Here is a 56,010-nt window from a genome sequence, read left to right on the forward strand (position 1 = left end):
GCCGCGACCGGAACAGGGGAACGGTCGCGGCCCCGCTGCCGCTCTACCCGCCCGCTGCCTGACGTGGCGAACCTTCCGCCGCCCAGTGAAATCGCGGCTCAGGGCCACACCAGGCAGTACGGCTGATGCCCCGCCTCGTGCAGCCGGGGGCTGAAGTCCTGCCACTCGTGCAGCGATTGGAGGAGGCGGGGCGCTGACCTGGGGAGTATCAGCGAAGAACGAGCTGACCTGCGCAACCATGTCTCCGTAGTTCTCACCGGGCAACGCTGATTTCCAGGCTCATGTGCCCTGGATGTGCCCTCGCGCTGTCGCTAAGCCTCTGCGACCACCGGCGTGCCGGTCAGTTCGACCCCCGCTCGCCGGAGTTCGTCGCGGGCCTGCTCGATCGTGTCGTGGTTCACGCCGGCGGTCAGGTCTAGCAGGACTCGGGTGGTGAATCCCGCTGCGGTGGCGTCCAGGGCGGTGGCCTTCACGCAGTGGTCGGTGGCGATTCCGACGACGTCCACGGCCGTGACGCCCTGCTCCCGCAGCCACGCGGTCATCCCCGTCCCGTCTTCGGTGGCGCCTTCGAAACCGCTGTAGGCAGCCTCGTAGGCGCCCTTGTAGAAGACGGCATCGACGGCTCCGGCGTGTACGGCGGGGAGGAAGTCCGGGTGGAAGTCGGAGCCTTGGGTGCCGGCCACGCAGTGCACGGGCCAGGAGGTCTTGAAGTCGGGGGTGTCGGAGAAATGGTCCCCGGGGTCGATGTGGTGGTCGCGGGTTGCCACGACGTGCTGGTACCCGGCCTCCGCCGCGCGCTCGACCAGGTCACGCACCTTCACGGCGATCTCGGTGCCACCTGCCACGGCGACACTGCCGCCCTCGCAGAAGTCGTTCTGCACGTCCACCACGATCAGTGCTCGTCGCATGTTCCTGTCCTTCGGTTCGGCGTTCACGTCGTTCACGGATCTACTGCCTACCTTCGGCTTCGGGCCGCGGCGTCTCGTAGACGTAGGCGAGGGCGGTGTCCAGGAGGTAGCGCAGCTGGGCCGGTGTCGGGGCGACGGCGGTGGCGATGAGGGCCTGGGGGTCGGCGAGAGGGGCCAGTACGGCGTGTCCCTCTGCCGGGTCGTCGCCGATGACGTGCGGCTTCTGGGGCATGTCCAGCGTCGTGTCGATCAGGAGGAGCTGCCCGGTCGCCCGGTGGGGTCCGAGGACGGCGGGGCCGTCCCACGCCGGTGCCGGGTAGCCGTAGGCGGTCTGCTGGTCGAGGAGCGGTCGTCCGCCGCGGCGGACGGTCAGGCGGGTGGTGAGGTGGCCCGGCGCCTCGCCCGAGCGGCCCAGGAGCTGTTCCTCCCGCATGAGCAGGCGGGAGGTGGGGGCGAGGTCGACGGCGAACGTCTGGTGCAGGGTACTGCCCCGGGTACTGATCAGGGGCTCGGGCAGCCAATGCAGGGACGCATCGTCGTCCACCCTGATCCGTACGTCGTACGTCGCCGGTGCGGTGGTGGGGCCGCGCAGGGCGATGGTGGCGGCTGCGCCGGTCACCTCCAGCCGGGCGCGTGTCTCGGCGGTGATGTCGAGGGCGAGCCGGTCTCCGCCGAGCGGCGCGCTCATCGCGCCGAGTACGCAGACACGCGCCTGCTCTTCGCGGGCCCGGAGCCGGCGCAGGTGGAAGGGACCGTCGCTGTGGAGGAGGGGGACCGTCGTGGCGCGGCCGTTGTGGGCGGCCCGGATGCGGGCGGTGGCTGTGACTCCGGACGGGTGTGCAGTGGAGGGTTCGGCGGAGCGCCGGCCGTGCGCTCCGCCGTCGGCGCGGAGGGGTGCGCCGACCGGCGAACCGATCACGGTCGGCGTCTGCACGGGGGTGATGTTCACCGGGTGGATCCGTCGGCGTGCCAGGTGGCGAGGCAGCCGGCGACCCAGTCGGCGACCGGCTGGACGCCGTCGGTGCTGGTGAGGCTGGTGAAGGCGTACGGCAGGTCGTTGCGCTGCCTGCGGGTGTCGGCCCTCATGGTGTCCAGGTCGACGCCGACGTAGGGGGCCAGGTCGGTCTTGTTGACCACGAGGAGGTCGGCGGTAGTGATGCCGGGGCCGCCCTTACGGGGGATGTCGTCGCCGCTGGCCACGTCGATGACGAAGACCTGGGTGTCGACGAGTCCGCGGGAGAAGGTCGCGGTGAGGTTGTCTCCGCCGGACTCGATGAGGATCAGGTCGAGCGGGTGCAGGGTCTGCTCGAGTTCCTCGACGGCTTCGAGGTTGGCGGAGATGTCGTCGCGGATGGCGGTGTGCGGGCAGGCTCCGGTCTCCACGGCGGTGATCCGCTCGGGCGGCAGGACGGCCTCGCGGCGCAGGAAGGCGGCGTCCTCCTGGGTGTAGATGTCGTTGGTGACCACGGCGATGGACAGCCGGTCGCGCAGGGTGCGGCACAGTGCGGCCACGGTCGCGGTCTTGCCCGAGCCGACGGGTCCGCCGAAGCCGATGCGCAGGGCGCGGCGGCTGCCGTCGGCGAGCAGTGGTTCGGCGCTGTGGGTGTGGCGGTGCGGCATGGTCACGGGGTGGTCGAGATGCACGGGATGCTCCAGGCAACGGTCAGGGCTGGTCAGGAGGCGAAGAGCCGGACGGTCCAGGCGGCGTGCTGCTCACCGGTGATGTCCAGCAGGGGAGCGGAGGCGGCGGGAAGGGCGGTGAGCCCCTCGGTCATCGCCCGCCCCGCCGCGTCGGTCGCGGTGCCGGCGACGGTGTCGAGTTCGTCGGCGAGTCGCGCCAGTACGCCGGTGGCGTCGAAGGGGTCGAGGCTCAGCAGGCGTACCGCGGCGGTCGCCGGACCGCCCACGCTTTCGTAGGCGGCGGCCTGTGCGGCGTCGAGTGAAGTGAGCCCGGCGGCGCGTGCGGTGACGCCGAGCACGACCGGCTGGTGGGCGCCCTGGGGTCGGTGGCGGGCGAGGTGGTCGAGGTCGGTGCTGGGCCAGGTGGCCCGGGCCGCGCGCATCAGTTGCCGGCCCAGGCGGCGTGAGATGTGGCGCAGTGCCGGTACAGGGGTGCGGGTGTCGGCGGCCTCGTCCAGGGTGAGGGCGTCGTGTCCGTCGGCGGCGGCTGCGGCGAGGCCGGCCGCGACCAGTCCTGCGGTGTGCAGCCGCCCCCGGCAGAACGCCTCCAGGCTCGCGGTGTCATGGACCCGGCCGGAGGCGACGGCGGCCTCCATCCCGCCGGAATGGGCGTGCCCGCCGGCGGGGAAGCGGCCGTCGGCCAGGACGAGCAGGGCAGTGCGGCTCATGGGGCGGCGGGACCGCCTTTCGCGAGGAGGTGCCGGAGTCGGTCGCCCGGGTGTGACCGGGCCCGGCCGTGGTGGTCGGAATCAGAAGCCGGGGTGGTCAGAAGAGGAAGTACCGCTGTGCCAGGGGCAGCTCGGTGGCGTAGTTCCGTCCGACTTCCTGCCCGTCGACCGTGGTACGGACGTCGGAGGTGGTGGCGCCGCCGATGGTGACGTCGAAGGTGTCGGGGTCGATGTCGATCTTCGGAACGCCGTTGTTGTGGACCATGTCGGCCTTGGTGACCTCCCGGGTGGAGCGGATCGCGCGCAGGGGCTTGAGCAGCCCGATCTCGGCGAGTTCACCATCCAAGGCGGCCTCGGCCACGAAGTTGAAGGAGTTCGCCGCCGGGGCGCGGCCCTCAAAGCCCCAGACGGGGCGCGGGAGGTAGGGCTGCGGGGTGGGGATGGAGGCGTTGGCGTCGCCGATCTGGGCGTAGGAGATCTGGCCGCCCTTGATGACCATGTGCGGCTTGATACCGAAGAACTTCGGCTCCCACAGCACCAGGTCGGCGAGTTTGCCGGTCTCGACGGAGCCGACCTCGTGGTCGATGCCGTGGGTGATGGCCGGGTTGATCGTGTACTTGGCGACGTAGCGGCGGGCACGGAAGTTGTCCGCGTGCGCGTCATCCTCGCGCAGGTGGCCGTAACGGGACTTCATGACGTGCGCCGTCTGCCAGGTCCGCATGATCATCTCGCCGATGCGGCCCATGGCCTGGGCGTCGGAGGACATCATCGAGATGGCGCCCATGTCGTGCAGCAGGTCCTCGGCGGCCATGGTGGAGGGCCGGATCCGGGAGTCGGCGAACGCCATGTCCGCCTCAACCTCCGGATTGAGGTGATGGCACACGATCATCATGTCGACGTGCTCCTTGACGGTGTTGACCGTGAAGGGCCGGGTCGGGTTCGTCGACGCGGGCAGTACGTTGGGCTTACCAGCGAGGCTGATCATGTCGGGGGCGTGGCCACCGCCGGCGCCCTCGATGTGGAAGATGTGCAGGCTGCGGTACTTGGCCTTCTTGGACTTACGGTCTTTCTTGGTCGCGGCGAAGGTGCTCTGCACGAAGCCGGCCTCGTTCAGCGAGTCGGCGTGCAGCGCGACCTGGACACCGGTCTCCTCGCACACCGTCAGCGCGGCGTCGATCACCGCCGGGGTGGCACCCCAGTCCTCGTGGATCTTCAAGCCGAGCGCGCCGGCCGCGACCTGGTCGTGCAGAGCCTTCTTCGAGACGGTGCTGCCCTTGGCAAGCAGGCCGATGTTCACCGGGAAGGCGTCCAGCGCCTCGAAGGTCCGCTGGATGTGCCACTTGCCCGGCGTCACGGTGGTGGCCGTGCTGCCCTCGGCCGGGCCGGTTCCGCCACCGATCAGTGTCGTCACGCCCGACGCCACCGCCTCGTGGATCTGGTTTGGGCAGAGGAAGTGCACGTGGGTGTCGACGCCGCCCGCGGTCAGGATGCGCCCCTTGCCGGAGATCACCTCCGTCTCGGGCCCCACGACGAAGTCCGAGCCGCGAGGGTCGTCGTTGGGGCGCGGCGTCATGGTCTCCGGGTTGTACGCCTTGCCGATGGCCCGGATACGGCCGTCACGCAGCCCGACGTCGGCCTTGACGACGCCCCAGTGATCCAGGATCAGCGCACCGGTGATCACGGTGTCCACCGGCTCGCGGGGGTCGTCGCGAGGGATGTGTGACTGGCCCATCGACTCACGGATCACCTTGCCGCCGCCGAAGACCATCTCGTCGCCGCTGCGCCCCGGCCCACCGCACCAGTCCGCCTCGATGCGCAGGACGAGATTGGTGTCGGCCAGCCTGATCCGGTCGCCGGCGGTCGGCCCGTACAGGTCGGCGTACCGGGAACGCAGCAGCGGGTCCCAGGGCTTGTCCTTCTCAGTCCTGTCCGGCATCGAGGTGCTTCTCCTCTTCGCTCTTGTCGGCCTGGAGCCCGTGGACGATCCGCTCGCCGGCGATCGGCACGAGCATTACGGTGCGCTTGTCACCGGGCTCGAACCGTTCGGAAGTGCCGGACGGGATGTGCAGCCGCATGCCGTGGGCCGCCTCGCGACGGAACTTGAGTCCCTCGTTGGCCTCGGCGAAGTGGAAGTGGGATCCCACCTGGACCGGGCGGTCCCTGGGGTTGCGCACGACCAGCGGCACGGGCGTCGCGCCGTCGTTGAAGGCCACCCGGTGTTCGTCCTCGTCCGGCAGCAGTTCCGGCTTGCCGGGATGGACGTCCACCTTGGTGGACGCCTCATCGAACGGCTTGCTGATGGTCACCAGCTTCGTGCCGTCCGGGAACGTCGCCTCGACCTGGACGTTGTCGACCATCTCCGGCACGCCGTCCATGACCTCGCTGCGCTTCAGCACATGGCGCCCGGACTCCATCACCGCGTCGACCGTCGCCCCGGCCCGCGCCTCCTCGAAGACATGCGCCGTCAACAGCGCCATGACTTCGGGATAGTTCAACAGCAGACCGCGTTCACGCCGCCGCTGGGCGACATCGGCCGCCACGTGGATCAACAGACGTTCCTGCTCGTGCGGTGTCAGATGCACGCTGGTCCCCCTCTCCTGGTGGTCGCTACACCCACGCGGCGAGACCGCGAAGCGGAAAGAAGATGCCTCCCGCCGTACCTGCCGCAGACAGATCCTGGGAGAGGAGAGAACCCATAGGCATGGAAACGCACAGGTCAGCCCTGATGGAGTGAACCGGGGGCACAGGGCGCATGCGGGGCGCAACGCCCGCGTGCAGGGTGAGAAGGCATCGGTTGCTTCGTAGGTACGGCCCACGGTCGATTGAACGCGGCGGGGCGCTGGCCTGGTGGTACTCGGTAAACCTGTTATGGCAACTCGACCTCTCGAAATAGGCCCCGCCGGCTTGCACACCGCCCGCGCTATCGAGCGCATGCGGCTGGCGCTCGGCCTCACCCAGCATCAACTGGCTGCCCACTGCACCGCGATCGGCCGCCCGATGACCAACACCGCGCTCAGCCGCACCGAGCGCGCCCATCGACGTTGCGACATCGACGACCTCGTCGTGATCGCCGAAGCCCTCGGTGTTCGTGCGACGGCTCTGCTGCCGGCCGGGGTCTGCCCCGCCCACCCTCGCCGCACCGAAGCAGACCTCTGCTGCCGTGCCCAGGGGGCCCTCCTTGGCTGACGTGTACGACCGCTGGCACAAGTCCCGTCCCAAACCGGACGAGACCCAGTGCAGCGAGCACAAGAGCCGCACCCGGCGGATGGTCCCGACCTCTGACCACGGGATCGATAAGCGCTGGCAGGTCCGGTACCGAGACCTGGACAGCCACCAGCGCACGGAGAACTTCCACACGAGGGCCGAAGCCGACAAGCCGGCGGCTGAGGTCGACGTCGAGATCCGGAGCGGCAGCTACGTCGTTCCCGCCGAGACGAAGCAGACGCTCGGCGCCTACGCCCAGAAGTGGCTCGCCGCGAACTCGGTAGGCCTGACCACTGCCCTCCGCTACGAGGCCACCGTCCGCAACCACATCGTCGCCCACCTCGGCCGGCGCGAGCTGCGGTCCCTGAACAAGCCCTCGGTCATTCAGGGCTGGATTCGCGCGCTGCAGGACGGCGGCTTCTGCCGAAGAACCCGTGCAAGTCGAAGTCGGTCAAGCTGCCGACCGCGACCAAGAAGAAGATCGTCACATGGTCCCTGGATCGTGTGCGTGCCGTCATCGCCGGGCTGCCCGAGCGCTTCCAGGCAGGCGGCAAGCTCGCCATCGGGTGCGGCCTGCGTCAAGGGGAGGTCTTCGGCTTCGCCGTCGAGGACATCGACTTCAGAGGCGGCTGGATCCACGTCAACCGCCAGGTGCGGCTCGTCGGCACGAAGCCGGTTTTCGCTCTGCCCAAGGGCAACCGGATCTGGTCGTCGCCGGCGTGATCCCTCCCCGCGAGCGCGGGGCGAGGTGTCTCCAGGCGGCCCCGGAGGACGGCATGCACGCCCTCCGGCATGCGTACGCCTCCGTGCTTCTGGATGCGGGGGAGAGCATCAAGGCGCTCTCCGGGTACCTCGGCCACTCGGGCCCGGGCTTCACGCTCCGGACGTACACACACCTGCTGCCGTCCAGCGAGAGCCGGACCCGCAAGGCGATCGACGATGCCTTCACCGGCCCGGAGCCGCCGGAAACCGGAGAGCCCCAGGGCGCATCACCGCCCCCGGCAAAACCAATGTGCCCTGGCCGCGTGACGGCCCCTCCCCGGCACTGGAAAGGGCGAGGCCCGAAGACCCCGCCCACACCCCACGAAACCCCAGCTCAGGGCCATACCAAGCAATAAGGCTGATGCCCCGCCTCGTGCAGCCGGTGCGAGAAGTCCTGCCACTCGTGCAGCAGCTGGTACACGTTGAACGCGTCCCGCGGGCCGCCCCGGTCCGGGACCGTCGACCAGATGAAGGCCGCCGCGCCGACCGCCTCCTCGCCGATGCCGCGCAGCGGGTCGACGACGGTCATCGGCAGCTTCACCACCGCGTAGTCGGGGTGCAGGACGACCAGTTCCAGCGGGGGCACCTTGTGCAGGGGCACGCCCTCGATGCCGGTGAGGACCATCGCCGCCATGGTCTCCGGCTTGATCTTGGTGAACATGCCGTTCATCCCGAGCTCGTCGCCGCCGAGTTCCTCGGGGCGCATCGAGATCGGGACGCGGGCCGCGGTCGCGCCGTCGGGCGCGCCGAAATACTTGTACGTCACCCCCACCCGACCACCATTCCCGCTCCCCGCCCCGAGCCGGCCGCCCCGTCGGTCGGTCCGGTCGGGCTCGCTCGGCGCACCGTGTGCCTGACGTGTCTCGCGTGCTTCGGCCGTACCCTCCGCGTCGCGTCGGTGCCTTCCCCGCCGGGCACGTCGAGGACCCAGGTCGTCGGTCCCCTCGCCCAGTCCGCCACCGCGATGCATATCTCCACCCGACTGCTTTTCTAGGACGCGTGACCCCCGCCGCGCAACCCGATCATCGTGTCAGTGACCTCCCCCACGGCCGCGCGCCGAAACGTGCGGTGAACATATGGGCGTCATCCGGCCGTCATATGCCCGCGGGAGCCGGCCGCCCCTGTCCGCGCCGCCCGCATGAACTGCGTGGACGGGCTCCAGTCTGGCAGACGGCGCGGCGTTCGGGCGGGTTGTCTACCCTGAATGAGGTCACCCTGGGCAACCAGAGCCGGAGCAGGGTCCGAGAAGTCGGAGAAGGTCGAGAAGGTCGGAGAAGTCGCAGGTCATGAGCGAACTGGCATATCCATATGAAGCACCGGCCTCGCAGGCTCTGTTCGACCGCGCGGCGGTCGTCACGCCCGGTGGTGTGAACTCGCCGGTGCGGGCGTTCGGCGCCGTCGGCGGCACCCCCCGGTTCATGGTGTCCGGCACCGGGCCGTACCTGACGGACGCGGACGGGCGGGAGTACGTCGACCTCGTCTGCTCCTGGGGTCCGATGATCCTCGGGCACGCGCACCCCGAGGTGGTCGCCGCCGTGCAGGAGGCGGTCGCGCGCGGGACGTCCTTCGGCACGCCCGCCGAGGGCGAGGTCGCCCTCGCGGAGGCGATGGTCGAGCGGGTCGCGCCGCTGGAGCAGGTGCGGCTCGTCTCCAGCGGGACCGAGGCCACCATGTCGGCCATCCGGCTCGCCCGCGGGTTCACGCGGCGCACCAAGGTGATCAAGTTCGCCGGGTGCTACCACGGCCACGTCGACTCGCTGCTCGCCGCGGCGGGCTCCGGCGTCGCCACGTTCGCGCTGCCCGACACCCCGGGCGTCACCGGCGCGCAGGCGAGCGACACGATCGTCCTGCCTTACAACGACCTCGACGCCGTGCACGCCGCCTTCGCCGCCCACCCCGGCGAGATCGCCTGCGTGATCACCGAGGCGTCGCCCGGCAACATGGGCGTCGTGCCGCCGCTGCCCGGCTTCAACCAGGGGCTCAAGGACGCCTGCGCCGCGAACGGCGCGCTGTTCGTCTCCGACGAGGTGATGACCGGCTTCCGCACCAGCAGGGCCGGCTGGTACGGCGTCGAGGGCGTCGTCCCCGACCTGATGACCTTCGGCAAGGTCATGGGGGGTGGGTTCCCCGCCGCCGCGTTCGGCGGGCGCGCCGACGTCATGGCGCACCTCGCCCCGGCCGGGCCCGTCTACCAGGCCGGCACCCTGTCCGGGAACCCGGTCGCCACCGCCGCCGGCCTCGCGCAGCTGCGGCTCCTCGACGACGCGGCGTACACCAAGGTCAACGCGGTGTCGGAGCAGATCCAGGGCCTCGTCACCGAGGCGCTGGCCAAGGAGGGCGTCGCGCACACGGTGCAGACCGCCTCCAACATGTTCTCCGTCTTCTTCACCGACGGCCCCGTGCGGAACTACGAGGACGCCAAGGCGCAGGAGTCCTTCCGCTTCACCGCGTTCTTCCACTCGCTGCTCGCGAACGGCGTCTATCTGCCGCCGTCCTCCTTCGAGTCCTGGTTCGTGTCCACGGCCCACGACGAGCGGGCCGTCCAGCGCATCGCCGACGCCCTCCCGGCGGCGGCCCGCGCGGCTGCGGAGGCGACCGCGTGAGCGCCGGGGACCGGAACGACGAACTGACCGTCGTCCACGTGATGCGGCACGGCGAGGTCGAGAACCCGACCGGCGTGCTCTACGGCCGGCTGCCCGGCTACCACCTCTCCGAGCTGGGCCGGCGCATGGCCGACCGGGTCGCCGAGCACCTCGCCCCCCGTGACGTCACCTACGTCGTGGCCTCCCCGCTGGAGCGGGCGCAGGAGACGGCGACGCCGATCGCCAAGGCGCACGGTCTGGACCTCGGCACCGACGAGCGGCTCATCGAGGCCGAGAACGTCTTCCAGGGCAAGACCTTCGGCATCGGCGACGGCGCACTGCGCCGGCCCGCCAACTGGAAGCACGTCGTCAACCCGTTCAAGCCGTCCTGGGGCGAGCCGTACGTCGACCAGGTGGTGCGGATGATGGGCGCGCTGAACGCCGCCAAGGACCAGGCGCGCGGCCACGAGGCCGTCGTCGTCAGCCACCAGCTGCCGATCTGGATCCTGCGGTCCTACGTCGAGCGGCGGCGGCTGTGGCACGACCCGCGCAAGCGGCAGTGCACGCTGGCGTCCCTGACGACGTTCACGTTCCGGGGCGACCGGATCGTGTCCGTGGGTTACACCGAGCCCGCCCGTGACCTCGTGCCGGCCCACCTCCTCGCGGGGGCCAAGCCGGTGAAGGGACAGGGCAAGGCCTTCGGGGCCTGAGGGACACGCAGGCCCGCGCCGCGCGAACCTCGTTACGGAATCCGCACACATATCCGGAACCGGCCCGTTCGTCGCGTCCTCTGACCGAGTGACCACCAGAGGACGTGACGAACGAGGTTGCGATGCGCACTTCCACCCGCACTCTCACCCGCAGGGGGATGCTCGGACTCGGCGCGGGCGCCGCGGCGGCCGCCGGGCTCGCGGGCTGCGGCTCCCACTCATCGACGGACGGCTCGCACCAGGCCGGCGGTTCCGGCGGGCGCCCCTCGCCGTCCCGGAGCAGCGCGCCCCCGGCGCGCCCCATCGGCGACGGCTCCACGTCGTACACCGGGAAGCAGCCGCACCAGCCCGACGCGCCCGTGCCGCTGGAGCCCGGTGAGACCCCGCCGCAGTTCGTCGTCTTCTCCTGGGACGGCGCGGGCGAGGTCGGCAACGGGCTCTTCCCGCGCTTCCTCGACCTCGCCCGGAAGCACGGCGCGCACATGACCTTCTTCCTCTCGGGGCTGTACCTGCTGCCCGAGTCGAAGAAGCGCCTCTACGACCCGCCCAACAACCCGCGCGGCGCCTCGGACATCGGCTACCTCACCGACGCCCACATCAAGGAGACGCTGAAGAACGTCCGCCGGGCCTGGCTGGACGGCCACGAGATAGGCACCCACTTCAACGGCCACTTCTGCGGCGGCAGCGGCACGGTCGGCAACTGGACCCCGGCGCAGTGGCGCAGCGAGATCGACCAGGCCAGGTCCTTCGTGAAGGAGTGGCGGACCAACAGCGGCTGGACCGACCTGCCGTCCCTCCCCTTCGACTACGACAAGGAACTCGTCGGCGGCCGCACGCCCTGCCTGCTCGGCCAGGACAGCCTGCTGCCCACCGCCCGCGAGCTCGGCTGGCGCTACGACGCCTCCTCGCCCGGCGGCCGGCAGGTGTGGCCGGTGAAGAAGGACGGCATCTGGGACCTGCCGTTGCAGCAGATACCCTTCCCCGGCCACTCCTTCGAGGTCCTCTCGATGGACTACAACATCCTCGCCAACCAGTCGGTCAACTCGACCAAGGCCCCGCCCCACAACTACCCGGGCTGGCGCGACCAGGCCACCCAGTCGTACATATCGGGCTTCAGGCGGGCATACGAGTCGAACCGGGCACCGTTCTTCGTCGGCAACCACTTCGAGGAGTGGAACGGCGGCATCTACATGGACGCCGTCGAGAACGCCCTCGAGCACATCGCGCGGGAGAAGGAGAAGGGCGGGGACATCCGGCTCGTCTCCTTCCGCCAGTTCACCGACTGGCTGGACGTGCAGAAGCCCGAGGTGCTCGCCAGGCTCCGTACGGTCGAGGTCGGGCAGCGGCCCGCCGGCGGCTGGAACGCCTTCCTCAAGGACACGTCCACCGGAGGCGCGACACCCACCGGAAACGCCGCCTGAAATGCGGGTTTCCGCCCGTGAGGGGGGTGCGCAAGATCCCCGGAACGGACATGCGAAACTTTTCACATGAGTGCCGCCAGCCGCGCCTTCCTGCGCTCGAACCGCACCGCCGCCCGCGTCCGCCGTCGCGCCGCCCTGACCACCGGCGCAGCCGTGGCCGCGCTGCTCGTGTCCGCGTGCAGCTCGGGAGGGACGTCCGGCGGTGGCGGCCAGACCGGCTTCATCACCGGCTCGGACGGCATCTCCACCGCCAAGGAGGGTGAGCGGGCGGACGCCCCCGAGCTGTCCGGCAAGACCGTCGACGGCGGGCAGGTCGACGTCGCCGACTACAAGGGCAAGATCGTCGTCATCAACGTGTGGGGCTCCTGGTGCCCGCCCTGCCGGGCCGAGGCCAAGAACTTCGAGAAGGTCTACCAGGACGTCAAGGACCAGGGCGTCCAGTTCATCGGCATCAACACCCGCGACACCTCGCCCGGCCCGGCCCGCGCCTTCGAGAAGGAGTTCGGCGTCAGCTACCCGAGCCTGTACGACCCGGCCGGCCGGCTGATGCTCCGCTTCGAGAAGGGCACCCTCAACCCCCAGGCCGTGCCCTCCACGCTCATCATCGACCGGGACGGCAAGGTCGCCGCGCGCACCCTCCAGGCACTCAGCGAGGAGAAGCTGCACGCGATGCTCGCCCCCTACCTCGCCGACGGATCCGCCGACGCCAAGCCGGAGAAGTGACGTGTCGGCAGCGATCACCCTCGCCGAGGCGGCGGGCAACAACGGCACCGTGCTCAACGGCGCCCTGCTGGTGGCCCTGCCCATCGCCCTGCTCGGCGGGCTCGTCTCCTTCTTCTCGCCCTGCGTCCTGCCCCTCGTCCCCGGTTACCTCTCCTACGTGACCGGGGTCACCGGCAGCGACCTCGGTGACGCTCGGCGCGGACGCATGGTGACCGGTGCCTCCCTCTTCGTCCTCGGCTTCACCGCCGTCTTCGTCTCCAGCGGCGCGCTGTTCGGCTACTTCGGCCAGACGCTCCAGGAGAACCGGGGCGTACTCACCACCGTCCTGGGCGCGTTCATGATCCTCATGGGCGTGTTCTTCATGGGTCTGATGCCCTGGCTCACCCAGCGCGAGTTCCGCTTCCACAAGAAGCCGGTGAACGGCCTGGTCGGCGCCCCCGTACTCGGCGCCCTGTTCGGCATCGGCTGGACGCCCTGCATCGGCCCGACCCTCTCCTCCGTGCTGATCCTCTCCTCCCAGCAGGGCACCGCCGGCCGCGGCGCCATACTGACCGTCGCCTACTGCCTCGGCCTCGGCGTTCCCTTCGTCCTCGCCGCCGTAGCCTTCCGCAAGGCGCTCGGCGCGTTCGGCTGGATCAAGCGCCATTATGTGTGGGTGATGCGGATCGGCGGCGTCATGATGATCGCGACCGGTCTGCTCCTGCTCACAGGTGCGTGGGACAGCATCGTGCAGGACATGCAGACCTGGTCCAACGGCTTCACTGTGGGGATCTGACCGATGAGCAACACCACGACGGACACGCCCACGACGCCGGGCGGCGAGGACCAGGAACTCGGCGCCGCCGGCTCCCAGCTCTCCACCGCCCCCCAGGAGGACGCCCCGAACCTCCCCTCCCTCGGGGTGACCGGCTGGCTGCGCTGGTTCTGGCGGCAGCTCACCTCGATGCGGGTGGCGCTGCTGCTGCTCCTGCTGCTGTCGCTGGGCGCCATCCCCGGGTCACTGATCCCTCAGGACGGCGTCGACGCCATGAAGGCCCAGGCGTTCCGCGACAGCCACGACATCCTCGGGCCCGTCTACGACAAGCTCGGCCTCTTCCATGTCTACAGCTCGGTGTGGTTCTCCGCGATCTACATCCTGCTGTTCGTCTCCCTCATCGGCTGCATCGTCCCGCGCACCTGGCAGTTCGTGGGCCAGCTCCGTGGCCGCCCGCCCGGTGCCCCCCGGCGCCTGAACCGGCTGCCCGCCCACACCACGTGGCGCACCGGCGCCGAGCCCGACGAGGTCCGCGAGGCCGCGCTCGCGCTGCTGAAGAAGCGCCGCTTCCGCGCCCACGTCGTCGGCGACGCGGTGGCCGCCGAGAAGGGATACGTGCGCGAGGCCGGCAACCTGGCCTTCCACATCGCGCTGATCGTGATGCTGGTCGCGTTCGCGTGGGGCCAGTTGTTCAAGTACGAGGGCAACAAGCTGATCCTGGAGGGCGACGGCTTCTCCAACACGCTCACCCAGTACGACGACTTCAAGTCCGGCAACCTGTTCGACGCGGACCACGACCTGGCCCCCTTCAGCTTCACGCTCAAGGACTTCCACGGCACCTACGAGGCGACCGGCCCCAACCGCGGCACCCCCCGCGTCTACGAGGCCAAGATCACCTACAGCGAGGGCGCCTACGGCAAGGACAGGCCGACCACCATCAAGGTCAACGAGCCCCTGGAGATCGACGGCTCGAAGGTCTACCTCACCGCCCACGGCTACGCGCCGATCGTCACCGTCAAGGACGGCGCGGGCAAGGTCGTCATGGACCACGAAGCGACCGCGCTGCTGCCGCAGGACTCCAACGTCACCTCCTCCGGCGCCATCATGGTCCGCGACGGCTACACCGACGCCAAGGGCGTCAAGACCCAGCTCGGCTTCTCCGCCGTGTTCGTGCCGACCTTCGCCGGCGAGGGCCAGGGCACGATGTTCTCCCAGTTCCCGGGCCTGCTGAACCCGCGTCTCGCGCTGAACGCGTACCACGGCGACCTCGGCGTGGACGCGGGCATCCCCAAGAGCATCTACCAGCTCGACACCCGCAAGATGACGCAGTACAAGGACGCCGACGGCAAGCCTTTCGCGAAGCGGCTCGCCATCGGCGACACCATGACCCTGCCGAACGGCGCCGGCACCGTGACCTTCGACGGCGTCCAGGAATGGGCCAACTTCCAGGTCACCCGGCAGCCCGCCAGCGGCTGGGCGCTCGGCGGTGCCGTCGTCGCCATCCTCGGACTCGCCGGTTCCCTGTTCATCCAGCGCCGCCGCGTCTGGGTGCGGGCCGTCCGCGGTGCCGACGGCGTCACGGTCGTCGAGATGGCCGGCCTCGGCCGCAGCGAGTCCGCGAAGGTGCCCGAGGAACTCGGCGAGCTGGCCGGGATCCTGTACGAGCAGGCGCCCGGTGCCCCGGACGCCGAAGCCGGTCCCGAAACCCCCGATCCCCGAGTCGTACCTGCCGAAGGGGCTGAGAAGTGACTCTCGCCGCCGCAACAGAGTTGGCCGTCGCGGCCAACGAGCATCTCGCGAACCTGAGCAACACGCTCATCTACTCCGCGATGGCCGTCTACACCCTGGCCTTCTTCGCCCACATCGCCGAGTGGCTCTTCGGCAGCCGCAGCAAGGTCGGCCGCACGGCCGCCGCGCTCACCGCCACGGCCGAGGCGAAGGACGCACCGGCCGTCACCGTGAAGAAGGCCGGCGGCACCGCCGTCCTGGAGCGCCCGAAGGTCGTCGTGCGGGCCGCCTCCGGCTCCCGTGACGTGCCCGACGGGCCGGGTGCCCACGGCGGCACGGAGAAGGGCGACCTCTACGGCCGCATCGCCGTCTCGCTCACCGTGCTCGCCTTCGCCATCGAGGCCGGCGGCGTGCTCGCGCGGGCCCTGTCGGTGAAGCGGGCGCCGTGGGGCAACATGTACGAGTTCAACATCACGTTCACGACGGTCGCCGTCGGCGTGTACCTCGTGCTGCTCGCGCTGAAGAAGAACATCCGCTGGCTCGGCCTGCCGCTGGCCACCACGGTCCTGCTGGACCTCGGTCTGGCCGTCACCGTCCTGTACACCGCGAGCGACCAGCTCGTCCCGGCGCTGCACTCGTACTGGCTGTACATCCACGTCTCGACGGCGATCTTCTGCGGCGCGGTCTTCTACGTCGGTGCCGTCGCCACGATCCTGTACCTGTTCAAGGACTCGTTCGAGAACAAGCTGGCCACCGGTGGCACCCCCGGCCGCTTCGCCAACTCCGTCCTGGACCGGCTGCCCGCCGCCGCGTCCCTCGACAAGTTCGCGTACCGCGTCAACGCCGCCGTCTTCCCGCTGTGGACGTTCACGATCATCGCGGGCGCCATCTGGGCGGGCGACGCCTGGGGCCGCTACTGGGGCTGGGACCCCAAGGAGGTCTGGTCCTTCATCACCTGGGTCGCCTACGCCTGCTACCTGCACGCCCGCGCTACGGCCGGCTGGAAGGGCCGCAAGGCCGCCTACCTGGCCCTGGCGGCGTTCGCCTGCTGGCTGTTCAACTACTACGGCGTGAACATCTTCGTCTCCGGCAAGCACTCCTACGCCGACGTCGGCCTGGGCATGCTCCAGTCGGCCGGCTTCTGACCCCACCGCCGAAGGCCGGCCCCCGCGACCTGGATCGCGGGGGCCGGCCTTCGTCACACCCGTCCGCGAACCCGCCCCGGGGCCCCGCGAGGAGGCCGCCGTAAGGGGCGTCGCGGCCGCCCGACGTTCAGGCCCCGTCCGCGCTCACCGAGCGCCAGATGCGGTCCGGCAGGACGCGTGCGGCCTCGTCCAGGTCGATGTCGCCGAGGGTCAGCCAGCGGCGGGCCGCGCCGATGACGGGGCCGAGGACGAGGGTCTCGATCAGCGCGGGGGTGAGGGGCGCGAGTTCACCCTTGTCGACGTACCGCCGGAGCCACTCGGCCAGCGGCGTCAGCCTGGCCTCCTGGGCGTCGCGGAGCTGCTTGGCCTGGGCCATGCCGAGATGGTCGGCACGGGAGGAGTGCAGGAGCCGGCCCGCCTCCGGGTGCTCCCGGACGAAGGACAGGTAGGCGCGCACGAGGGCACGGACGCCGGTCCGGGCGGTGCGTGAACGTTCCAGCGCGGTGACCATCTCGCCCAGCAGCCGTTCCAGCCACCGCATCAGCAGCGCGTCGACGAGGCCGTCGACGCTGCCGAAGTGGTGGTAGAGGCTGCCCAGACTCACGCCGCTGGCCTTGGTGACGGCGCTGACGGTCAGGCCCTGCTCGCCCGCCTCGCCGTAGACCCGCAGTGCGGCGTCCAGTAGCAGTTCGACAGTGGCCTCACCACGTTGTTGCTTGGGGCTCATGAGGCGACCGTTCTCTGCTGGGACCGTGAACGACCAGGGTAAAGCAACGTTCCGGCTGGTCCTCCGTCTGTGAAATTCTAGAGCACCTTTCTAGAAAAGCGCTCCGGTTGGGCGGTGTCGGCGAGCACACTGGGCGCATGTCTGGATCAGAGATCCCCACCGTGTTCAGGCCGGGCGGCGCCACCCGGGTGAGGGGGGCCGCGGCCGCCGCCGTGGCCGTGCTGCTCGCCCTGTCGGCCACCGGGTGCGACGGCGGCGGTTCCTCCGCCGGGTCGGCCGGCTCCTCCTACGGCACCGACGCCGAGGACCCGTACAGCGAGGATCCGTACAGCGAGGATCCGTACGCCGACGACCCCGAGACCGAGGACCCGTACACCGAGGAACCGGCCGACGACGAACCGGCCGACGAGGAGCCGGTGGACGACGAGCCGGTGGACGAGAACCCGTTCACCGAGGACCCCTACGCCCCCGAGACGGAGGCCCCCGACCCCTACGTCTCCGGCACCTGCCTCAACGGAACGCTGCCCGACTCCACCACCGCGCAGGAGGTGGACGACGTGGAGGAGGTCGACTGCTCGGCGTCCGACGCCCACTACCAGGTGATCCAGACCTTCCCCATGACGTCCGACCTGAACGAGTGCAACGCCAACTCCCGTACGGAGTACGCCTTCTCCTACCGCTATACCCTGAACGGAACAGCGATCAACGAGTACGTGTACTGCCTCGTGGGGCTCGGCTCGTACGCGCGGAGATGAAATTAGTTTCTAGAAGCACCTTTCAATTCGGGGCCGCCGTGGTACAGACTGGCCCCTCGACCGGACCCGTGTCCGTCCGTACGGCCCGGGGGGGAACGTACGGCCACGGGTCCGGTCCGGTCGGTCGGTGAACGGGGAGAGAGTGAACGGGGAAGCCGGATTCCGCCTCGAGGGCAGCGGAGCCGAGCCACTGGAGGACGGGGACCCGCGGCGGATCGGACCGATCCCCCTGCTCGGGCGGCTGGGAGCCGGCGGCATGGGCCGGGTCTACCTCGGATTCCACGAGGGGCGGTACACCGCCGTCAAGCAGCTCCTGCCGTCGATCGTCGCCGAGGACCGGGACTTCCTGCGCCGCTTCGGACACGAACTCGACAACCTCGCGCGCCTGCCCGAGAAGGCCACCGCCCCGCTGCTGGCGGGCGACCGCGACGCCCGGCCCCCGTGGTTCGCCACCGCCTACGTCCCGGGGCTCACGCTGACCGAGGCCCTCGACGCGCACGACGGCCCGCTGCCGGCCGAGGCGCTGTGGCTGCTGCTGCGGGAGGCCGCCGCCGGGCTGGCCGCGGTGCACGCGCTGGACATGGTGCACCGGGACCTCAAGCCGTCCAACGTGATGCTCACCCTCGACGGCCTCACCCTCATCGACTTCGGCGTGGCCCGCGCCGCCGAGCAGAGCCAGGTCACCCGGACCGGCATGGTGGTGGGCACCCCCGCCTACATGTCACCCGAACAGGCCTCCGGTGCCCGGCGGTCGACCGGCGCCGTCGACGTCTTCGCGCTCGGCTCGGTGCTCGCGTACGCGGCGAGCGGCCGGCCGCCCTTCGGCGACGAGTCCGGGCACGCGGTGCTCTACCGCATCGTGCACGAGGAACCCGACCTCGGCGCCCTGCGTGACCTGGACCCCGACCTCGCCGACGTCGTCGCGGCCTGCCTCGACAAGGACTTCGAGGGCCGCCCGAGCGCCGCCGAACTGGTCGAACTCGCCGAACGGCACGGGCCGTTCACGCCGCCCCTGTGGCCGGAGGCCATCACCGGGCGGCTGTCCGAACGGGCCGCCTTCGCGGCGCGCACACCGGATCCGGGGGACCTTCCGGCGGCCGGACCCGCGACGGAACCGGACCTGGAGGCGGAGGGCCGGAAGCCCGCGGCGGTGCCGGAGCAGAAGCCCGCGGCGTCCCGGAAGGAGCGCCGCCGCCGGATCCTGCCCGTGTTCGTCCCCGTCGTGGTCGTCGCGACCGGCACGACCCTCGCCTTCCAGCTCCTGCCCCACGTCACCGACGCCGGCGACGCGTCGGGATCCGCCCCGTCCGCCCCGGTCACGGCCTCCGCCGTCGTTGCGCCGTCGGGGACGGCCGGCCCCTCCGCGAAGGCGTCGCCGTCCACCGGCGCCTCCGGCTCGAAGTCACCGGAGGCCGGGACGAAGGAATCGGCGACCGCGCCCGGGGCGGCAGGCGCGGACCGGGCCGCGGACGAGGCAGGCGCGAAGGGCGACGGCGGCCCGGCCGCGAACGACGACGCGGGCGACGGCACCAGCGGCACCAGCGGCGACGGCGGCGGTGGCGGTGGCGGCGCTGACGACCCCGCCCCGGACACGGCGACCGAGGCCCCCTCGACGGGCGGCGGCACCCTGCGCAACGGGTCGAGCGGGCGGTGCCTCACCGCTTCCACGCAGGCCGGTTACGGCAACGTCTCCATGGGCGACTGCACCACCGGGGCGGCCGACTGGAGCCTGCGCGGCGCCTCGTCCGGCACCTACCGGATCGTGCACGGGGCGTCCGGCAACTGCCTGTCCGCCTACGGCTCGATGCACAGCGGCACCTGTGGCACGGACGACGCCCAGGAGTGGCGCCTCGGCCCGGGCGGCACCGTGGTCCTCGCGAAGACCGGCAGGTGCCTGGAGCACTCCCGGCCGAGCGGCCTGGTCATGGTGCGGGTGTGCGAGGGGACGGCGAGCCAGAGCTGGACCAGGAGCTGACGCGCGGGGGAGGGTCAGCCGGCGCCGCCGCGGTCGCCGTCCCCCGGCCTGTCGTCCTTGTCCTGGTCGTCGTCCAGCGACTTCAGGAACTCGGGGTTGTCGTCCGGGGCCACCCACCGCTGCCGGCCGCCGCCCCCGCCCCACGCGGAGCCGCCCGCGCCCGCGGGATGCCGCTTCTTGCCGGCGATCAGCCACGAGATCGAGCCGACCATCGGGAACAGCAGAACGAGGATCGCCCACAACGGCTTGGGCATGTGACGGATGTCCTCGTCCTTCGTGCTGATGCAGTCGATGAACGCGTAGACGCTCAACGCCAGTGGCACGAGGAACATCAGCACCCGGAGCATGGGGCCTCTCCAGCGGAAGCGGTGGGCGGGGACGCGTCACGGCCCCCAGGTACAGGGCCAGCGTAGCCGCTCGGGGATACTGGACCGCATGGCTTACGACGATCTTCGCTCCCTGCTCAGGGCGCTTGAGCGCGAGGGCGACCTCAAGCGCATCAAGGCCGAGGTGGATCCCTACCTGGAGGTCGGGGAGATCGTCGACCGGGTGAACAAGGCCGGCGGCCCCGCCCTGCTCTTCGAGAACGTGAAGGGCTCGGCGATGCCGCTGGCCATGAACGTCTTCGGGACCGACCGGCGCCTGCTCAAGGCCCTCGGCCTGAAGTCGTACGGCGACATCTCCGACAAGATCGGCGGGCTGCTGCGCCCCGAGCTGCCGCAGGGCTTCGTCGGGATGCGCGAGGCGTTCGGGAAGCTCGGCGCGATGGCCCACGTGCCGCCGAAGAAGGTGAAGTCCGACAGCGCGCCGGTGCAGGAGGTCGTCCTGCACGGCGACGACGTGGACCTGGAGCGGCTGCCCGCCCTGTTCACGTGGCCCGACGACGGCGGCTCCTTCTTCAACCTGGGCCTCACCCACACCAAGGACCCGGAGACGGGCATCCGCAACCTGGGCCTGTACCGGCTCCAGCGCCACGACAAGCGCACCATCGGCATGCACTGGCAGATCCACAAGGACAGCCGCAACCACTACCAGGTGGCGGCCCGGCGCGGCGAGCGCCTGCCCGTGGCCATCGCCTTCGGCTGCCCGCCCGCCGTGACCTACGCCTCCACCGCGCCGCTGCCCGGCGACATCGACGAGTACCTCTTCGCCGGCTTCGTGCAGGGCAAGCGGATCGAGATGGTCGACTGCAAGACCGTGCCGCTCCAGGTCCCGGCCAACGCCGAGGTGGTGCTGGAGGGCTGGCTGGAGCCCGGCGAGATGCTGCCCGAGGGCCCCTTCGGCGACCACACCGGCTTCTACACGCCGCAGGAGCCCTTCCCGGCCCTGACGATCGACTGCGTGACGATGCGCCGGCGCCCGCTGCTCCAGTCGATCGTCGTCGGGCGGCCCCCGACGGAGGACGGCCCGCTGGGCCGCGCGACCGAGCGGTTCTTCCTCCCGCTGCTGAAGATCATCGTCCCGGACATCGTGGACTACCACCTCCCGGAGGCGGGCGGCTTCCACAACTGTGCGATCGTGTCGATCGACAAGAAGTACCCCAAACACGCCCAGAAGGTGATGCACGCCATCTGGGGCGCGCACATGATGTCCCTGACCAAGCTGATCGTGGTCGTCGACTCCGACTGCGACGTCCACGACCTGCACGAGGTCGCCTGGCGCGCGCTCGGCAACACCGACTACGCCCGTGACCTCACCGTCGTGGAGGGCCCCGTCGACCATCTCGACCACGCCTCCTACCAGCAGTTCTGGGGCGGCAAGGCGGGCATCGACGCGACGAGGAAGCTGCCCGAGGAGGGGTACACGCGCGACGGGGGCTGGCCGGACATGGTGCTGTCCGACCCGGATACGGCGGCGAAGGTCGACCGCCGCTGGAAGGAGTACGGACTGTGACGTCGGCTTCCGCCGCGCTACCGCAGCAGCCGGGGCGCACCAAGGCGTTCCTGCGCCTGGTGATGATCGAGCACTCGGTGTTCGCGCTGCCCTTCGCCTACATCGCCGCCCTGACGGCGATGTACGAGTGGGACGAGAACATCCACTGGGGCCGGCTGCTCCTGGTCACCGTCGCCATGGTCGGCCTGCGCACCTTCGCGATGGCCGTCAACCGGATCATCGACCGCGAGATCGACGCCCGCAACCCGCGCACCGCGCACCGCGAGCTGGTCACCGGCGCGATGTCCGTCCGGCACGCCTGGACCGGCGCGTTCGTCGCCCTCGTCGTCTTCCTCGGCGCGGCGGCCCTGCTCAACCCGCTCTGCCTGGCCCTCGCGCCCGTCGCGGTGATCCCGATGGTGGTGTACCCGTACGGCAAGCGGTTCACGAACTTCCCGCAGGCCATCCTCGGACTCGCCCAGGCCATGGGCCCGGTCGGCGGCTGGCTGGCCATCAGCGGCAGCTGGTCCTGGGAAGCCGTGATCCTCGGCCTCGCGGTGGGCATCTGGATCGGCGGCTTCGACCTGATCTACGCCTGCCAGGACGTCGAGACCGACCGGAGGGTCGGCGTGAAGTCGGTCCCGGCCCGCTTCGGCATCCCCGCTGCCATCTGGGGCGCCCGCGCCTGCCACACCGTCACCACGGCCCTGTTCGCCTGGTACGCCGTCGCCACCGGCGCCGGTGCCTTCTTCTGGCTGGGCCTGCTGATCGTCGCCGGTGCCTTCGTCTACGAGCACACGATCGTCAAGCCGCACGACCTGTCCCGCCTGAACAGGGCGTTCTTCAGCGTCAACGGCTTCATCGGCATCGCCCTGTTCGTGTGCGCCCTGCTGGATCTGCTGGTTCGGGGCCTCACGGTCTGAATACTCGGAGCCTACGGCTAGGCTCGACATCATGAAGCCAGGACAGACGCAGCGCGTGCCTTGGATCGTGGGGGTGTCGGGGGCATCCGGTACGCCGTACGCGGCGGCCGTCCTGCGAGCACTGCTCGCGGCAGGCGAGAGCGTCGACCTGGTGGTCAGCCGGGCCTCGCGGCTCACCCTGCTCGACGAGACCGGCATCTCCTTCCGCGACGCCCACTGGCAGCAGGACCTGCGCGAGTGGCTGGCCCGCGGAGCCGACGGCAAGCCGGACACCTTCGACGTCGACCTCGACGGCGACCGGGTACGGCACTGGAGCGCGGGCGACCTCGCGGCCGGGCCGTCCTCGGGCTCGTACCCCACCCGGGGCATGCTGATCGTGCCCGCGTCCACGGCCTGCGTGGCCGGGGTCGCGCTGGGACTGTCGAAGGACCTGCTGCAGCGGGCGGCGAGCGTGACCCTGAAGGAGGGGCGCAAGCTGGTCGTGGCCGTACGGGAGACCCCGCTGGACGGCCGGACGCTGCGTCACATGGTGAGCCTGGACGACGCGGGGGCGACCGTGGTGCCCGCGTCCCCGGCCTTCTACGCGGGCGCGACGCACATCCAGGACCTGGTGGACTTCGTCGCCGGACGCGTCCTCGACGCGGCGGGCGTCGGACACGGCCTGTACCGCCGCTGGCGCGGCGAACTCGGCGGAGGGTCGCGCCCCACCGCCTGAGCACGAGCACCACCTCCCCCCACACGTATCTTCAGACCTCTTCAGCGGAAGGCTTCGATCGCATGGACGCGGTGGACAGGCAGCTCATCCAGGCCCTGAGGGAGAACGGCCGGGCCTCCTACGCGGAGCTGGGGCGCCTCGTCGGACTGTCGGGACCCAGCGTCACCGACCGCATCAACCGGCTGGAGGCGGCCGGAGTCATCACCGGCTACCGGGCCACCGTCGACTCCGCGTCGCTCGGCCTCGGCGTCACCGCCCTGATCGGCGTCTCGCTCTCCGACGCCGCCGACCACGAGGACGTCGCGCAGCGGCTGAGGGACCTGCGGGAGATCGAGGACTGCTGGTTCATCGCCGGCGACGACTCCTACATGCTCAAGGTGCGCGCGGCCGACGTGGACGGCCTGGAGAGCATCATCCGCCGGCTGTCCGGGACGAAGGGCGTCTCCCGGACCCGCACCACCATCGTGCTCTCCACCAAGTGGGAGAACCGGGTGGGCGAGCTGCCCGAAGAGGTCTGAGGCGCTGGGCGTACGGTTTACGGAGTCTGCCGGAGAAAGAGGTAACGCATGGACGCCGGGCTCAAGCGCGAGCTGGAGGAGAAGGTACGGGCGGGCGTCCGCCTGACCCGCGAGGACGGCATCGCGCTGTACGAGTCGGACGACCTGGCCTGGCTCGGCGGCCTCGCGCACGAGGTGCGGACGCGGAAGAACGGCGACGTCGTCCACTTCAACGTCAACCGGCACCTCAACATGACCAACGTGTGCACGGCGTCCTGCGCCTACTGCTCCTTCCAGCGCAAGCCGGGGGAGAAGGACGCGTACACGATGCGCATCGAGGAGGCCGTGAAGCTCGCCAAGGCGATGGAGGGCGAGAACCTCACCGAGCTGCACATCGTCAACGGGCTGCACCCGAACCTGCCGTGGCGCTACTACCCGCGCTCGCTCAGGGAACTGAAGGCCGCGCTGCCGAACGTGTCGCTGAAGGCGTTCACGGCCACCGAGATCCACCACTTCGAGACCATCTCCGGGATGTCCGCCTCCGACATCCTCGACGAGCTGATCGACGCCGGCCTGGAGTCCCTGACCGGCGGCGGCGCCGAGATCTTCGACTGGGAGGTGCGGCAGCACATCGTCGACCACCGCACCCACTGGGAGGACTGGTCGCGCATCCACCGCCTGGCGCACGAGAAGGGGCTCAAGACCCCGTGCACCATGCTCTACGGCCACATCGAGGAGCCCCGCCACCGCGTGGACCACGTGCTGCGGCTGCGCGAGCTCCAGGACGAGACGGGCGGCTTCCAGGTCTTCATCCCGCTGCGCTACCAGCACGACTTCGTGGACATGAAGGACGGGAAGGTCAGGAACCGGCTCCAGGCCCGGACGCAGATGGCGACCGGTGCGGAGGCCCTGAAGACCTTCGCGGTGTCGCGGCTGCTGTTCGACAACGTCCCGCACGTGAAGGTGTTCTGGGTCATGCACGGCGTCCAGACCGCGCAGCTGGCGCTCCAGCACGGTGCGGACGACATGGACGGGTCGGTCGTCGAGTACAAGATCACGCACGACGCGGACGACTTCGGCACGCCGAACAAGCTGACCCGCGAGGACCTGCTCGACCTGATCCGCGACGCCGGGTTCCGGCCGGTGGAGCGGAACACCCGCTACGAGATCCTCCGGGAGTACGAGGGCCCCGACCCGGCGCGCCGGGAGTCGCCGCAGCCGATGCGGGTGTGAAGGTGCGGTCGTCCGTCGGCCGCGGGTGAGCGGCGGCTGGTCGCGCAGTTCCCCCCGCCCCTTCGGGGCACGTCCACGGAGCCTCCTGAAAGGGCGCGGGGACCTGCGCGACCAGCCACGGACCCCCCCGCACCCGACCGGATCCGAACCGGCCACGGCGGGTACCCCCACCCCATGGCCACCGAGGACGACTACACCGCCGAACCCTTCGTCCCGGAGGGCGGCAGTCTGACCGCCCTCCGCGAAGCCGCCGCCGGCTGCCGCGGCTGCCCCCTGCACCGGGACGCCACGCAGACCGTCTTCGGCGCCGGCAGGGCGGACGCCCGCGTCATGCTCGTCGGCGAGCAGCCCGGTGACCAGGAGGACCGGGAGGGCAGGCCCTTCGTCGGCCCCGCCGGGAAACTCCTCGACCGGGCGCTGGCCGACGCCGGCCTGGACCCGGCGGACGCCTACGTCACCAACGCCGTCAAGCACTTCAAGTTCACCCGGGCCGAACCGCGCAAGCGCCGCATCCACAAGTCGCCCACGCTGCGCGAGACGACGGCGTGCGGACCGTGGCTCGCCGCCGAACTGGCCCGGGTGCGACCCGAGCTGATCGTGGTGCTCGGCGCCACGGCCGGCAAGGCACTGCTCGGCTCCTCGTTCCGGGTCACGCAGGTGCGTGGCACCGTGCTGGAGGAGGAGATCCACGGGCGGCCCGAGACACTGGTGCCCACCGTCCACCCCTCGGCGGTGCTGCGGGCGGACGACCGGGAGGGCGCCTACCGGGGCCTGGTCGCCGACCTGGAGGTGGCCGCGCGGGCCCTGTCCCGACGCACGTCCCGCCACCGGAAGAGTAATAGCTAGTATGGGCCTGTGTCCCTTACTTTCACGTCAGACCCCGCCCTCACCACCGAGCTGCGCGACGGCGTCCTCGACCTGTGGACCGACGTGTCCAACGCCGGCGGCTCCGTCGGCTTCGTCCCGCCGGTGACCCGGGAGGACATCCGCCCCGAGCTGGTCAAGCACATGGTGGCCATGGCCGAGGGCCGCACCCGGCTCCTCGTCGGCCACGACGAGGACGGGCGCGTGGCCGCCACCGCGTTCCTCACCCTCAATACCCACCGGCTGATGACCCACTGGCTGTGGCTCTACACGGTGATGATCCACCCCCGCCACCAGGGCCGGGGCTACGGCCGGGACCTGATGGCCGCCGCCGCCGACGCGGCCCGCGCCCGCGACGGCATCGAGGCGATCCGCCTCACCTGCCGGGGCGGCCTCGGCCTGGAACGCTTCTACGAGTCCTGCGGCTACAAGGAGGTCGGCCGGGTGCCCGGCGCGATCCGGGTCGCACCGGGCGACGACCGCGACGACATCACGATGCTGCTGCCCCTGACCTGAGCGCGGCACCCCGGCTGTGGCGCCCCGGCCCCGGCGTGCTTCACTGGGCGGTGCCCCTTTGGGTACGTTCTGGCCTCCCCCAAACGGAAGAGTGGATAGAGATGCTCCGCTACACGCTGATGCGCCTCGGAATCTTCGTGGGCTGCCTCGTGGCCGTCTGGGGCCTCGTCTACGCCGGCGTGTTCCCGCGCGGCCTCGGCGACTCCAACGGCATGTGGATCGTCCTGCTGTCCCTGCTGCTCTCGGCCCCCATCAGCTTCGTCGTCCTGCGCAAGGAGCGCGACCGCGCCTCCGAGCAGGTCGTCCAGCGGGTCGACCGCATGAAGGCCAACCTGGAGGCCAACCGCGGCCAGGAGGACCTCGCCGACGACGCCGCCCGCGCGCAGGGCCAGGCCTCGTAACACCCGTCACACGCCCGAAGCGCCCCGGTTCCCGAATCACAGGAAACCGGGGCGATTTTCGTTTTACGGGCAGTAGCCGTCTCCAGCCTCTCAAAGCGAGGCTTTGGGGGTCTCAAAGCATGGGTGTTAAAGTCGTACGCATGAAGCCAGCAGCCGCGCCCGCCACACCGCCGAGCCTCGGGCTCGTCGCGCGCCTGCACGTGGACCTCTGTCGGTGCGCCTCCGCGAACTGTCGCCCCTGACGTCCCTTCTCGACCCGTCGTTCCCCACGTCAGCACGTGCGCGTCCGTCCCCGCGTCCCGTCCCCCCTACGGAGCATGTCCGTGTCCTCCCTCACGAAGTCCTTCAAGGTGCCCTTCTGGGCCCAGATAATCGCCGGCCTCGTCCTCGGCGTCCTGCTGGGCTGGGTGGCCCGCAGCCAGGACGTCTCCTGGCTCGTCACCACCCTGGACAAGATCGGCGGCACCTTCATCGGCCTGCTGAAGCTGGCCGTCGCCCCGCTCGTCTTCTTCGCGATCCTGGTCTCGATCACCAACCTGCGGAAGGTCAACAACGCCGCACGCCTGGCGTCCCGCACCCTCCTCTGGTTCATGATCACCTCGCTGATCGCCGTGGCCATCGGCCTCGTCATCGGCCTGGTCACCAACCCCGGCGCGGGCACCGGCCTCACCCCGGCCGACGGCGCCAAGCCCGAGCACACCGGCTCCTGGATCGACTTCCTCACCGGCATCGTGCCGACGGACGTCATCACCCCGTTCACCGAGCTGAACGTCCTCCAGATCGTCTTCATGGCAGCCGTCGCCGGCATCGCCGCCCTCCAGCTCGGCGAGAAGGCCCAGCCCATCCTCAACCTGAGCGAGTCCGTCCTCGAACTCCTCCAGAAGGCCCTGTGGTGGGTCATCCGCCTGGCCCCGCTCGGCACCGTCGGCCTCATCGGCCGCGCCATCGCCACCTACGGCTGGGACCTGATCGGCAAGTACGCGACCTTCACCGCCGACATCTACGTCGGCTGCGCCCTCGTGCTGTTCGTGGTCTACCCGACGCTGCTCGCCACCGTCGCCAAGGCCAGCCCGATCCAGTTCTTCAAGGGCGCCTGGCCCGCCATCCAGCTGGCCTTCGTCTCCCGCTCGTCCGTGGGCACCATGCCGCTGACCCAGAAGGTCACCGAGCGCCTCGGCGTGCCGAAGGAGTACGCGTCCTTCGCCGTCCCGTTCGGCGCCACGACCAAGATGGACGGCTGCGCCGCGATCTACCCGGCGATCGCCGCGATCTTCGTCGCGCAGATCTTCGGCATCGACCTCGGCGTCGGTGACTACCTGCTGATCGCCTTCGTGTCGGTGGTCGGATCCGCCGCCACGGCCGGCCTCACCGGTGCCACGGTCATGCTGACCCTGACCCTGTCCACCCTGGGCCTGCCCATGGAGGGCGTCGGCCTCCTCCTCGCCATCGACCCGATCCTGGACATGATGCGCACCGCGACCAACGTCGCCGGCCAGGCGCTGATCCCGGTCATCGTCGCCGCCCGCGAGGGCCTGCTCGACCGCAAGGCCTACGACCGGGCCCACAGCTCGCCGCTGGACGAGCCGGAGCCGGAGCCGCAGGACGCGGCACCCGTCCCGGTCGCGGCCTGACCGCACGACCGCCCTACCGTGACAGGGCGCCCGGACGTGCCGACGTCCGGGCGCCCTGTTTCACGGTCGCACGGACCGTACGCTGATTCGCATGGGTGTTGGGAAGACCAGGCGGATGCCGCGTGCGGTCCGTGAGCAGCAGATGCTGGACGCCGCCGTGCGTACCTTCGGGCAGCGTGGCTACGTGGCGGCGTCGATGGACGAGATCGCCGAACTCGCTGGTGTCTCCAAGCCGCTGGTGTACCTCTACCTGAACTCGAAGGAAGACCTCTTCACCGCCTGCATCCGCCGGGAGGCGCGGGCGCTGACCGAGGCCGTGCGGGCCGGGGTGCGTCCCGGGCTGCCGGCCGACGGCCAACTCTGGTCCGGTCTGCGGGCCTTCTTCGCCCACACCGCCCGCAACCCGGACGCCTGGACGGTGCTGCACCTCCAGGCCCGTACCCACGGTGAGCCGTTCGCCGCCGAGGTGGCGGTGATGCGCGAGGAGATCGTCGCGTTCGTGACGCAGCTCATCGTCGCCGCCGCGCGCGACGCCCATCGTGATCCGCATCTGCCCGAGCGGGAGGTCGCCGGGCTCGCCGAGGCGCTGGTCGGGGCCGCCGAGTCGCTCGCCGACTGGGCCAACGCGACCGAGGGCGTCAGCGCGAAGCAGGCGGCGGCGACGCTGATGAACTTCGCCTGGGCCGGCCTGGGCGGTCTGATGGCGGACCGGCCCTGGTCCGCGCCGGAGGAGTCCGGGGCCGAGGCGGTGGCTCAGGTCGCCGGATAGGGCCGGGCCTCGCCGGACAGGTGGAGTCGGCCGTCGGCGCCGCGCAGTTCGAACCGTCCGTCCGCCGCCGCGTACGTCACCGTCCCCGGCAGCGGTACCGGCGCCCGGAAGGCGGCCCGCACCGTGACCGCCTCCGGTGTGCCGTGCTCGGCGAGGCAGCGGGCCACGGTCCACATGCCGTGGGCGATGGCCCGGGGGAAGCCGAACGGGCGGGCGGTGAGCGGGTGGAGGTGGATCGGGTTGCGGTCGCCGGAGGCGGCGCCGTAGCGCCGTCCGAGGTCACCGGCGAGGCGCCACTCGGCGCGCACGGGCAGCGGTGTGTCCGCCTCCTGCCGCGGGGCGCCGGGGGAGGGTCGGCCCTCGGTGCGGTGCCGCGCCAGGTAGGTGCTGCGCGACTCCCACACCGGGGCGCCGCCGGTCCGCAGCTCCGTGACGACCACGGCCTCGGTGCCGCGCCGGTGCGGCAGCAGGGCGTCGACGTGGACGGCGAGTTCGTAGGTTCCGGTCGCCCGCAGCGGGGCGCGCCGGGTGAGGTCGATCGACGTGTGGACGAGCCCGAGCAGGGGCAGCGGGAAGTCCCGGCAGCTCATCAGCCGCATGGCCAGCGGGAAGCCCAGCACGTGGGGGTACGTGGGCGGAAGAGCGTCCTCCCCGGTCGGGAAGCCGCACACCCGCTCGTAGGCGGCGAGCCGCGCGAGGTCCACGCGCAGGGCGGGGACCACCAGACGGGTGCGGGGGAAGCCGGCGTCGGGGCGGGGTCGTTTGAGGGGGGACAGGAGGGCGCCGCGGGCGAGGAGCGGCGGGAGGGCGGGGACACCGGTCAGGGTGTTCGTGCTCCGGGGGGCGGCGGTGGTCATCAGGCCCCCAGCAGGCTCTGGCCGCAGACGCGCACGATCTGGCCGTTGACGGTGCCCGACGCCGGGTGGGCGAGCCAGGCGGTCGTCTCGGCGACGTCGGCCGGCAGGCCGCCCTGGGCCAGGGAGTTCATGCGGCGGCCGGCCTCGCGGATGAGGAGGGGGACGGCCGCGGTCATCCTCGTCTCGATGAAGCCCGGTGCCACCGCGTTGACCGTCACGCCGTGCTCGGCGAGCGCGCGCGGGGCGAGGGAGCGGACCAGGCCGATGATGCCGGCCTTGCTCGCGGCGTAGTTGGTCTGGCCCGCGTTGCCGGCGATCCCGGCGATGGAGGCCGTCGCCACGATCCGGCCGCCGCGGTTCACCGTGCCCGCGGCCAGCAGCGCGTCGGTGGTGCGCAGTACGCCGGCGAGGTTGACGTCCAGGACGGAACTCCAGCGGTCGGCGGACATGTTGACGAGGCGTCGGTCGCGGGTGATGCCGGCGTTGTGGATCAGGAGGTCGAGTCCGTCGGGGAGGACGCCGGCGAGGCGCTCGCCGGCGTCTGCGGCCGTGATGTCGAGGGCGAGGGCGCTGCCGCCGAGGCGTTCGGCGAGTTCGCGTGCGTCCTGCTCGGCCTGCGGCACGTCGAGGACGACGACGCGGGCGCCCTGTCCGGCCAGCGTTTCGGCGACCGCGGCGCCGATGCCGCGTGCGGCGCCGGTGACCAGGGCGGTGCGTCCGGTCAGCGGGCGGTTCCAGTCGGCGGGGGCGGTGACCTCGCCCGGTCCGACCTCGATCACCTGGCCGTCGAGATAGGCGGAGCCGGGGGAGAGGAGGAAGCGGAGGGTGGATTCGGCGGCGTCGGCGTCGGTGAGCCGGACCAGGTTGACGGTCCTGCCGCGGCCGATCTCCTTGCCGAGTGAGCGTGTGAAGCCCTCCAGGGCCTGTTGTGCGGCGGCCTGGTGGTGGTCGGCGGCGTCGAGCGGGGCGCCCAGGACGACCACGCGGCCGCTCGCGGTGACCGACCGTACGACGGGGTGGAGCGCGGCGTGCACCTCGGCGAGCGTGTCGACGTCCCGGACGCCGGTCGCGTCGAGGACGACGGCGGCGGGGTGGCCCGTCTCGTCCGCGCCGAGTCCCGTGCGGGCGAGGACCGGGGCGAGGCCGAGGTCCGTCCGTCCGGCCGTCAGGTGCAGCAGGCCGCCGGTGAGGCGGGGGTGCCGGTCGGAGCGGCGGATCAGCTCCGCGGGCTGCGGCAGTCCGATGCGGCGGGTCAGGAAGCGGCCGGGCGCGGTTCTGGTGAGGCTCAGATAGCGGTCGGCCATGGGTGACTCCCGGCTCCGTGACGGTCCAAGACGCTTACTCTGGAGTAAGGTTACCGGAGGTAAGTCGCGGTCGGGCGGAGTCGCCGGTGAGGAGCGGAACGAGATGGGGCCCCCTGAAGCCGCCGCGGACGCGCGGAGTGTGACGGGCATTCCGGAAGCAATGTGACCTACCCGCAGGTAACCCCCAGTGCTGCACAGCCCCGGCGCCGGACCATCCCCGAACCCGCACCAACTCCCCACGCGAGCCCCGTACGATCCCGACACTGACCGCCGGTAACCCCCGGCAGGACCTCGCGCCCACCGGGCCCGGCGATGAACGCCTCGGCACGCGAGGCACGTACGTCATGCAGCCGAGCAGTGCCGCCGCTGCACGTCCCAGGAGCCGCCCGTGTCCACCCCGCTTCCCTCCTTCGCCCCCTCCGCCGCGTTCGCCGACTCGCCCGGTCCCACCCTGGTGGAGCCCGAGACGCGACGCCTGGACGGGGCCGTGCGGGAGGCGTACGTACCGCCGCTCGCCCCGCTGGTGCGGCACGGCTCCCTCGCCGACCTGCCCTTCGACAACGCGGCCGCCGTCCCGGACTCGGTGGTCCTCAGCCGCAGGTCCGGGGACGGGCGCTGGAGCGACGTGACGGCGGCCGAGTTCGCCGGACAGGTGCTGGCGGTGGCGAAGGGCATGATCTCCGAGGGCCTGATGCCGGGCGACCGGATAGCCATCATGGCCCGGACGACGTACGAGTGGACGCTGCTGGACTTCGCCGCGTGGGCCGCGGGCCTGGTCACGGTCCCCGTCTACCCGACCTCCTCGCTCTACCAGGTCCGCTGGATCCTCCAGGACTCGGGCGCGGTCACCCTGGTCACCGAGACGGCCGCGCAGGCGGCGGCCCTCGGCCCCGAGCTGGACCGCCTCCCCGACCTGCGGCACCTGTGGATCATGGAGAAGGGGCACGTGGAGCAGCTCGCCGAGCTGGGCGCCGCGGTGCCGGACGCGGAGGTGGACGTACGCCGGGGCATGCTCAGCCCGAGCACCCTCGCCACCCTGATCTACACCTCGGGCACCACCGGCCGCCCCAAGGGCTGCGTGCTGACCCACGGCAACTTCTTCGCCGAGGTGGACAACGCGATCGAGCTGCTCTACCCCGTGTTCAAGGCGCAGACGGACGAGCCGTCGATCCTGCTCTTCCTCCCCATGTCCCACGTCTTCGGCCGCATGGTCGCCGTGGCCTGCGTGCGCGCCCGGGTGCGCCTCGGACACGCGCCGAGTCTCCAGGCGGAGGACCTGCTGCCGGACCTGGCGGCCTTCCGGCCGACCTGTCTGCTGACCATCCCGTACATGCTGGAGAAGGTCTTCAACGGGGCGCGCGCCAAGGCCGAGTCGGGCGGCCGGGCCACGGTGTTCGACCGCGCGGTGTCGGTGGCGGTGCGCTACGGCGAGGCCATGGAGGCCCGCCAGACCGGCTCGGGCGGCGGCCCGGGCCGCGCCCTGAAGACCGCCCGCTCCTTCTACGACCCCCTCGTCTACCGCAAGATCCGGGGCGCCATGGGCGGCCGGGTACGGCACGTGATCTGCGGCGGCTCCCCGCTCGGCCGGCGCCTGGCCGCCTTCTACGCCGGCGCCGGCATCGAGATCTACGAGGGCTACGGGCTCACCGAGACGACGGCCGCGGCCACCGTGACGCCGCCGCTGAAGCCGCGCCTCGGCACGGTGGGCTGGCCGCTGCCCGGCACCCGGATCCGGATCGCCGCCGACGGCGAGATCCTGGTCGCCGGCGACCAGGTCCTGCACGGCTACTGGGACCCCCAGGCGGGCGGTGTCGTCCCGGCCGCCCCCGGCGGCTGGTTCCCCACCGGCGACCTCGGCAGCCTGGACGACGAGGGCTACCTGACGATCACCGGCCGCAAGAAGGAGCTGCTGATCACGGCGGGCGGCAAGAGCGTGGCCCCGGCCCCGCTGGAGGACTGGCTGCGCTCCCACCCCCTGATCTCCCAGTGCATCGTGCTCGGCGACCGCCGCCCCTACGTCTCCGCCCTGTTCACCCTCGATGCCGACGGCATCACCCACTGGCGCCGCATGAACGGCAAGCACCCGGTGCCGCCGGAGCTGCTGACCGACGACGAGGAGGTCCGCGCGGTGCTCCAGCGCGCGGTCGACGAGGCGAACAAGCTGGTCTCCCGCCCGGAGTCCATCCGCCGCTTCGCCATCCTGCCGAGGGACTTCACGGAGTGGGAGGGCCATCTGACGCCCTCCCTGAAGCTCCGGCGCGACGCGATCGTGCGGGACTTCGCGGAGGCCGTCGAGGCGCTGTACAGGGGGTAGGCGGCGTCCGGCGTCAGCGGCGGGCGATGAGGCACGCCTGGGGGACCTTCGTGGAGGTGTCCTCCTCCTGCACCCGCACCGTCCGCGACAGCACGGTGAAGCCGGCCGCCTCGAGCAGCTCCGCCATCGGTTCCGGTCGCCGCCGCTCGAAGTCCAGGGCGACCGGGTGGCCGAAGGGGCGGTCGGGGCGGAAGGGCTCGTCGCCGACCTGGAAGGCGAGGAGGAAGTGCCCGCCCGGGGCCAGCACGCGCCGCACCTCGCCGAAGAGGTCCGGAAGCCGCTCCCACGGCGTGTGGATCGACGAGTACCAGGAGACCGCGCCCGCGAGAGCGCCGTCGGGCAGGTCCAGGTCCAGCATGGAGCCCTGCTCGAACCGCAGGGCCGGGTTCTCGCGGCGCGCGATCGCGAGCATGGCGGCGGACAGGTCGAGGCCGAAGACGCGCAGGCCCAGGGAGGCGAGGTGCGCGGTGACCCGGCCGGGCCCGCAGCCGAGGTCGGCCACCTCCCCCTCGGGCCCCACCAGTTCGGCGAAGGCGCCCATCAGCGCCCGGTCCAGCGCGGTGCCGGCGGCGACGGGGCGGAAGAAGTCGGCGTAGTCCTCGGCGATGGTGTCGTAGAAGGTCCGGGTGGTGTCCAGGAAGCCGGTGTCGTGGGTCATGGCGGGACCCTAGGGCCTGCCACCGACAGCCACCGGCGGCCGCCGGAATTCACCGTGAATTCATGAAGGCGCCGGAAAGGGCAGGAGCCCCGTCGCCGAAACCGGCGCGGGGCTCCTTGGGTACTGCTGTCAATCAGACAGGAGTGACGTTCTCCGCCTGCGGACCCTTCGGGCCCTGCGTGACGTCGAAGGACACCTGCTGGTTCTCCTCGAGGGAACGAAATCCCTGAGCGTTGATCGCGGAGTAGTGGACGAAGACGTCCGGGCCGCCGCCTTCCTGGGCGATGAAACCAAAGCCCTTTTCGGCGTTGAACCACTTCACGGTTCCGGTAGCCATAAGCCCTCCTTGGGCCCAAAGGGTTGCCCTGCTCCAGAACCAGCAAGTGTGAAGACCGATCCGCACAACTGCATATGTCTGAGAATGACGAGAGCCCGCGGTCACATGCTCCGCAGGCTCTGTACTGCAAGGGAAACCAAACTGCAACTTGCTGTGAGCGTAGCACGCAGGCACCCGAGCGCAACAGAGGCCAAGATCACTTCACCCGAATGTTTGAACGCACGTGTCATTCGGCTGACAGCGGGGGGTGCCGCCGGGGGGCCGCCGGGGGAGGGCTAGCCTCGCGATGTGGACAATTCTCGCACCCGGCCGCGCGTCGGCCACATCCAGTTCCTGAACTGCATGCCTCTGTACTGGGGGCTCGCGAGAACGGGAACGCTCCTCGATTTCGAGCTGACGAAGGACACCCCGGAGAAGCTCAGCGAGCAGCTGGTGCAGGGCGATCTCGACATCGGGCCGGTCACCCTGGTCGAGTTCCTCAAGCACGCGGACCAACTGGTCGCCTTCCCCGACATCGCCGTCGGCTGCGACGGCCCGGTGATGTCCTGCGTGATCGTCTCGCAGGTCCCGCTGGACCGGCTGGACGGCGCCCGCGTCGCCCTCGGGTCGACCTCGCGGACCTCGGTCCGGCTCGCCCAGCTGCTGCTGGCCGAGCGCTTCGGCGTCCAGCCGGACTACTACACCTGCCCGCCGGACCTGAGCGTGATGATGCAGGAGGCCGACGCGGCCGTCCTCATCGGCGACGCCGCGCTGCGCGCCAACATGATCGACGGACCGCGCTACGGCCTCGACGTGCACGACCTGGGCGCGCTCTGGAAGGAGTGGACGGGCCTGCCGTTCGTCTTCGCGGTCTGGGCGGCCCGGCGCGACTACGTGGAGCGCGAGCCGGTCATCGCCCGCAAGGTCCACGAGGCCTTCCTCGCCTCCCGGAACCTCTCCCTGGAGGAGGTCGGCAAGGTCGCCGAGCAGGCGGCCCGCTGGGAGTCCTTCGACGAGGAGACCCTGGAGCGGTACTTCACGACCCTCGACTTCCGCTTCGGCGCCCCGCAGCTGGAGGCGGTCGCGGAGTTCGCCCGCCGGGTCGGCCCGACGACGGGTTTCCCGGCAGACGTGAAGGTGGAGCTGCTCGAGCCCTGAGCGTCGCGCCGTCGGCCCACTACCCTGCTGGAAGGTTCCGGCGTACGGGGGAGGGGTGGACCGATGCGGCCGCTCGATGTCGACGAACCCACCGTCGTGGGGCCCTACCGGCTGCTCGGCCGGCTGGGCTCCGGCGGCATGGGCCGGGTGTACCTGGGGCGCAGTGCCGGCGGCCGGACGGTCGCCGTGAAGATCGTGCATCCGCACTTCGCGCTCGACGAGGAGTTCCGGGCCCGCTTCCGCCGTGAGGTGGAGGCCGCCCGCCGGGTGGGCGGCGCCTGGACGGCGCCCGTGCTCGACGCCGATCCCGGCGCGCGCGTGCCCTGGGTCGCCACCGCCTACGCGGCCGGACCTTCCCTGACGGCGGCGGTCGCGGACGGCGGCCCGCTGCCGGCCCACTCGGTACGGGCGCTGGGCGCGGGCCTCGGCGAGGCGCTGGCCGCGGTGCACGAGCTGGGCCTGGTGCACCGGGACGTGAAGCCGTCCAACGTGCTGCTCACCCTCGACGGGCCACTCCTGATCGACTTCGGCATCGCCCGTGCCACGGAGGGCACCGCCTCCCTGACCTCGACCGGCGTCTCGATCGGCTCGCCCGGCTACATGGCGCCGGAGCAGATACTCGGCAAGGGCGTCACCGGCGCCGCCGACGTCTTCTCCCTCGGCGCGGTCCTCGCCTTCGCGGCGACCGGCGCGCCGCCCTTCCCCGGGGACTCCTCGGCCGCGCTGCTCTACAAGGTCGTCCACGAGGAGCCGGAGCTCGGCGCCCTGGACGGCGAGATGCGGGAACTGGTCGGCCGGTGCCTGGCCAAGGAACCCGGCGCCCGCCCCGCCCCCGGTGAGGTGGCCCGGCGGCTCGCCCCGGACGGCGCCGCCCGGCTGGTCGCAGGCGGGTGGCTGCCGGGGGCGCTGGTGGAGCAGGTCAGCCGGAGCGCCGTGCGGCTGCTCAACCTGGAGGCCGCGGGGGAGGGCGGGCCGGGGTCGGGGCCGGTGGGCTTCAGCCGGCCGTCGGTGACGCCGGGGGCGGAGCCGCCGTCCGACGGGAGCTCGGCCGGCGCGACGGCGGACCGCGAGGCAGCGGCCACCCCCGTCACCGGCGCCTTCGACCCGCCGCCGGTGATGCCCGGGCCTCCGGCGCCTTCCGGGACGCCCGCGCCGTTCGGGGCTCCCGTCTCCTTCGGGGCCGCTGCGCCCTCCGGGGCTCCCGCGGCTGCCGGGACGTCCGCGTCTTCCGGGACGCCCGCGCCCTTCGGGACGCCCGCACCCGCCGGGGCTCCCGAGTCCTCCGGGGCGGCCGCCTTCGCCGGGCCGCCCGCGCCGTTCGGGGCTCCCGCCTCTTCCGGCGCGCCGTTCGGGGCTCCCGCGCCGTTCGGGGCGCCGGCCGCTTCCGGGGATTCCGCGTCCGCCGGGACGTCCGCGCCTCCCGGGGCTTCCGGGCCTCATCTGCCCCCGGGTGCTCCGCCACCTCCCGTCACCGTGCCGGGGGCGCGCAGCGGCGACCAGGGCCCCGGCAAGCTGTCGGTGCACGTGGCGGCGACCTCGACCCGGGGCGGTGACGGCCGCGGGCGCAGGCTCAGCTGCACGGTGGCCCTCGCCGTGGCGGGGGCGCTGGCCGCGGTGACGGTCGGCTCGGTGTTCCTGTTCGACCTGCTGCCGGGCGGCCACCGGGACACCGCGGGGGGCGGCGACGCCGACCGCACCAGCCGGGCGCCGTCCTCCCCGGCTCCCTCGTCCTCCGCGTCCGGTGAGAACCCGAGGGGTGGCGAGGGCGACGGCGAGGGCGACGGCGGCGGCACGCCCTCCACGCCCGCCCCCGGCGGCACCGCGGGCACCGTCCCGGCCGCCTACCTCGGCACCTGGGAGGGCCAGGGCACCGCCCTCGGCGGCACGCTGCCGGCGGGCACCTTCCGCATCACCATCGGCCGGGCCGGCGTCGGCGAGGAGCTGGGACGGCTGCGCCAGACCGACCAGCTGGGCGGCGTGTGCGTCGACGTCCTGACCCTCAAACAGGTGACGGGGCGGCAGATCGTCGCCGACTCCGTCGGTGCCGAGGACAACCACGGCGGCTGCAACCAGGCGCCCACGACGGTCCGTTTCACCCCGGTCGGCGACGACCTCGCCTATGCGTCCGAGAGCGCCGAGTCGGGGAGACCGGAGGCCCGGCTGTCGAAGGTCGGGTAGGCCACAAGGGCCACCGGCCGTGCGGCCCGCCCCCATAGGGTGTCCGCGTGCCGATGGTCGATGTGCTGGTCCTCCTCGCCGCCGTGCTCTGGGGCGCGGTGGCGGGCGCGCTGCTGCCGCGGGCGGCCTACCGCTTCTCCGCGCCCTCCGGCGAGGCGTGGCGCGACGCGTGCCCGGCCGCGCACCCGGTCCGGGGATGGCTCGGGCCGGCCCGCTGCCGGCGGTGCGCGGACGCGGCGGTGCCCGCCCCGGCGCCGTACGGTCCCGGTGCCGTCGTCCCCGCCGCCGTCACCGCGCTGGTCTGCGCCGCCCTCGCCGCCGCCACCGGGACCCGGCCCGAGCTGGCCGTCTGGCTGCTGCTCGCGCCGGCCGGCGTGCTGCTGGCCGTCGTCGACCTCCGGGTGCGGCGGCTGCCCGACCCGCTGACCCTCCCGCTCGCGGGCACCGCGCTCGCCCTGCTCGGGGTCACCGCGCTCGTGCCCGAGCACGCCGGGGAGTGGACCACCGCCCTGCTGGGCGCCCTCGCGCTCGGCGCCGGCTATTTCCTGCTGTTCCTGATCAACCCCGCCGGCATGGCCTTCGGCGACGTCAAGCTCGCGCTGGGCGCCGGTGCCGTCCTCGGCTGGTACGGCTGGCCGACGGTGATGCTGGGCACCTTCGCCGGGTTCCTGCTCGGCGCGGTGTACGGGGGCGCCCTCGTCGTCGCGGGGCGGGCCGGACGCGGCACGGCCATCGCCTTCGGGCCGTTCCTGCTCACGGGCGCCCTCCTCGGCGTCCTCGCGGGCGCGTACGCGGCCTGAACGCGGCCGTTGAAAACGGCTGGCGTACGCTGGTCGGGTCCGTCCACAACCCTTACGAACCTTGCGAAAGGGACGCCGGTGACCGAGAAGGCCGACCTTCAGACCGTCCTCGACCGTGCCGCCGCCGGTGGGCGGATCACCCCCGAAGAGGCCCTCGTCCTCTACCGCGACGCCCCCCTGCACGCACTGGGCGCGGCCGCCGACGCCGTCCGCCGGCGCCGGTACGCGGGCACCGAGCACATCGCGACGTACATCATCGAGCGCAACATCAACTACACGAACGTGTGCGTCACCGCGTGCAGGTTCTGCGCCTTCTACGCCGCGCCCAAGGACACCGCCAAGGGCTGGACCCGCGACCTCGACGACATCCTGCGCCGCTGCGCGGAGACCGTCGAACTGGGCGGCACGCAGATCATGTTCCAGGGCGGCCACCACCCGGACTACGGCGTCGAGTACTACGAGAAGCACTTCGCCGCCATCAAGAAGGAGTTCCCCGAACTCGTCATCCACAGCCTGGGGGCGAGCGAGGTCGAGCACATGGCCCGGATCTCCGGGGTGTCGGTCGAGGAGGCCATCACCCGGATCCACGCGGCCGGGCTCGACTCCTTCGCCGGCGCCGGTGCCGAACTGCTGCCCGAGCGCCCGCGCAAGGCCATCGCGCCGCTGAAGGAGTCCGGCGAGCGCTGGCTGGAGATCATGGAGATCGCGCACGGGCTGGGCGTCGAGTCGACGTCCACCATGCTGATGGGCACCGGCGAGACCAACGCCGAGCGCATCGAGCACCTGCGCATGATCCGGGACGTGCAGGACCGCACCGGCGGCTTCCGCGCCTTCATCCCGTACACCTACCAGCCCGAGAACAACCACCTGAAGGGCCGCACCCAGGCCACGCTCTTCGAGTACCTGCGGATGATCGCCATCGCCCGCGTCTTCCTCGACAACGTCGCCCACATCCAGGGCTCGTGGCTGACCACCGGCAAGGAGGTCGGCCAGCTCTCCCTGCACTACGGGGCCGACGACCTCGGCTCGATCATGCTGGAGGAGAACGTGGTGTCGTCGGCCGGCGCCAAGCACCGCTCCAACCGGCTCGAGATCATCGACCTGATCCGCAAGGCGGGGCGCGTCCCGGCGCAGCGTTCCACGACGTACGAGCACCTCGTCGTGCACGACGACCCGGCGAACGACCCCGTCGACGAGCGGGTCGTCTCCCACATCTCGTCCACGGCCATCGAGGGCGGCACGGCTCACCCCGAGCTGAAGCTGCTGGCCTCCAACTGACGCGGCCGTGCTGACGATCCACGTCGCCGAGGCCTCGCCCGAGGCGGCCGTCGTGGTCGACGGCGCGCACCTCGCCGCCGTCGGCCCGTACGAGGCCCTGGCCGCCGACCACCCGCAGGCACGGGTGCGCCGGTGGCCCGGACTCCTGACGCCCGGACTGCTCAACCCCTACGGTCCGGAACTGCTGGAACAGGCCTACCACCCCGACCCGCGCGAAGCGGACCGGCTCGGTACCGAGCCGGTCTTCGGGGAGCGCGCGCTCGCCCTTCTCGCCGCCCACCCGTCCGCGCGGGGCGCCAGCGCGCGCCGGGGAGTACAGCGCATGCTGGCGCACGGAACGGTCGCCGTCGCCGGTGAGCTGCACAGTCGCCCGGCCCTGGACGCGGTGCGGGGATCGGGGCTCGCCATGGCGGGGCGTCCGGCCACCCTGCCCGGGCCCGCGTCGTTCTCACCGGTGCCGCTCGTGCTGCTTCCTGGGCTCGCTCCCGGGAGACCCGCACGGTTCGCGGTGTTCGACGTACCCGACCGGGCCGCGCTCGTGCGGGACGGCGCGTCCACGTGCGTGGCGACCGTCGTGGCGGGCCGGATCGTCTACCGGCGCCGCTGAGCGCGCTGTCCCGCGAACGCCTGTGCGAAGTCGCCGTCCTCCTGGTCCACCCCGCTGCAGTCGGTCAGCGCGTCGTCCGACGACGTGTCGCCGTCGCACGGCCGGTCCCGGAACGTCGCCCACATCGACACCCAGGCGACGCCGTTCTCCTCGGCGAACGCCCGGACCTCCGCGGCGTCCTCGAGCGTGAACGTCTCGCCGGCGACGTCGTTGACGCCGGGCATCGAGGTGAGGGCCATGCCCCGCCAGGCGTCCGCCTCCGAGGTACCGAAGACCTTCCGAAGCTGCGTGTGGGCGGCCTTCGCCGAGGTGAGGGCGTACGCGCCCATGTCGCCGTCGTACGACTCGCCGTAGTTCATGGTCATGAGGTTGACGGTGGAGACCTGGACGCCGTGGTCGTTGGCGGAGGTCAGCAGCGCGAGGGAGGCGGCGTCCAGGCCCGAGGGCATCACCGGGAGGGTGAAGGAGACCTCCAGGCCGCTCCGTTCCTCCTGGAGCAGCGCGATCGCCTCCGAGCGCAGGGCGACCGAGGCGGCGTCGGTCAGTTCGTCGCCCTCGATGTCGAAGTCCGCCCGGGTGGCGCCCGCCGCGTCCAGGGCCTCGCCGTACGCCGCCGCCAGCGCGGAGGCGCTGCCGCAGGTGGCCGCCAGTTCCCTGCCGGAGGCGCCGCCGAAGGAGACGCGGACGGCGGCGCCGGACTCCTTCAGGGCCGCGACGCGGGAGGCCACCGCGGTGTCGCCGATCTCCTGGACGCCGTTCCAGCGCGGATCGCAGTCGTCACCGGCGGAGATCACGAACGCCAGGTTGTACGCCGCCGGGGAACCGGCCGCGTCGGTGGCGGAGGCCGTGGTGGCGCTGACGTAGGGCGCGTAGGAGGTGCCCCGCGCGGCGGTGGACGGAGCGGCGGAGCCGGACGGTGCGGCACCGGCCGCGTCGGTCGTGCCGTCCCGCCCGGAGCAGCCGGCGGTGGCCAGGGCCAGCAGCAGGGCGCACCCGGCCGCCGCCTTCCGGTGAGCCCTCATGTGCGCACGCTCCCGTTCTCGTCGTCGGACGAGTGAACGTCCCACGGGAGGCTGGGCCTTTCCTGAGGAAAGTGCGGAGTTCCTCCGGTTCTCCCAGGAGACGTACAGGTTGCGTCGCGTTTCATCGTGAACGCACAACGAAGTCCCAGGGAGCGACAGGCAAGGCTCCCTAACGTCCGGGGAATGCAATCCGAGCCTGCCTCCGCACGCCGCGCCGCCCCGGGCGAGGGGCCCGTGCGCGGTCGCCGCCGCGCACGCGGCAACGCGTCCGCCGCCGGACCCGTGTTCGTCGACAACTCCGGACGCCGGGCCAGGCTGCTGCGCCGGCTGGGACTGCTCGTCGGAGCCGTCTGCGTCGGCTACGCGGCCGTACTGGGCCTGGCCTTCCTGGGCATCGGCACCTCGGTCAACCCGTCCTCGCTGCTGCCCTTCGCCGGCGGTCAGGACGGCCCGGGCCCGGACGGCGGAGCGCGCCCGCAGGAGGGCCTCGCCCCCACCGGTGCCCCGCCCGCCGGAGCCCCCGGCGGCCCGGCGCCCACCGCCACCCCCACGCCCGACGCCTCCGCCGCCACCGACTGACCGGAACACCGCCACGCCATGACCACGACCACACCGCCCTCCCCGCCCTCGCCCCGGTCCACCCGGGGCCGCCGCCGGGCCCCCACCAGGATCGAGCGCGCCGCCGGCCGGGCCGCCGCGCTGCAACGGCCCCGGGTGCTCCTCGCCCTGCTGCTCCTGCTCGCCCTGACCTGCGTGATGCTGCTCGACGGCTATCTGCGCGCGGAGGTCGGCGGCGACCAGCGCGTGCGCACCGGGGCGAGCTCCGGCGACGTACCGGACGAGGTCCTCGACGGGGGGCCGATCCTCACGTTCCGCGGCGGGCAGGCCACCACCGTCTCCGTGCCGGACAGGACGATCGCGCTGACCTTCGACGACGGTCCGGACCCGACCTGGACGCCGCAGGTGCTGGAGATCCTCGAGAAGTACGACGTGCCCGGCACGTTCTTCCTGGTCGGCTCCATGGTCGCGCGCTACCCGGACATCGTGGAGGACATGGTCGAGCAGGGCAACGAGGTGGGCGTCCACACCTTCACCCACGTCGACCTGTCCTACCAGAGCGGCGCCCGCGTCACCCGCGAGATCGAGCAGACCCAGCTCGCGCTCGCGGGCGCTGCCGGCATCACCACCACGCTGTTCCGCGCGCCGTACTCCTCCCGGACCGACGCCGTCGACGACTACAGCTGGCCCGTCTACCAGAAGCTCGGCCAGGACGGCTACACCAGCGTCTTCGTCGACACCGACAGCGACGACTGGAAACGGCCCGGCGTCTCGAAGATCGTCGACTGGGCCACGCCGGAGGACGACGAGGGCGCCTCCGTCCTCTTCCACGACGCCGGCGGTGAGCGGTCGCAGACGATCGAGGCGCTGCCGAAGTACATCGAGAAGATGAAGGCGAAGGGCTACACCTTCACCACCATCAGCGGCGCCATGGCCGAGCAGCGGCAGGACCCGTCCGCCGCGGCCGGCCCCGCTGCGGATGCCGGTGCGGGCCCGCTGTCCGCCCACCACCGGGCCACCGGCACGACCCTGTACGAGGGCAAGGCGCTCGTCGCGGCCGTCGCCGTCGCCGAGTGGACGGTGCCGGCGCTGTCGGTGGGCCTGATGGTGGTGGGCGTGGCCGTGATGGGCCGCTTCGGGATGATGCTGATCCTCGCCCGGAGCCACTACCGCAGGCGCAACAGACGCCGCTTCGGCTGGGGGCCGCCCGTCACCCGACCGGTGAGCGTGATCGTCCCGGCCTACAACGAGAAGGAGTGCATCACCAACACCCTCCGGTCACTGGCGGCGAGCACCCACCCGATCGAGATCGTCGTCGTGGACGACGGGTCGACGGACGGCACGGCCGAGATCGCCGAGTCGCTCGGCCTGCCCGGCGTCCGGGTCGTCCGGCAGGCCAACGCCGGCAAGCCCGCCGCCCTCAACAACGGTGTGCGCAACGCCCGGTACGACATCGTCGTGATGATGGACGGCGACACCGTCTTCGAGCCGGACACCGTGCGCCACCTCGTGCAGCCCTTCGCCGACCCGGGCGTCGGCGCGGTCGCGGGCAACGCCAAGGTCGGCAACCGGCGCACCCTCATCGGGGCCTGGCAGCACATCGAGTACGTGATGGGCTTCAACCTCGACCGGCGCATGTACGACCTGCTGCGCTGCATGCCGACCATCCCCGGCGCGATCGGTGCCTTCCGGCGCGACGCGGTGCTGGAGGCCGGAGGCATGAGCGAGGACACGCTCGCCGAGGACACCGACATCACCATCGCCCTGCACCGCGCCGGGTGGCGGGTGGTCTACCAGGAGCACGCGCGGGCCTGGACCGAGGCGCCGGGCTCCCTGAAGCAGCTGTGGTCGCAGCGCTACCGCTGGTCCTACGGCACCATGCAGGCCCTGTGGAAGCACCGCGGGTCGCTGACGGACAGGGGGCCCTCGGGGCGCTTCGGGCGGGTCGGCATGCCGCTGGTGGTGCTCTTCCAGGTGGTCACGCCGGTCTTCGCCCCGCTCATCGACGTCTTCACCGCCTACTCGATGATCTTCGTCGACTTCCGGGCGGCGCTGCTCGCGTGGCTGGCCGTGCTGGGCGTCCAGCTCCTGTGCGCGGCCTACGCCTTCCGGCTCGACCGGGAGAAGTACCGGTACCTGCTGATGCTGCCGCTCCAGCAGCTCGCGTACCGGCAGATGATGTACCTGGTCCTCATCCACTCGTGCGTCACCGCCCTGACCGGCGGCCGGCTGCGCTGGCAGAAGCTCAAGCGGACGGGCGAGGTCGGAACGCCGGCGGGGAACGGCTGATGGGCGCGCACGGCAGGGGCACGGCACGGCGCGCCCCGGCGGTGAGCGGGACGACGGCGCCCGGGGAGGCCGTACCGGGTGTTCCCGGGGGTGGCGCGGCGGCCGGCCGGGACCGCTACTTCGACGTCCTGCGCGCCGTCGCCCTCGTCCGGGTCGTCGCGTACCACGCCTTCGGCTGGCCCTGGGCCGGGCTGGTCTTCCCGTCCATGGGCATCATGTTCGCCCTGGCCGGCACCCTGATGGCCCGGTCGCTGCGACGTCCGGCCGCGGCGGTGATCCGCGGCCGGCTGCGGCGCCTGCTGCCGCCGTTCTGGTGCTGGGGCCTGTTCGTGACCGGCGCGATGCTGGTGCACGGCTGGATGCCGGGCCGGCAGGCCGTCTACTGGGTCGTGCCGCTCGGCGACCCGCCGGGCGACGCCTGGGCCGAGCAGGTCTGGGAGATCCTCTGGTACCTGCGGACCTACCTGTGGTTCGTCCTGCTCTCGCCGCTGCTGCTGCGGGTGTTCCGGTGCGCGCCCGTGCCCGTGCTGGTCCTCTCGCTCGCCCCCGCCGTCGTCCTCCGGTACGTCTGGCAGCCGCCGGACGACCGCTTCGGCAGCGCGCTCACCGACCTTGCCACGTACCTCTTCTGCTGGCTGCTGGGCTTCGCGCACCGCGAGGGGGTGCTGGGGCGGCTGAAGCCGGCCGCCGTCGTCCTGCCCGCGCTCGCCGCGCTGGCGTACGGCGCCTGGTACGCCGTCGCCCACCGGGGCGAGTACGGCACCTACGACCTCGACGACATCCCGCTCGCGCAGGCCTTCTGGTCGGCGGGGTTCGTGACGCTGCTGATGTACGCGAAGGCGCGGTCCGGGACCGGCACGGCCCGGCCGGCCCGGTTCCGGCGCCTCGACCGGCTGGTGACCGTCTTCAACGCCCGCGCGGTGACGATCTACCTCTGGCACGAGCTCGCCCTCGTCCTGGCGGTGCCGCTGATCGACCGCCTCTGGGACGTGCCGGCCTTCGAGGCCCATCTGCCGCTGGACAGCCAGTGGTTCCTGCTGGGTGTCGGCTGGATCCTGATCGCGGTGTTCGTCGTCCTCTTCGGCTGGGTGGAGGATGTCGCCGCGCGGAGGAGGCCGAGGCTCGTGCCGTGACCCGGCCCTGCAAGAATGGTCCCGTGACCCGCGCTTCCCTGAACAAGCAGCCGCACGAAGTCGCCTCGATGTTCGACCACGTCGCGGAACGGTACGACCTGACGAACACCGTGCTCTCGCTCGGGCAGGACCGGGCGTGGCGCAAGGAGGTCGCCAGAGCCGTCGACGCCCGGCCCGCGCAGAAGGTCCTCGACCTGGCCGCCGGCACGGCGACCTCGTCCCAGCCCTTCGCCCGCGCCGGCGCCTACGTCGTCCCCTGCGACTTCTCCCTGGGCATGCTCCAGGTGGGCAAGCAGCGGCACTCCTGGATGCCGTTCACCGCGGGCGACGCGACGCGGCTGCCGTTCCGGGACGACGTGTTCGACGCGGTCACCATCTCCTTCGGGCTGCGCAACGTGCAGGACACCGACGCGGCGCTGCGCGAGATGCACCGGGTGACGCGGCCCGGCGGCCGGGTCGTCATCTGCGAGTTCTCGCACCCGACCTGGGCGCCGTTCCGCACCGTGTACACCGAGTACCTGATGCGCGCCCTGCCGCCGGCGGCCCGCGCGGTGTCGTCCAACCCGGACGCCTACGTCTACCTCGCCGAGTCCATCCGCGCCTGGCCCGACCAGGCGGCGCTGGCCCAGCGGCTGCGGAAGGCCGGCTGGTCGAAGGTGGCGCACCGGAACCTGACGGGCGGCGTCGTGGCGCTGCACCGGGGCTTCAAGGAGAGCTGAGCGGCGTCCGCGCCGGCTGCGTCCGCGCCGGCCCGTTCCCCGGTGTCACAGCTCGAGGCGGTAGCAGTGGCCCTGCTGCTGTGTCGCCGGGGTCGTGAAGACCTCGGCGAGCCGCATGCCCAGCCGCTCCGTGACCGCGATGGAGCGCGCGTTGCGGGCGTTGACCATCGCCACCACCTGCGCCACACCCGCCGAGCGCACCCGCTGGAGCGTCTCCCGGGCCGCCGCCGTGACGTAGCCCTTGCCCCAGTGCTCGCGCCCGAGCCGCCAGCCGATCTCGATCTCGCCCTTGGGGCCCCAGTCGCCCGGCCACGGCTGGGCGCCGGTGAAGCCGACGACCCGTCCGGACTCGTCCACCACGGTCCACAGGCAGAAGCCGCGCTCGGCGTCGTGCCGGCGCTGGCGGGCGGTGAGCTCCTCGTAGACGGACAGCTCCGCGGACCTCCCGCCGTGGAACTCCATGACGTCCGGGTCGTCGAAGATCCGGTGCCAGGCCACGGCGTCCTCGTCGGTGGGGACGCGCAGCCGTACGACAGGCAGAGCTCGTTTCACGGGGCAGCCCTTCAGCCGGGTGATCGGTGACGCTGAATAGACTGCCCATGTCCAGTGCCCGTCGGCACGCACATTTCCGAAACTCTGGGGAGATCCCGCCGTGACCGAGCCCCTCTCCGACAACACCGCCGATGTGATCGTCGTGGGCGCGGGGCCAGCCGGCTCCACGACCGCGTACCACCTGGCCAAGGCCGGGCTCGACGTCCTCCTGCTGGAGAAGACCGCCTTTCCCCGGGAGAAGGTCTGCGGCGACGGCCTCACCCCGCGCGCGGTGAAGCAGCTCGTGGCCATGGGCATCGACATCTCCGAGGAGGCCGGCTGGTTGCGCAACAAGGGCCTGCGCATCATCGGCGGCGGCTCGCGCCTCCAGCTGGACTGGCCGGATCTGGCCTCCTTCCCCGACTACGGACTCGTGCGCAGGCGCGACGACTTCGACGAGCAGCTGGCCCGGCAGGCGCAGAAGGCGGGCGCCCGCCTCTACGAGCGCTGCAACGTCGGCGCCCCCGTCGTCGACGACCGCACCGGCCGCATCACCGGCGTGCACGCGAAGCTGGGGGAGGACAAGCGCGAGGTCACCTTCCACGCGCCGCTGGTCGTCGCCGCCGACGGCAACTCCACGCGGCTGTCCCTGGCGATGGGCCTGCACCGCCGCGAGGACCGCCCGATGGGCGTCGCGGTCCGCACGTACTTCACCTCGCCGCGCCACGACGACGACTACCTGGAGTCCTGGCTGGAGCTGTGGGACCGCCGCGGAGCGCAGGACCGCCTCCTGCCGGGCTACGGCTGGATCTTCGGCATGGGCGACGGCACCTCGAACGTGGGCCTGGGCGTGCTGAACACCTCCGCCTCCTTCAAGGAGCTGGACTGGCGCGAGGTGCTGAAGGCGTGGTGCGCGTCCATGCCGGAGGACTGGGGCTACACCCCGGACAACATGACCGGCCCGATCCGAGGTGCCGCGCTGCCCATGGCCTTCAACCGCCAGCCCCACTACACCAAGGGCCTGCTCCTCGTCGGCGACGCCGGCGGCCTGGTGAACCCCTTCAACGGCGAGGGCATCGCCTACGCCATGGAGTCCGGCCAGATCGCCGCCGACGTCGTCGTGCAGGCCCACGCCCGGGCCACGCCGGCCCAGCGCGAGATCGCCCTCCAGCGCTACCCGCGCGTCCTGAAGGACACCTACGGCGGCTACTACACGCTGGGCCGCGCCTTCGTGAAGCTCATCGGCAACCCGAAGGTCATGCAGATCGCGACCCAGCGCGGCCTCACCCACCCCGTCCTGATGAAGTTCACCCTCAAGATGCTCGCCAACCTGACGGATCCGACGGGCGGCGACGCGATGGACCGCATCATCAACGGGCTGAGCAAGGTGGCCCCGAAGGCCTGATCACGCCCCGTCGAGGGCGGCGGCGTTGGCGGCCCGGCGCGCGAACACCTCGTCGCGCCGGTCCGCGGACTGCCGCAGCGCCCGCTTCCGGTCGCGCGCGGAGAGCCGGTCCAGGTAGACGTGGCCGTCCACGTGGTCGGTCTCGTGGGCGAGGCAGCGGGCGAAGTAGCCGGTGCCCTCGACGCGGATCGGTGCGCCGGTCCGGTCCAGGCCCCGTACGACGGCCCGGTCGGGGCGCGGCACCGCCATGACGGCGCCCGGCACCGACAGGCACCCCTCGCCCTCGTCCAGCAGCCGCCGCGCGGCCGGGTCGAGCGGTTCCAGGACCGGGTTGACGATGTGCCCGACATGTCGGACGCCTTCGTCGTCGAGGCAGTCGTACACGAACAGGCGCAGGCCGACGCCGACCTGACTGGCCGCCAGCCCCGCCCCCTCCGCGACGTACATCGTGCGGAACATGTCGTCGATGAGCGCGGCCAGGTCGGGCCCGAACTCGGTGACGTCCCGGCACGGCTTGTGCAGCACCTCCTCGCCGAACTCGGTGACGCGCCGCAGCGACCCGCGCCGGGCCTCGGGTGCGAGCGGTGGGTAGGAGGCGGTGCGCCGCCCCTGCAGGAACACGCTGGGCATGTTGTTCTCCCTTTCGGTCTCGGGACGGGCCGGTGCGGTACCGGCCCGTCCCGAGCTTGCCAGGAGAGGCCCGCGTCCGCCGGGAGAGCGCGAAAAGCCGCAGCCCCCGAAGCGGCTGCGGCCTTTCGTGCGGATGTGTCCGTGGTGTCCGGACGCGAGCGTCAGAGCACGCGCACGGCACCGCTCGGCGGGTCGTACGACAGGGGCTTCATCACGACGCCCGTCGACGAGTTCTGCGCGCCGACGAACATGCCGTCGCCGACGTAGACGCCCACGTGGTACGCGCTGCCCGCGCCACCCCAGTACAGGATGTCGCCCGGCTGGAGGTTGCTCAGCGACACCTGGGTGCCGGCCACCGACTGGTCCTGGGAGACGCGCGGCAGGTCGATGTTGACCTGCTTGAAGGCGGCCTGCACGAGACCGGAGCAGTCCCACGAGTTGGGGCCGGTGCCGCCGGAGACGTAGGCGTCGCCGACCTGGGCCTGGACGAAGGAGACGACGGCCGCGGCGGAACCCGTGGCCGACGAGCTGACGCTGACCGATGACCCGCCGGACGAGGACGACGAGGCCGACGACGAGCCGGTGTCCGCGGAGGCGCTCAGGGTGGCGCGCTCGGCGGCACGGGAAGCGCGCTCGGCGGCCTCCTTGCGGGCGGCCTCCTCGGCCTTCCTCTTGGCCTCCGCGGCCTTCTTCTTGGCCTCGGCGAGGTCCGCCTTGGCCTCCTTGGCCGCGGCGGCGGCGGCCGCGTCGCGCTCGGCGCGCAGCTCGTAGTTGGCCGCGGCCTGCTGCGTGGCGTCCGCGGACTGGGCGACCTGGGCGGCCAGGTCGGCCGTCAGGGTGGGCAGCTCGAGGGTCTGCGTCACCGGCTCGGCCGCGTTCGCCGAACCCGACGCCCCGGCCACTGCCAGGGTGCTGAGGACGCCACCGGCAACTCCGGCCCGCATCGCGATGGTCGACGCGCTGCGGCGGGGCTTCCGGTGGCTGCGTATGTGAGCGGTGTGGGACATGGGTACAACCGGTATCAGGAGCTCCTCCATACCTTCAAGAAACGTGTGCTGCGCCACAGTTGTTCAACCGAGCCCCTGAATCCCGGGCGTGTCGCCCTTTTTTGACACCCTGGCGAACATTGTGGGCCCTCCGTAACCCACCTGTGATCACGGACTTTGATCGTTTCGCCCGAATTGCCCCTCGCTTACCACTGGTTGAGGCAGTTGGCCAAGCCCGGTTCTCAGGCGCCTCTCATGGATGTGGCGGACGTCACGGAACGGCCGCCCCGGCGGTCGCGTCCCCCGCGCGGATCGCCGTCCGCGCCGCTCGTGAACGCGTGCACGCGTCCACATCACGCTCCGCTCTCCCTCCGAGGTGTGAACGGAGGCCACTATCAAGAGATCGGGTCCAGCACCAATTTGCATGCACGCGAAGCATCTTGATATTGAGACGCCCGCTACGCGACCCCTCTGGCCAGCGGCGACGAGCGAAATTGTCACCTCTGGTGATCAGCTGAACGCTTCTTGTGTGAAGATCACCGCTCATCCGACTTCATGATCCTTCGTCAGGTGGTGGAGATCACAAAGCTTGTGCAATACCCCGTGTCGCAGATCACAGAGTCACGGGCATAGGATGCGAGGCAGTTGGGCTTGTGACCTGCTTCACATGTTCGCGATCTTCGCCGGGACCAGCGGGGCTCGTGGGACTGCCGGGGCGGTTGTGAGTCCAGGCCAACCGCCAGCAGTCAGTGCCGACTGAGAGGAGCGAGGAGCGGTGAACGCGTATGCGCCCATCCTCGTACTGGGAGCCCTCGGGGCAGGCTTCGCGATCTTTTCCGTGGTCATGGCCACGCTGATCGGCCCGAAGCGGTACAACCGGGCCAAGCTCGAGGCCTACGAGTGCGGCATCGAGCCGACCCCCACGCCGGCCGGCGGCGGGCGCTTCCCCATCAAGTACTACCTGACGGCGATGCTCTTCATCGTCTTCGACATCGAGATCGTCTTCCTCTACCCCTGGGCCGTCACCTTCGACGCCCTGGGGATCTTCGGGCTCGTGGAGATGCTGCTCTTCGTGCTCACCGTCTTCGTCGCGTACGCGTACGTATGGCGGCGCGGCGGCCTGGAATGGGACTGAGGGGCCTTTAGTCATGGGACTCGAAGAAAAGCTGCCGAGCGGCTTCCTGCTGACCACCGTCGAGCAGGCCGCGGGCTGGGTGCGCAAGTCGTCCGTCTTCCCCGCCACCTTCGGCCTCGCGTGCTGCGCCATCGAGATGATGACCACCGGCGCCGGCCGCTACGACCTGGCGCGCTTCGGCATGGAGGTCTTCCGCGGCTCGCCGCGGCAGGCGGACCTGATGATCGTCGCGGGCCGGGTCAGCCAGAAGATGGCGCCGGTGCTGCGGCAGGTCTACGACCAGATGCCGAACCCCAAGTGGGTGATCTCCATGGGGGTCTGCGCCTCCTCGGGCGGCATGTTCAACAACTACGCGATCGTCCAGGGCGTCGACCACGTCGTCCCGGTCGACATCTACCTCCCCGGCTGTCCGCCGCGGCCCGAGATGCTGATGGACGCCATCCTCAAGCTCCATCACAAGATCCAGAACTCCAAGCTCGGGGTGAACGCCGAGGAGGCGGCCCGCGAGGCGGAGGAGGCGGCGCTCAAGGCCCTGCCCACCATCGAGATGAAGGGGCTGCTGCGGTGAGCGACGCGAACGGCACCACGGGTGACGCGAACGGGGTGAACCCCGAGAAGGACCTCTCCGCGGAGAACCTCCCGGGCCAGCGCGGCCAGGGCGGCGAGGAGATCCGGGTCCAGCGCGGCATGTTCGGCGCCAACAACGGCGGCGACACCTCCGGCTACGGCGGGCTGGTCCGCTCCGTCCGGCTTCCCGGACCGGCGAGCCGGCCCTACGGCGGCTGGTTCGACGAGGTCGCCGACGAGCTCGAGGGCGCCCTGGAGGAACAGGGGCTCGTGCCGGAGAACGCGATCGAGAAGACGGTCGTCGACCGCGACGAACTGACCTTCCACATCGAACGCGAGCACCTGGTGCGTGTCGCGAGGACCCTGCGCGACGACCCGGCCCTGCGCTTCGAGCTGTGCACCGGCGTCAGCGGCGTCCACTACCCGAACGACAAGGGCCGCGAGCTGCACGCCGTCTACCACCTGCGCTCGATCACGCACAACCGGCTGATCCGCCTTGAGGTCAGCGCCCCCGACGGCGACCCGCACATCCCGTCGCTGTTCTCGGTGTATCCGACGAACGACTGGCACGAGCGCGAGGCGTACGACTTCTTCGGCATCGTCTTCGACGGTCACCCGGCGCTGACGCGGATCATGATGCCGGACGACTGGCAGGGCCACCCGCAGCGCAAGGACTACCCCCTCGGCGGCATCCCCGTCGAGTACAAGGGCGCCCAGATCCCGGCTCCGGACCAGCGGAGGTCGTACTCATGAGCACTTCGCACGCCTCCCCCCGGGAGACCACCGAAGGCACCGTCTACACCGTCACCGGCGGCGACTGGGACGAGGTCGTCCAGACCGCGGCCCGCGCCGACGACGAGCGCATCGTCGTCAACATGGGTCCGCAGCACCCGTCCACGCACGGGGTGCTCCGCCTGATCCTGGAGATCGACGGCGAGACCGTCACCGAGGCCCGCTGCGGCATCGGCTACCTGCACACCGGTATCGAGAAGAACCTCGAGTACCGGACCTGGACGCAGGGCACGACGTTCGTGACGCGCATGGACTACCTGACGCCCTTCTTCAACGAGACGGCGTACTGCCTCGGCGTCGAGAAGCTCCTCGGCATCGAGGACCAGATCCCGGACCGGGCCTCGATCATCCGGGTCCTGCTGATGGAGCTGAACCGGCTCTCCTCGCACCTGGTGTGCATCGCCACCGGCGGCATGGAGCTCGGCGCCACCACGATCATGATCTACGGCTTCCGCGATCGTGAACTGATTCTCGACATCTACGAGCTGATCACCGGCCTGCGGATGAACCACGCGTACATCCGCCCCGGCGGACTCGCCCAGGACCTGCCGCCGGGCGCGGTGGACCAGATCCGCGAGTTCGTGAAGAAGATGAAGAAGAACCTCCCGGAGTACGACAAGCTCGCCACCGGGAACCCCATCTTCAAGGCCCGCATGCAGGACGTCGGCTACCTCGACCTGGCCGGCTGCATGGCCCTCGGCGCCACCGGCCCGATCCTGCGCTCCACCGGCCTGCCCCACGACCTGCGCAAGACCCAGCCGTACTGCGGTTACGAGACGTACGACTTCGACATCCCGACCGCCGACACCTGCGACTCCTACGGCCGGTTCCTGATCCGGCTGGAGGAGATGCGCCAGTCGCTGCGGATCGTCGAGCAGTGCCTGGACCGGCTCCAGCCCGGCCCGGTCATGGTCGCCGACAAGAAGATCGCCTGGCCCGCCCAGCTCGCGCTCGGACCGGACGGACTGGGCAACTCGCTGGACCACATCAAGAAGATCATGGGCACCTCCATGGAGGCCCTGATCCACCACTTCAAGCTGGTCACCGAGGGCTTCCGCGTGCCGCCGGGCCAGACCTACGCGGCGGTCGAGTCGCCCAAGGGCGAGCTCGGGGTGCACGTCGTCTCCGACGGCGGCACCCGCCCCTACCGGGTCCACTTCCGCGACCCGTCCTTCACCAACCTTCAGGCCATGGCGGCGATGTGCGAGGGCGGCCAGGTCGCCGACGTCATCGTCGCGGTGGCGTCCATCGACCCCGTGATGGGAGGCGTCGACCGGTGACCACCTCTTCTTCGGAGCGGGGCGTCAGCCTGGGCATGCCGGAACTGCCCGCGCCCGCGTACCCGGACGACGTCCGGGCCCGGCTGGAGGCCGACGGGCGCGAGATCATCGCCCGCTACCCGGACTCCCGCTCCGCCCTCCTGCCCCTGCTGCACCTCGTGCAGTCCGAGGAAGGCCACGTCACGCGCACCGGCATGCAGTTCTGCGCGGACCTGCTCGGCCTGACCACGGCCGAGGTCACGGCGGTCGCGACCTTCTACACCATGTACCGGCGCGGGCCGAGCGGCGACTACCAGGTCGGCGTCTGCACCAACACGCTGTGCGCGGTCATGGGCGGCGACGCGATCTTCGAGTCCCTCCAGGAGCACCTGGGCGTCGGCAACGGCGGGACCACCGACGACGGCAAGGTCACGCTGGAGCACATCGAGTGCAACGCGGCCTGCGACTTCGCCCCGGTCGTGATGGTCAACTGGGAGTTCTTCGACAACCAGACCCCGGAGAGCGTCCGGCACCTCGTCGACGACCTCCGCGCGGGACGGCCCGTGACCCCCACCCGCGGTGCGCCGCTGTGCACCTTCAAGGAGACCGCCCGGATCCTGGCGGGCTTCCCCGACGAGCGCGCCGGCGCCGTCGCGGCCGGCGGCAGCGCGGGCCCCGCCTCCCTGGCCGGGCTGAAGCTGGCCAAGGGCGAGACGTCCGGCGCGCGCGTGGTGCACCCGCGGGACGGCGGACCGCACGACGCGGCGCAGGACCGGGCCGTGCACGACCCGTCGCCGCAGGAGCACCTCAGCTCGCACGACGCGCCGCAGGACACATCGGCCTCCGACCCGGCGCACCCGGCCGGGCCCGCAGCCGAGGAGGGGGAGTGATGACCTTGGCAGCAGAGATCAAGGACCACAGCCCGGAGAAGCTGCTCGCACCCGTGCTGTCGTCCTTCTGGGACGAGGACGAGTCCTGGACCCTGGACGTCTACCGCAGGCACGAGGGGTACGAGGGGCTCCGCAAGGCGCTGGCGATGTCGCCGGACGACCTGATCGCGTACGTCAAGGACTCCGGTCTGCGCGGCCGCGGCGGCGCCGGGTTCCCGACGGGGATGAAGTGGCAGTTCATCCCCCAGGGGGACGGCAAGCCGCACTACCTCGTCGTCAACGCCGACGAGTCGGAGCCGGGGACCTGCAAGGACATCCCGCTCCTCTTCGCGAACCCGCACAGCCTCATCGAGGGCATCGTCATCGCGTGCTACGCCATCCGGTCGTCGCACGCCTTCATCTACCTGCGCGGCGAGGTCGTCCCCGTGCTGCGGCGGCTGCACGAGGCCGTGCGCGAGGCCTACGCGGCGGGCTTCCTCGGCGAGAACGTCCTGGGCAGCGGACTCGACCTGGAGCTCACCGTGCACGCGGGCGCGGGCGCGTACATCTGCGGTGAGGAGACCGCGCTGCTCGACTCGCTCGAGGGCCGCCGCGGCCAGCCGAGGCTCCGGCCCCCCTTCCCCGCCGTCGCGGGCCTCTACGCGTGCCCCACCGTGGTGAACAACGTCGAGTCGATCGCGTCGGTTCCCGCCATCCTGAACAAGGGCAAGGACTGGTTCAGGTCGATGGGCAGCGAGAAGTCCCCGGGCTTCACGCTGTACTCGCTCAGCGGCCACGTCGCGACCCCCGGCCAGTACGAGGCCCCGCTCGGCATCACCCTGCGCCAGCTCCTCGACATGAGCGGCGGGATGCGCCCCGGCCACCGGCTGAAGTTCTGGACGCCGGGCGGCTCCTCGACCCCGATGTTCACCGACGAGCACCTCGACGTCCCCCTCGACTACGAAGGAGTGGGCGCCGCCGGCTCCATGCTCGGCACCAAGGCGCTCCAGTGCTTCGACGAGACGACCTGCGTGGTGCGCGCCGTCACCCGCTGGACCGAGTTCTACGCCCACGAGTCCTGCGGCAAGTGCACGCCCTGCCGTGAAGGCACCTACTGGCTCGTGCAGTTGCTGCGCGACATCGAGGCCGGCAAGGGCGCGATGAGCGACCTCGACAAGCTGAACGACATCGCCGACAACATCAACGGCAAGTCCTTCTGCGCCCTCGGCGACGGTGCCGCCTCGCCGATCTTCTCCTCGCTGAAGTACTTCCGCGAGGAGTACGAGCAGCACATCACGGGCCGCGGCTGCCCCTTCGACCCGGCCAGGTCCACGGCCTGGGCCGACCACCGTACGGAGGTGAACGCATGACCGTGACCACGAGCGCACCCTCCGGCGGTGGGGACGCGGCGGTCCCGCCCGAGGACCTCGTGTCGCTGACGATCGACGGCGTCGAGCTCAGCGTGCCCAAGGGCACCCTGGT

At 71.5% G+C, this 56,010-nt stretch carries 55 protein-coding genes and 1 pseudogene (1 of these 56 only partly in view); 39 read left to right on the forward strand and 17 right to left on the reverse strand.

Annotation, left to right across the window (positions count from 1 at the left end):
- Positions 1 to 311: 311 nt before the first annotated feature.
- The 6 genes from ACFWJB_RS04750 to ACFWJB_RS04775 all read right to left on the reverse strand — a co-directional run bounded on the left by ACFWJB_RS04750 (position 312) and on the right by ACFWJB_RS04775 (position 5,838).
- Positions 312 to 908 carry an isochorismatase family protein gene (locus tag ACFWJB_RS04750; protein ID WP_386920275.1) on the reverse strand — a complete coding sequence of 199 codons (597 nt, stop codon included), beginning with the start codon at positions 906 to 908 and terminating at the stop codon, positions 312 to 314.
- Between the two features lie 40 nt (positions 909 to 948).
- Entirely contained in the window at positions 949 to 1,857 is a 909-nt protein-coding gene (locus tag ACFWJB_RS04755) for an urease accessory protein UreD (protein WP_386920277.1), read from the reverse strand.
- Positions 1,854 to 2,552, reverse strand: a complete 699-nt coding sequence (gene ureG / locus ACFWJB_RS04760; protein WP_385468600.1) for an urease accessory protein UreG — start codon at positions 2,550 to 2,552, stop codon at positions 1,854 to 1,856. Before ureG ends, ACFWJB_RS04755 begins: the two co-directional genes overlap by 4 nt.
- 29 nt (positions 2,553 to 2,581) lie before the next feature.
- Positions 2,582 to 3,256 (reverse strand): urease accessory protein UreF, encoded by a 675-nt coding sequence (locus ACFWJB_RS04765; RefSeq protein ID WP_385468597.1) that lies wholly within the window; start codon positions 3,254 to 3,256, stop codon positions 2,582 to 2,584.
- A gap of 97 nt (positions 3,257 to 3,353) precedes the next feature.
- Entirely contained in the window at positions 3,354 to 5,192 is a 1,839-nt protein-coding gene (locus tag ACFWJB_RS04770; protein ID WP_386920280.1) for an urease subunit alpha, read from the reverse strand.
- The gene (locus tag ACFWJB_RS04775; RefSeq protein WP_386920282.1) at positions 5,176 to 5,838 is read right to left on the reverse strand and encodes an urease subunit gamma; all 663 of its coding nucleotides are present in this window, start codon (positions 5,836 to 5,838) and stop codon (positions 5,176 to 5,178) included. The genes ACFWJB_RS04770 and ACFWJB_RS04775 overlap by 17 nt, the downstream gene beginning before the upstream one ends.
- 349 nt (positions 5,839 to 6,187) lie before the next feature.
- On the opposite strand from ACFWJB_RS04775, the gene ACFWJB_RS04780 reads away from it, so the two are divergent.
- The gene (locus ACFWJB_RS04780) at positions 6,188 to 6,442 is read left to right on the forward strand and encodes a helix-turn-helix domain-containing protein (RefSeq protein ID WP_385468588.1); all 255 of its coding nucleotides are present in this window, start codon (positions 6,188 to 6,190) and stop codon (positions 6,440 to 6,442) included.
- Between the two features lies 1 nt (position 6,443).
- Positions 6,444 to 7,479: pseudogene (locus ACFWJB_RS04785) on the forward strand (tyrosine-type recombinase/integrase); the annotation flags it as partial.
- 77 nt (positions 7,480 to 7,556) lie between these two features.
- Here the strand turns inward: ACFWJB_RS04785 and ACFWJB_RS04790 are convergent.
- Positions 7,557 to 8,192, reverse strand: a complete 636-nt coding sequence (locus ACFWJB_RS04790) for a hypothetical protein (protein ID WP_385468585.1) — start codon at positions 8,190 to 8,192, stop codon at positions 7,557 to 7,559.
- Positions 8,193 to 8,508: 316 nt separating this feature from the next.
- Here ACFWJB_RS04790 and hemL point away from each other — a divergent pair, with 316 nt between their 5' ends.
- From hemL to ccsB, 7 genes are all read left to right on the forward strand, one after another.
- The gene (gene hemL / locus ACFWJB_RS04795; protein ID WP_385468582.1) at positions 8,509 to 9,825 is read left to right on the forward strand and encodes a glutamate-1-semialdehyde 2,1-aminomutase; all 1,317 of its coding nucleotides are present in this window, start codon (positions 8,509 to 8,511) and stop codon (positions 9,823 to 9,825) included.
- Positions 9,826 to 9,866: 41 nt separating this feature from the next.
- The gene (locus tag ACFWJB_RS04800; protein ID WP_385468637.1) at positions 9,867 to 10,514 is read left to right on the forward strand and encodes a histidine phosphatase family protein; all 648 of its coding nucleotides are present in this window, start codon (positions 9,867 to 9,869) and stop codon (positions 10,512 to 10,514) included.
- 122 nt (positions 10,515 to 10,636) lie between these two features.
- A complete protein-coding gene (locus ACFWJB_RS04805) occupies positions 10,637 to 11,935 on the forward strand; it encodes a hypothetical protein (protein ID WP_385468579.1) in 1,299 nt (432 codons plus the stop codon).
- Positions 11,936 to 12,001: 66 nt separating this feature from the next.
- Complete coding sequence (locus ACFWJB_RS04810; RefSeq protein ID WP_386920285.1) at positions 12,002 to 12,658, forward strand: TlpA family protein disulfide reductase; 657 nt, start codon at positions 12,002 to 12,004, stop codon at positions 12,656 to 12,658.
- A 1-nt stretch (position 12,659) separates the two neighbouring features.
- A complete protein-coding gene (locus ACFWJB_RS04815) occupies positions 12,660 to 13,433 on the forward strand; it encodes a cytochrome c biogenesis CcdA family protein (RefSeq protein WP_386920287.1) in 774 nt (257 codons plus the stop codon).
- A 3-nt stretch (positions 13,434 to 13,436) separates the two neighbouring features.
- Positions 13,437 to 15,161, forward strand: coding sequence for a cytochrome c biogenesis protein ResB (locus ACFWJB_RS04820; RefSeq protein WP_386920289.1), 1,725 nt, complete (start codon positions 13,437 to 13,439; stop codon positions 15,159 to 15,161).
- Positions 15,158 to 16,285 (forward strand): c-type cytochrome biogenesis protein CcsB, encoded by a 1,128-nt coding sequence (ccsB, locus tag ACFWJB_RS04825; RefSeq protein WP_385468566.1) that lies wholly within the window; start codon positions 15,158 to 15,160, stop codon positions 16,283 to 16,285. The genes ACFWJB_RS04820 and ccsB overlap by 4 nt, the downstream gene beginning before the upstream one ends.
- Positions 16,286 to 16,412: 127 nt before the next feature.
- Here ccsB and ACFWJB_RS04830 read toward each other — a convergent pair whose 3' ends face one another.
- Positions 16,413 to 17,012, reverse strand: coding sequence for a TetR/AcrR family transcriptional regulator (locus ACFWJB_RS04830; RefSeq protein WP_386920291.1), 600 nt, complete (start codon positions 17,010 to 17,012; stop codon positions 16,413 to 16,415).
- Positions 17,013 to 17,149: 137 nt separating this feature from the next.
- Here ACFWJB_RS04830 and ACFWJB_RS04835 point away from each other — a divergent pair, with 137 nt between their 5' ends.
- Positions 17,150 to 17,767, forward strand: coding sequence for a hypothetical protein (locus ACFWJB_RS04835; RefSeq protein ID WP_383146767.1), 618 nt, complete (start codon positions 17,150 to 17,152; stop codon positions 17,765 to 17,767).
- Positions 17,768 to 17,909: 142 nt separating this feature from the next.
- A complete protein-coding gene (locus ACFWJB_RS04840; RefSeq protein ID WP_386920294.1) occupies positions 17,910 to 19,742 on the forward strand; it encodes a protein kinase in 1,833 nt (610 codons plus the stop codon).
- A gap of 14 nt (positions 19,743 to 19,756) precedes the next feature.
- On the opposite strand, the gene ACFWJB_RS04845 is transcribed toward ACFWJB_RS04840, so the two are convergent.
- Positions 19,757 to 20,089, reverse strand: coding sequence for a PLD nuclease N-terminal domain-containing protein (locus ACFWJB_RS04845; protein WP_385472702.1), 333 nt, complete (start codon positions 20,087 to 20,089; stop codon positions 19,757 to 19,759).
- A gap of 88 nt (positions 20,090 to 20,177) precedes the next feature.
- Here ACFWJB_RS04845 and ACFWJB_RS04850 point away from each other — a divergent pair, with 88 nt between their 5' ends.
- From ACFWJB_RS04850 to ACFWJB_RS04895, 10 genes are all read left to right on the forward strand, one after another.
- Complete coding sequence (locus ACFWJB_RS04850; protein WP_385472705.1) at positions 20,178 to 21,635, forward strand: menaquinone biosynthesis decarboxylase; 1,458 nt, start codon at positions 20,178 to 20,180, stop codon at positions 21,633 to 21,635.
- A complete protein-coding gene (gene mqnP, locus ACFWJB_RS04855; RefSeq protein WP_385472707.1) occupies positions 21,632 to 22,537 on the forward strand; it encodes a menaquinone biosynthesis prenyltransferase MqnP in 906 nt (301 codons plus the stop codon). The genes ACFWJB_RS04850 and mqnP overlap by 4 nt, the downstream gene beginning before the upstream one ends.
- 55 nt (positions 22,538 to 22,592) lie before the next feature.
- Entirely contained in the window at positions 22,593 to 23,252 is a 660-nt protein-coding gene (locus ACFWJB_RS04860) for a UbiX family flavin prenyltransferase (RefSeq protein WP_385472716.1), read from the forward strand.
- Between the two features lie 62 nt (positions 23,253 to 23,314).
- The gene (locus ACFWJB_RS04865) at positions 23,315 to 23,770 is read left to right on the forward strand and encodes an Lrp/AsnC family transcriptional regulator (protein WP_385472710.1); all 456 of its coding nucleotides are present in this window, start codon (positions 23,315 to 23,317) and stop codon (positions 23,768 to 23,770) included.
- A gap of 48 nt (positions 23,771 to 23,818) precedes the next feature.
- Positions 23,819 to 24,982, forward strand: a complete 1,164-nt coding sequence (gene mqnE / locus ACFWJB_RS04870; protein WP_385472713.1) for an aminofutalosine synthase MqnE — start codon at positions 23,819 to 23,821, stop codon at positions 24,980 to 24,982.
- Positions 24,983 to 25,156: 174 nt separating this feature from the next.
- A complete protein-coding gene (locus ACFWJB_RS04875) occupies positions 25,157 to 25,828 on the forward strand; it encodes a UdgX family uracil-DNA binding protein (RefSeq protein WP_386920298.1) in 672 nt (223 codons plus the stop codon).
- A gap of 9 nt (positions 25,829 to 25,837) precedes the next feature.
- Positions 25,838 to 26,362, forward strand: coding sequence for a GNAT family N-acetyltransferase (locus ACFWJB_RS04880; protein ID WP_385457890.1), 525 nt, complete (start codon positions 25,838 to 25,840; stop codon positions 26,360 to 26,362).
- Positions 26,363 to 26,463: 101 nt separating this feature from the next.
- Positions 26,464 to 26,763, forward strand: coding sequence for a DUF4229 domain-containing protein (locus tag ACFWJB_RS04885; RefSeq protein ID WP_385457892.1), 300 nt, complete (start codon positions 26,464 to 26,466; stop codon positions 26,761 to 26,763).
- A gap of 317 nt (positions 26,764 to 27,080) precedes the next feature.
- Positions 27,081 to 28,394 (forward strand): dicarboxylate/amino acid:cation symporter, encoded by a 1,314-nt coding sequence (locus ACFWJB_RS04890; protein ID WP_385457894.1) that lies wholly within the window; start codon positions 27,081 to 27,083, stop codon positions 28,392 to 28,394.
- Positions 28,395 to 28,485: 91 nt separating this feature from the next.
- Positions 28,486 to 29,163 (forward strand): TetR/AcrR family transcriptional regulator, encoded by a 678-nt coding sequence (locus ACFWJB_RS04895; RefSeq protein ID WP_385457896.1) that lies wholly within the window; start codon positions 28,486 to 28,488, stop codon positions 29,161 to 29,163.
- Here the strand turns inward: ACFWJB_RS04895 and ACFWJB_RS04900 are convergent.
- Positions 29,148 to 30,020, reverse strand: coding sequence for a MaoC family dehydratase (locus ACFWJB_RS04900; protein ID WP_386920301.1), 873 nt, complete (start codon positions 30,018 to 30,020; stop codon positions 29,148 to 29,150). The genes ACFWJB_RS04895 and ACFWJB_RS04900 overlap by 16 nt on opposite strands.
- Positions 30,020 to 31,324 (reverse strand): 3-oxoacyl-ACP reductase, encoded by a 1,305-nt coding sequence (locus ACFWJB_RS04905; RefSeq protein WP_386920303.1) that lies wholly within the window; start codon positions 31,322 to 31,324, stop codon positions 30,020 to 30,022. Before ACFWJB_RS04905 ends, ACFWJB_RS04900 begins: the two co-directional genes overlap by 1 nt.
- Before the next feature lie 388 nt (positions 31,325 to 31,712).
- On the opposite strand from ACFWJB_RS04905, the gene ACFWJB_RS04910 reads away from it, so the two are divergent.
- Positions 31,713 to 33,638 (forward strand): AMP-dependent synthetase/ligase, encoded by a 1,926-nt coding sequence (locus tag ACFWJB_RS04910; RefSeq protein WP_386920305.1) that lies wholly within the window; start codon positions 31,713 to 31,715, stop codon positions 33,636 to 33,638.
- A gap of 13 nt (positions 33,639 to 33,651) precedes the next feature.
- Here ACFWJB_RS04910 and ACFWJB_RS04915 read toward each other — a convergent pair whose 3' ends face one another.
- Positions 33,652 to 34,296, reverse strand: a complete 645-nt coding sequence (locus tag ACFWJB_RS04915; protein WP_386920307.1) for a class I SAM-dependent DNA methyltransferase — start codon at positions 34,294 to 34,296, stop codon at positions 33,652 to 33,654.
- Positions 34,297 to 34,429: 133 nt separating this feature from the next.
- Complete coding sequence (locus ACFWJB_RS04920) at positions 34,430 to 34,633, reverse strand: cold-shock protein (RefSeq protein WP_003974443.1); 204 nt, start codon at positions 34,631 to 34,633, stop codon at positions 34,430 to 34,432.
- Positions 34,634 to 34,921: 288 nt separating this feature from the next.
- Here ACFWJB_RS04920 and ACFWJB_RS04925 point away from each other — a divergent pair, with 288 nt between their 5' ends.
- The 5 genes from ACFWJB_RS04925 (at position 34,922) to ACFWJB_RS04945 (ending at position 40,633) form a co-directional block, all read left to right on the forward strand.
- The gene (locus ACFWJB_RS04925) at positions 34,922 to 35,770 is read left to right on the forward strand and encodes a menaquinone biosynthetic enzyme MqnA/MqnD family protein (protein ID WP_385457906.1); all 849 of its coding nucleotides are present in this window, start codon (positions 34,922 to 34,924) and stop codon (positions 35,768 to 35,770) included.
- A gap of 63 nt (positions 35,771 to 35,833) precedes the next feature.
- A complete protein-coding gene (locus tag ACFWJB_RS04930; RefSeq protein ID WP_386920309.1) occupies positions 35,834 to 37,948 on the forward strand; it encodes a serine/threonine-protein kinase in 2,115 nt (704 codons plus the stop codon).
- A gap of 53 nt (positions 37,949 to 38,001) precedes the next feature.
- Complete coding sequence (locus tag ACFWJB_RS04935) at positions 38,002 to 38,748, forward strand: prepilin peptidase (protein ID WP_386920599.1); 747 nt, start codon at positions 38,002 to 38,004, stop codon at positions 38,746 to 38,748.
- Positions 38,749 to 38,826: 78 nt separating this feature from the next.
- Positions 38,827 to 40,026, forward strand: coding sequence for a cyclic dehypoxanthinyl futalosine synthase (gene mqnC, locus ACFWJB_RS04940; RefSeq protein ID WP_385457910.1), 1,200 nt, complete (start codon positions 38,827 to 38,829; stop codon positions 40,024 to 40,026).
- Between the two features lie 7 nt (positions 40,027 to 40,033).
- The gene (locus tag ACFWJB_RS04945; RefSeq protein ID WP_385457912.1) at positions 40,034 to 40,633 is read left to right on the forward strand and encodes a hypothetical protein; all 600 of its coding nucleotides are present in this window, start codon (positions 40,034 to 40,036) and stop codon (positions 40,631 to 40,633) included.
- Here ACFWJB_RS04945 and ACFWJB_RS04950 read toward each other — a convergent pair.
- Positions 40,618 to 41,655, reverse strand: a complete 1,038-nt coding sequence (locus ACFWJB_RS04950; protein WP_386920311.1) for a chitinase — start codon at positions 41,653 to 41,655, stop codon at positions 40,618 to 40,620. The two genes, ACFWJB_RS04945 and ACFWJB_RS04950, sit on opposite strands and share 16 nt — an antisense overlap.
- Positions 41,656 to 41,838: 183 nt before the next feature.
- Between ACFWJB_RS04950 and ACFWJB_RS04955 the strand changes: the two genes are divergently transcribed.
- Genes ACFWJB_RS04955 through ACFWJB_RS04970 form a run of 4 tightly spaced genes read left to right on the forward strand, consistent with a single transcriptional unit; the run spans position 41,839 to position 46,354 of the window.
- Positions 41,839 to 42,234, forward strand: coding sequence for a hypothetical protein (locus ACFWJB_RS04955; protein ID WP_385457914.1), 396 nt, complete (start codon positions 41,839 to 41,841; stop codon positions 42,232 to 42,234).
- Between the two features lie 18 nt (positions 42,235 to 42,252).
- Complete coding sequence (locus ACFWJB_RS04960) at positions 42,253 to 44,502, forward strand: bifunctional polysaccharide deacetylase/glycosyltransferase family 2 protein (protein ID WP_386920313.1); 2,250 nt, start codon at positions 42,253 to 42,255, stop codon at positions 44,500 to 44,502.
- Positions 44,502 to 45,635, forward strand: coding sequence for an acyltransferase (locus ACFWJB_RS04965; protein WP_386920315.1), 1,134 nt, complete (start codon positions 44,502 to 44,504; stop codon positions 45,633 to 45,635). The genes ACFWJB_RS04960 and ACFWJB_RS04965 overlap by 1 nt, the downstream gene beginning before the upstream one ends.
- 23 nt (positions 45,636 to 45,658) lie before the next feature.
- On the forward strand, positions 45,659 to 46,354 hold the full coding sequence (locus tag ACFWJB_RS04970; protein WP_386920317.1) for a demethylmenaquinone methyltransferase: 696 nt from the start codon (positions 45,659 to 45,661) through the stop codon (positions 46,352 to 46,354).
- A gap of 45 nt (positions 46,355 to 46,399) precedes the next feature.
- Here the strand turns inward: ACFWJB_RS04970 and ACFWJB_RS04975 are convergent, their stop codons facing one another.
- Complete coding sequence (locus ACFWJB_RS04975) at positions 46,400 to 46,906, reverse strand: GNAT family N-acetyltransferase (RefSeq protein WP_385457922.1); 507 nt, start codon at positions 46,904 to 46,906, stop codon at positions 46,400 to 46,402.
- Positions 46,907 to 47,006: 100 nt separating this feature from the next.
- Here ACFWJB_RS04975 and ACFWJB_RS04980 point away from each other — a divergent pair, with 100 nt between their 5' ends.
- A complete protein-coding gene (locus tag ACFWJB_RS04980) occupies positions 47,007 to 48,290 on the forward strand; it encodes a geranylgeranyl reductase family protein (RefSeq protein ID WP_385457924.1) in 1,284 nt (427 codons plus the stop codon).
- Here ACFWJB_RS04980 and def read toward each other — a convergent pair whose 3' ends face one another.
- Positions 48,291 to 48,920, reverse strand: a complete 630-nt coding sequence (def, locus tag ACFWJB_RS04985) for a peptide deformylase (RefSeq protein ID WP_385457926.1) — start codon at positions 48,918 to 48,920, stop codon at positions 48,291 to 48,293.
- 161 nt (positions 48,921 to 49,081) lie between these two features.
- On the reverse strand, positions 49,082 to 49,927 hold the full coding sequence (locus ACFWJB_RS04990) for a C40 family peptidase (protein ID WP_385457928.1): 846 nt from the start codon (positions 49,925 to 49,927) through the stop codon (positions 49,082 to 49,084).
- 754 nt (positions 49,928 to 50,681) lie between these two features.
- Between ACFWJB_RS04990 and ACFWJB_RS04995 the strand changes: the two genes are divergently transcribed.
- The 7 genes in view from ACFWJB_RS04995 to ACFWJB_RS05025 are tightly spaced (at most 13 nt apart) and all read left to right on the forward strand, a layout consistent with a single transcriptional unit that may run on beyond the window.
- Positions 50,682 to 51,041: an NADH-quinone oxidoreductase subunit A gene (locus ACFWJB_RS04995; protein WP_003992243.1), complete on the forward strand. Its 360-nt coding sequence runs from the start codon at positions 50,682 to 50,684 to the stop codon at positions 51,039 to 51,041.
- A 13-nt stretch (positions 51,042 to 51,054) separates the two neighbouring features.
- The gene (locus ACFWJB_RS05000; protein WP_161166212.1) at positions 51,055 to 51,609 is read left to right on the forward strand and encodes an NADH-quinone oxidoreductase subunit B family protein; all 555 of its coding nucleotides are present in this window, start codon (positions 51,055 to 51,057) and stop codon (positions 51,607 to 51,609) included.
- Positions 51,606 to 52,361, forward strand: a complete 756-nt coding sequence (locus ACFWJB_RS05005; RefSeq protein ID WP_386920321.1) for an NADH-quinone oxidoreductase subunit C — start codon at positions 51,606 to 51,608, stop codon at positions 52,359 to 52,361. Before ACFWJB_RS05000 ends, ACFWJB_RS05005 begins: the two co-directional genes overlap by 4 nt.
- Positions 52,358 to 53,680, forward strand: a complete 1,323-nt coding sequence (locus ACFWJB_RS05010; protein WP_385457932.1) for an NADH-quinone oxidoreductase subunit D — start codon at positions 52,358 to 52,360, stop codon at positions 53,678 to 53,680. The genes ACFWJB_RS05005 and ACFWJB_RS05010 overlap by 4 nt, the downstream gene beginning before the upstream one ends.
- Positions 53,677 to 54,549, forward strand: a complete 873-nt coding sequence (gene nuoE, locus ACFWJB_RS05015; RefSeq protein WP_386920323.1) for an NADH-quinone oxidoreductase subunit NuoE — start codon at positions 53,677 to 53,679, stop codon at positions 54,547 to 54,549. Before ACFWJB_RS05010 ends, nuoE begins: the two co-directional genes overlap by 4 nt.
- Complete coding sequence (gene nuoF / locus ACFWJB_RS05020) at positions 54,546 to 55,898, forward strand: NADH-quinone oxidoreductase subunit NuoF (protein ID WP_385457936.1); 1,353 nt, start codon at positions 54,546 to 54,548, stop codon at positions 55,896 to 55,898. The genes nuoE and nuoF overlap by 4 nt, the downstream gene beginning before the upstream one ends.
- Positions 55,895 to 56,010, forward strand: the beginning of a protein-coding gene (locus ACFWJB_RS05025) for an NADH-quinone oxidoreductase subunit G (RefSeq protein WP_385457938.1). 2,389 nt of this gene lie beyond the right edge of the window; only the first 116 of its 2,505 coding nucleotides appear in the window; the start codon lies at positions 55,895 to 55,897; its stop codon lies off the right edge, out of view. Before nuoF ends, ACFWJB_RS05025 begins: the two co-directional genes overlap by 4 nt.

This window comes from Streptomyces sp. NPDC127100 (assembly GCF_042724095.1).
Lineage (GTDB): Bacteria > Actinomycetota > Actinomycetes > Streptomycetales > Streptomycetaceae > Streptomyces.

What these genes read in the sequence shown, in the direction of transcription:
- ACFWJB_RS04930 (WP_386920309.1), top strand. Translation starts at nt 35,834, where the DNA reads ATGCGGCCGCTCGATGTCGACGAACCCACCGTCGTGGGGCCCTACCGG.
- ACFWJB_RS04845 (WP_385472702.1), bottom strand. Translation starts at nt 20,089, where the DNA reads ATGCTCCGGGTGCTGATGTTCCTCGTGCCACTGGCGTTGAGCGTCTAC.
- ACFWJB_RS04960 (WP_386920313.1), top strand. Translation starts at nt 42,253, where the DNA reads ATGACCACGACCACACCGCCCTCCCCGCCCTCGCCCCGGTCCACCCGG.
- ACFWJB_RS04900 (WP_386920301.1), bottom strand. Translation starts at nt 30,020, where the DNA reads ATGACCACCGCCGCCCCCCGGAGCACGAACACCCTGACCGGTGTCCCC.
- ACFWJB_RS04920 (WP_003974443.1), bottom strand. Translation starts at nt 34,633, where the DNA reads ATGGCTACCGGAACCGTGAAGTGGTTCAACGCCGAAAAGGGCTTTGGT.
- ACFWJB_RS04770 (WP_386920280.1), bottom strand. Translation starts at nt 5,192, where the DNA reads ATGCCGGACAGGACTGAGAAGGACAAGCCCTGGGACCCGCTGCTGCGT.
- ACFWJB_RS04830 (WP_386920291.1), bottom strand. Translation starts at nt 17,012, where the DNA reads ATGAGCCCCAAGCAACAACGTGGTGAGGCCACTGTCGAACTGCTACTG.
- ACFWJB_RS04810 (WP_386920285.1), top strand. Translation starts at nt 12,002, where the DNA reads ATGAGTGCCGCCAGCCGCGCCTTCCTGCGCTCGAACCGCACCGCCGCC.
- ACFWJB_RS04850 (WP_385472705.1), top strand. Translation starts at nt 20,178, where the DNA reads ATGGCTTACGACGATCTTCGCTCCCTGCTCAGGGCGCTTGAGCGCGAG.
- ACFWJB_RS04750 (WP_386920275.1), bottom strand. Translation starts at nt 908, where the DNA reads ATGCGACGAGCACTGATCGTGGTGGACGTGCAGAACGACTTCTGCGAG.
- ACFWJB_RS04800 (WP_385468637.1), top strand. Translation starts at nt 9,867, where the DNA reads ATGCGGCACGGCGAGGTCGAGAACCCGACCGGCGTGCTCTACGGCCGG.
- ACFWJB_RS04790 (WP_385468585.1), bottom strand. Translation starts at nt 8,192, where the DNA reads ATGCATCGCGGTGGCGGACTGGGCGAGGGGACCGACGACCTGGGTCCT.
- ACFWJB_RS04895 (WP_385457896.1), top strand. Translation starts at nt 28,486, where the DNA reads ATGGGTGTTGGGAAGACCAGGCGGATGCCGCGTGCGGTCCGTGAGCAG.
- ACFWJB_RS04890 (WP_385457894.1), top strand. Translation starts at nt 27,081, where the DNA reads ATGTCCGTGTCCTCCCTCACGAAGTCCTTCAAGGTGCCCTTCTGGGCC.
- mqnE (WP_385472713.1), top strand. Translation starts at nt 23,819, where the DNA reads ATGGACGCCGGGCTCAAGCGCGAGCTGGAGGAGAAGGTACGGGCGGGC.
- ACFWJB_RS04935 (WP_386920599.1), top strand. Translation starts at nt 38,002, where the DNA reads ATGGTCGATGTGCTGGTCCTCCTCGCCGCCGTGCTCTGGGGCGCGGTG.
- ACFWJB_RS04865 (WP_385472710.1), top strand. Translation starts at nt 23,315, where the DNA reads ATGGACGCGGTGGACAGGCAGCTCATCCAGGCCCTGAGGGAGAACGGC.
- ACFWJB_RS05010 (WP_385457932.1), top strand. Translation starts at nt 52,358, where the DNA reads ATGAGCACTTCGCACGCCTCCCCCCGGGAGACCACCGAAGGCACCGTC.
- ACFWJB_RS04990 (WP_385457928.1), bottom strand. Translation starts at nt 49,927, where the DNA reads ATGTCCCACACCGCTCACATACGCAGCCACCGGAAGCCCCGCCGCAGC.
- ACFWJB_RS04780 (WP_385468588.1), top strand. Translation starts at nt 6,188, where the DNA reads ATGCGGCTGGCGCTCGGCCTCACCCAGCATCAACTGGCTGCCCACTGC.
- ACFWJB_RS04885 (WP_385457892.1), top strand. Translation starts at nt 26,464, where the DNA reads ATGCTCCGCTACACGCTGATGCGCCTCGGAATCTTCGTGGGCTGCCTC.
- ACFWJB_RS04955 (WP_385457914.1), top strand. Translation starts at nt 41,839, where the DNA reads ATGCAATCCGAGCCTGCCTCCGCACGCCGCGCCGCCCCGGGCGAGGGG.
- def (WP_385457926.1), bottom strand. Translation starts at nt 48,920, where the DNA reads ATGCCCAGCGTGTTCCTGCAGGGGCGGCGCACCGCCTCCTACCCACCG.
- ACFWJB_RS05000 (WP_161166212.1), top strand. Translation starts at nt 51,055, where the DNA reads ATGGGACTCGAAGAAAAGCTGCCGAGCGGCTTCCTGCTGACCACCGTC.
- hemL (WP_385468582.1), top strand. Translation starts at nt 8,509, where the DNA reads ATGAGCGAACTGGCATATCCATATGAAGCACCGGCCTCGCAGGCTCTG.
- ACFWJB_RS04915 (WP_386920307.1), bottom strand. Translation starts at nt 34,296, where the DNA reads ATGACCCACGACACCGGCTTCCTGGACACCACCCGGACCTTCTACGAC.
- ACFWJB_RS04905 (WP_386920303.1), bottom strand. Translation starts at nt 31,324, where the DNA reads ATGGCCGACCGCTATCTGAGCCTCACCAGAACCGCGCCCGGCCGCTTC.
- ACFWJB_RS04805 (WP_385468579.1), top strand. Translation starts at nt 10,637, where the DNA reads ATGCGCACTTCCACCCGCACTCTCACCCGCAGGGGGATGCTCGGACTC.
- ACFWJB_RS04820 (WP_386920289.1), top strand. Translation starts at nt 13,437, where the DNA reads ATGAGCAACACCACGACGGACACGCCCACGACGCCGGGCGGCGAGGAC.
- ACFWJB_RS04950 (WP_386920311.1), bottom strand. Translation starts at nt 41,655, where the DNA reads ATGAGGGCTCACCGGAAGGCGGCGGCCGGGTGCGCCCTGCTGCTGGCC.
- ACFWJB_RS04965 (WP_386920315.1), top strand. Translation starts at nt 44,502, where the DNA reads ATGGGCGCGCACGGCAGGGGCACGGCACGGCGCGCCCCGGCGGTGAGC.
- ACFWJB_RS04875 (WP_386920298.1), top strand. Translation starts at nt 25,157, where the DNA reads ATGGCCACCGAGGACGACTACACCGCCGAACCCTTCGTCCCGGAGGGC.
- ACFWJB_RS04765 (WP_385468597.1), bottom strand. Translation starts at nt 3,256, where the DNA reads ATGAGCCGCACTGCCCTGCTCGTCCTGGCCGACGGCCGCTTCCCCGCC.
- ACFWJB_RS04835 (WP_383146767.1), top strand. Translation starts at nt 17,150, where the DNA reads ATGTCTGGATCAGAGATCCCCACCGTGTTCAGGCCGGGCGGCGCCACC.